This is a genomic window from Sphingomonas sp. BK345, assembly GCF_014193845.1.
In the GTDB taxonomy this organism is placed as follows: domain Bacteria; phylum Pseudomonadota; class Alphaproteobacteria; order Sphingomonadales; family Sphingomonadaceae; genus Sphingomonas.
The window spans coordinates 341,688-387,137 of sequence record NZ_JACHZX010000005.1; the positions used below are offsets into that span (position 1 = coordinate 341,688).

At 71.6% G+C, this 45,450-nt stretch carries 40 protein-coding genes, 1 tRNA gene and 1 riboswitch (1 of these 42 cut by a window edge); of the genes, 27 read left to right on the plus strand and 14 right to left on the minus strand.

Translation table 11 applies throughout. The features are described 5' to 3' along the window. A protein-coding gene (locus tag FHY03_RS16815) for a hypothetical protein (protein WP_183931744.1) crosses the window boundary here: on the minus strand, nucleotides 1-407 show its 5' portion. Its footprint begins 139 nt before the window's first position; only the first 407 of its 546 coding nucleotides appear in the window; the start codon lies at nucleotides 405-407; the stop codon falls past the left edge of the window. A gap of 132 nt (nucleotides 408-539) precedes the next feature. On the opposite strand from FHY03_RS16815, the gene eno reads away from it, so the two are divergent. Together eno and FHY03_RS16825 are read left to right on the plus strand one after the other, a co-directional pair. Next, nucleotides 540-1,820: a phosphopyruvate hydratase gene (eno, locus tag FHY03_RS16820; protein WP_183925175.1), complete on the plus strand. Its 1,281-nt coding sequence runs from the start codon at nucleotides 540-542 to the stop codon at nucleotides 1,818-1,820. Between the two features lie 44 nt (nucleotides 1,821-1,864). Then, nucleotides 1,865-2,182, plus strand: coding sequence for a septum formation initiator family protein (locus FHY03_RS16825; protein WP_258047973.1), 318 nt, complete (start codon nucleotides 1,865-1,867; stop codon nucleotides 2,180-2,182). A 191-nt stretch (nucleotides 2,183-2,373) separates the two neighbouring features. Here FHY03_RS16825 and FHY03_RS16830 read toward each other — a convergent pair whose 3' ends face one another. From FHY03_RS16830 to FHY03_RS16840, 3 genes are read right to left on the minus strand one after another with little or no spacing between them, the layout of a single operon-like run. Then, on the minus strand, nucleotides 2,374-3,198 hold the full coding sequence (locus FHY03_RS16830; protein ID WP_183931745.1) for an alpha/beta fold hydrolase: 825 nt from the start codon (nucleotides 3,196-3,198) through the stop codon (nucleotides 2,374-2,376). A 58-nt stretch (nucleotides 3,199-3,256) separates the two neighbouring features. Continuing rightward, a complete protein-coding gene (gene aroB, locus FHY03_RS16835) occupies nucleotides 3,257-4,426 on the minus strand; it encodes a 3-dehydroquinate synthase (RefSeq protein ID WP_183931746.1) in 1,170 nt (389 codons plus the stop codon). Continuing rightward, nucleotides 4,423-4,974, minus strand: a complete 552-nt coding sequence (locus FHY03_RS16840; RefSeq protein ID WP_183925181.1) for a shikimate kinase — start codon at nucleotides 4,972-4,974, stop codon at nucleotides 4,423-4,425. The genes aroB and FHY03_RS16840 overlap by 4 nt, the downstream gene beginning before the upstream one ends. Before the next feature lie 97 nt (nucleotides 4,975-5,071). Here FHY03_RS16840 and FHY03_RS16845 point away from each other — a divergent pair, with 97 nt between their 5' ends. The 4 genes from FHY03_RS16845 to FHY03_RS16860 are packed head-to-tail and all read left to right on the plus strand — an operon-like array spanning nucleotide 5,072 to nucleotide 8,866. Next, nucleotides 5,072-5,209 carry a hypothetical protein gene (locus FHY03_RS16845; RefSeq protein WP_165926994.1) on the plus strand — a complete coding sequence of 46 codons (138 nt, stop codon included), beginning with the start codon at nucleotides 5,072-5,074 and terminating at the stop codon, nucleotides 5,207-5,209. Next, the gene (locus FHY03_RS16850; protein WP_183931747.1) at nucleotides 5,190-6,971 is read left to right on the plus strand and encodes a hypothetical protein; all 1,782 of its coding nucleotides are present in this window, start codon (nucleotides 5,190-5,192) and stop codon (nucleotides 6,969-6,971) included. The genes FHY03_RS16845 and FHY03_RS16850 overlap by 20 nt, the downstream gene beginning before the upstream one ends. Next, complete coding sequence (locus FHY03_RS16855; RefSeq protein WP_183931748.1) at nucleotides 6,971-7,906, plus strand: tyrosine recombinase; 936 nt, start codon at nucleotides 6,971-6,973, stop codon at nucleotides 7,904-7,906. Before FHY03_RS16850 ends, FHY03_RS16855 begins: the two co-directional genes overlap by 1 nt. A 9-nt stretch (nucleotides 7,907-7,915) precedes the next feature. Next, a complete protein-coding gene (locus FHY03_RS16860; RefSeq protein WP_183925187.1) occupies nucleotides 7,916-8,866 on the plus strand; it encodes an acetyl-CoA carboxylase carboxyltransferase subunit alpha in 951 nt (316 codons plus the stop codon). Between the two features lie 211 nt (nucleotides 8,867-9,077). Here FHY03_RS16860 and FHY03_RS16865 read toward each other — a convergent pair whose 3' ends face one another. Then, complete coding sequence (locus FHY03_RS16865; RefSeq protein WP_183925189.1) at nucleotides 9,078-9,245, minus strand: Flp family type IVb pilin; 168 nt, start codon at nucleotides 9,243-9,245, stop codon at nucleotides 9,078-9,080. Nucleotides 9,246-9,395: 150 nt separating this feature from the next. Beyond that, nucleotides 9,396-9,587, minus strand: coding sequence for a Flp family type IVb pilin (locus tag FHY03_RS16870; RefSeq protein WP_183925191.1), 192 nt, complete (start codon nucleotides 9,585-9,587; stop codon nucleotides 9,396-9,398). Nucleotides 9,588-9,632: 45 nt separating this feature from the next. Between FHY03_RS16870 and FHY03_RS16875 the strand changes: the two genes are divergently transcribed. The 5 genes from FHY03_RS16875 (at nucleotide 9,633) to FHY03_RS16895 (ending at nucleotide 14,846) form a co-directional block, all read left to right on the plus strand. Continuing rightward, the gene (locus tag FHY03_RS16875; protein ID WP_183925258.1) at nucleotides 9,633-10,046 is read left to right on the plus strand and encodes a (deoxy)nucleoside triphosphate pyrophosphohydrolase; all 414 of its coding nucleotides are present in this window, start codon (nucleotides 9,633-9,635) and stop codon (nucleotides 10,044-10,046) included. Further along, nucleotides 10,045-10,242, plus strand: a riboswitch (cobalamin riboswitch). Its footprint overlaps the gene before it by 2 nt. 111 nt (nucleotides 10,243-10,353) lie before the next feature. Next, nucleotides 10,354-12,285 (plus strand): TonB-dependent receptor domain-containing protein, encoded by a 1,932-nt coding sequence (locus FHY03_RS16880; protein ID WP_311722065.1) that lies wholly within the window; start codon nucleotides 10,354-10,356, stop codon nucleotides 12,283-12,285. A gap of 1 nt (nucleotide 12,286) precedes the next feature. Further along, nucleotides 12,287-13,117 (plus strand): ABC transporter substrate-binding protein, encoded by an 831-nt coding sequence (locus tag FHY03_RS16885; protein WP_183931749.1) that lies wholly within the window; start codon nucleotides 12,287-12,289, stop codon nucleotides 13,115-13,117. Beyond that, complete coding sequence (locus FHY03_RS16890; protein WP_183931750.1) at nucleotides 13,114-14,076, plus strand: iron ABC transporter permease; 963 nt, start codon at nucleotides 13,114-13,116, stop codon at nucleotides 14,074-14,076. Before FHY03_RS16885 ends, FHY03_RS16890 begins: the two co-directional genes overlap by 4 nt. Continuing rightward, nucleotides 14,073-14,846, plus strand: a complete 774-nt coding sequence (locus FHY03_RS16895; protein WP_183931751.1) for an ABC transporter ATP-binding protein — start codon at nucleotides 14,073-14,075, stop codon at nucleotides 14,844-14,846. Before FHY03_RS16890 ends, FHY03_RS16895 begins: the two co-directional genes overlap by 4 nt. 11 nt (nucleotides 14,847-14,857) lie before the next feature. On the opposite strand, the gene FHY03_RS16900 is transcribed toward FHY03_RS16895, so the two are convergent. Further along, nucleotides 14,858-14,931: transfer RNA gene (locus tag FHY03_RS16900), tRNA-Cys, on the minus strand. 156 nt (nucleotides 14,932-15,087) lie between these two features. Between FHY03_RS16900 and FHY03_RS16905 the strand changes: the two genes are divergently transcribed. From FHY03_RS16905 to FHY03_RS16915, 3 genes are read left to right on the plus strand one after another with little or no spacing between them, the layout of a single operon-like run. Then, nucleotides 15,088-15,759, plus strand: coding sequence for a protein-L-isoaspartate O-methyltransferase (locus FHY03_RS16905; RefSeq protein WP_183931752.1), 672 nt, complete (start codon nucleotides 15,088-15,090; stop codon nucleotides 15,757-15,759). Nucleotides 15,760-15,772: 13 nt separating this feature from the next. Beyond that, the gene (locus tag FHY03_RS16910) at nucleotides 15,773-17,287 is read left to right on the plus strand and encodes a TolC family outer membrane protein (RefSeq protein WP_260159336.1); all 1,515 of its coding nucleotides are present in this window, start codon (nucleotides 15,773-15,775) and stop codon (nucleotides 17,285-17,287) included. 35 nt (nucleotides 17,288-17,322) lie between these two features. After that, nucleotides 17,323-17,871, plus strand: a complete 549-nt coding sequence (locus FHY03_RS16915; protein ID WP_221190271.1) for a DUF2497 domain-containing protein — start codon at nucleotides 17,323-17,325, stop codon at nucleotides 17,869-17,871. Nucleotides 17,872-18,089: 218 nt separating this feature from the next. On the opposite strand, the gene FHY03_RS16920 is transcribed toward FHY03_RS16915, so the two are convergent. The 4 genes from FHY03_RS16920 to FHY03_RS16935 are packed head-to-tail and all read right to left on the minus strand — an operon-like array spanning nucleotide 18,090 to nucleotide 21,031. After that, nucleotides 18,090-19,439 carry a HAMP domain-containing sensor histidine kinase gene (locus FHY03_RS16920; protein WP_183925202.1) on the minus strand — a complete coding sequence of 450 codons (1,350 nt, stop codon included), beginning with the start codon at nucleotides 19,437-19,439 and terminating at the stop codon, nucleotides 18,090-18,092. 17 nt (nucleotides 19,440-19,456) lie between these two features. After that, nucleotides 19,457-20,143 (minus strand): response regulator transcription factor, encoded by a 687-nt coding sequence (locus FHY03_RS16925; protein WP_183925204.1) that lies wholly within the window; start codon nucleotides 20,141-20,143, stop codon nucleotides 19,457-19,459. 10 nt (nucleotides 20,144-20,153) lie between these two features. Further along, nucleotides 20,154-20,513, minus strand: a complete 360-nt coding sequence (locus tag FHY03_RS16930) for a PDZ domain-containing protein (protein ID WP_183931753.1) — start codon at nucleotides 20,511-20,513, stop codon at nucleotides 20,154-20,156. Continuing rightward, nucleotides 20,513-21,031, minus strand: coding sequence for a DUF1003 domain-containing protein (locus FHY03_RS16935; RefSeq protein WP_183931754.1), 519 nt, complete (start codon nucleotides 21,029-21,031; stop codon nucleotides 20,513-20,515). Before FHY03_RS16935 ends, FHY03_RS16930 begins: the two co-directional genes overlap by 1 nt. A gap of 145 nt (nucleotides 21,032-21,176) precedes the next feature. Here FHY03_RS16935 and FHY03_RS16940 point away from each other — a divergent pair, with 145 nt between their 5' ends. The 5 genes from FHY03_RS16940 (at nucleotide 21,177) to FHY03_RS16960 (ending at nucleotide 29,103) form a co-directional block, all read left to right on the plus strand. Beyond that, on the plus strand, nucleotides 21,177-21,512 hold the full coding sequence (locus tag FHY03_RS16940; RefSeq protein ID WP_183925210.1) for a hypothetical protein: 336 nt from the start codon (nucleotides 21,177-21,179) through the stop codon (nucleotides 21,510-21,512). Between the two features lie 3 nt (nucleotides 21,513-21,515). Further along, nucleotides 21,516-22,259: an AcvB/VirJ family lysyl-phosphatidylglycerol hydrolase gene (locus FHY03_RS16945; RefSeq protein ID WP_183925212.1), complete on the plus strand. Its 744-nt coding sequence runs from the start codon at nucleotides 21,516-21,518 to the stop codon at nucleotides 22,257-22,259. A 101-nt stretch (nucleotides 22,260-22,360) separates the two neighbouring features. Further along, nucleotides 22,361-22,786 (plus strand): DUF2147 domain-containing protein, encoded by a 426-nt coding sequence (locus FHY03_RS16950; protein ID WP_409314213.1) that lies wholly within the window; start codon nucleotides 22,361-22,363, stop codon nucleotides 22,784-22,786. Further along, a complete protein-coding gene (gene mprF, locus FHY03_RS16955; protein WP_183931755.1) occupies nucleotides 22,779-25,421 on the plus strand; it encodes a bifunctional lysylphosphatidylglycerol flippase/synthetase MprF in 2,643 nt (880 codons plus the stop codon). Before FHY03_RS16950 ends, mprF begins: the two co-directional genes overlap by 8 nt. A 367-nt stretch (nucleotides 25,422-25,788) precedes the next feature. Further along, complete coding sequence (locus tag FHY03_RS16960) at nucleotides 25,789-29,103, plus strand: glycosyltransferase (RefSeq protein ID WP_183931756.1); 3,315 nt, start codon at nucleotides 25,789-25,791, stop codon at nucleotides 29,101-29,103. A 130-nt stretch (nucleotides 29,104-29,233) separates the two neighbouring features. Here the strand turns inward: FHY03_RS16960 and FHY03_RS16965 are convergent, their stop codons facing one another. Next, nucleotides 29,234-31,033, minus strand: coding sequence for a DUF885 family protein (locus tag FHY03_RS16965; RefSeq protein WP_183931757.1), 1,800 nt, complete (start codon nucleotides 31,031-31,033; stop codon nucleotides 29,234-29,236). A gap of 118 nt (nucleotides 31,034-31,151) precedes the next feature. On the opposite strand from FHY03_RS16965, the gene FHY03_RS16970 reads away from it, so the two are divergent. The 5 genes from FHY03_RS16970 to FHY03_RS16990 all read left to right on the plus strand — a co-directional run bounded on the left by FHY03_RS16970 (nucleotide 31,152) and on the right by FHY03_RS16990 (nucleotide 37,523). After that, on the plus strand, nucleotides 31,152-33,209 hold the full coding sequence (locus FHY03_RS16970) for an EAL domain-containing protein (protein WP_183931758.1): 2,058 nt from the start codon (nucleotides 31,152-31,154) through the stop codon (nucleotides 33,207-33,209). 114 nt (nucleotides 33,210-33,323) lie between these two features. Further along, a complete protein-coding gene (locus FHY03_RS16975) occupies nucleotides 33,324-34,457 on the plus strand; it encodes a fumarylacetoacetate hydrolase family protein (protein ID WP_183931759.1) in 1,134 nt (377 codons plus the stop codon). Beyond that, nucleotides 34,454-35,206: an SDR family NAD(P)-dependent oxidoreductase gene (locus FHY03_RS16980; RefSeq protein ID WP_183925226.1), complete on the plus strand. Its 753-nt coding sequence runs from the start codon at nucleotides 34,454-34,456 to the stop codon at nucleotides 35,204-35,206. The genes FHY03_RS16975 and FHY03_RS16980 overlap by 4 nt, the downstream gene beginning before the upstream one ends. Continuing rightward, nucleotides 35,190-36,068, plus strand: a complete 879-nt coding sequence (locus FHY03_RS16985; RefSeq protein WP_183925228.1) for an SMP-30/gluconolactonase/LRE family protein — start codon at nucleotides 35,190-35,192, stop codon at nucleotides 36,066-36,068. Before FHY03_RS16980 ends, FHY03_RS16985 begins: the two co-directional genes overlap by 17 nt. A gap of 30 nt (nucleotides 36,069-36,098) precedes the next feature. Further along, nucleotides 36,099-37,523 carry a sugar porter family MFS transporter gene (locus tag FHY03_RS16990; protein ID WP_183931761.1) on the plus strand — a complete coding sequence of 475 codons (1,425 nt, stop codon included), beginning with the start codon at nucleotides 36,099-36,101 and terminating at the stop codon, nucleotides 37,521-37,523. A gap of 281 nt (nucleotides 37,524-37,804) precedes the next feature. On the opposite strand, the gene FHY03_RS16995 is transcribed toward FHY03_RS16990, so the two are convergent. Together FHY03_RS16995 and FHY03_RS17000 are read right to left on the minus strand one after the other, a co-directional pair. After that, nucleotides 37,805-38,899, minus strand: a complete 1,095-nt coding sequence (locus FHY03_RS16995; protein ID WP_183931762.1) for a LacI family DNA-binding transcriptional regulator — start codon at nucleotides 38,897-38,899, stop codon at nucleotides 37,805-37,807. A 55-nt stretch (nucleotides 38,900-38,954) separates the two neighbouring features. Next, nucleotides 38,955-41,048 carry an alpha-glucuronidase family glycosyl hydrolase gene (locus tag FHY03_RS17000; RefSeq protein ID WP_183931788.1) on the minus strand — a complete coding sequence of 698 codons (2,094 nt, stop codon included), beginning with the start codon at nucleotides 41,046-41,048 and terminating at the stop codon, nucleotides 38,955-38,957. 207 nt (nucleotides 41,049-41,255) lie between these two features. Here FHY03_RS17000 and manD point away from each other — a divergent pair, with 207 nt between their 5' ends. The 3 genes from manD (at nucleotide 41,256) to FHY03_RS17015 (ending at nucleotide 45,247) form a co-directional block, all read left to right on the plus strand. Beyond that, nucleotides 41,256-42,467, plus strand: a complete 1,212-nt coding sequence (gene manD, locus FHY03_RS17005) for a D-mannonate dehydratase ManD (RefSeq protein ID WP_183931763.1) — start codon at nucleotides 41,256-41,258, stop codon at nucleotides 42,465-42,467. 46 nt (nucleotides 42,468-42,513) lie between these two features. Continuing rightward, nucleotides 42,514-43,830, plus strand: a complete 1,317-nt coding sequence (locus tag FHY03_RS17010) for an MFS transporter (protein WP_183925236.1) — start codon at nucleotides 42,514-42,516, stop codon at nucleotides 43,828-43,830. Between the two features lie 163 nt (nucleotides 43,831-43,993). Further along, on the plus strand, nucleotides 43,994-45,247 hold the full coding sequence (locus tag FHY03_RS17015; RefSeq protein WP_260159337.1) for an SGNH/GDSL hydrolase family protein: 1,254 nt from the start codon (nucleotides 43,994-43,996) through the stop codon (nucleotides 45,245-45,247). Nucleotides 45,248-45,450: the final 203 nt, after the last annotated feature.

The window sequence follows — 45,450 nt, forward strand, 5'->3', positions numbered from 1 at the left end:
CCGTCGATCGCGCTGGTGATGCCTTGCACGCGATCGGCGGCGCCGCGCGCATATTGGCCGTATTGCTCACCCAACTTGTCGTCGACCTGCTGCGCCGCGTCGCGCAGCAGCTGCGACAGCTGGCCGAGCGCGTCGCTCGCCTTGGCCTTGCCATCCTCGGCGAAGAGGCGCGCCTTGTCGGCCGCCTGCTCGCGACCCTTGGCGACATTGTCGAGAAGTGCCTGCTTGGCGCCGGCGACGGAGGTGCCCGCCTCGTCTTTATCCTCGTTCACGCCGCTCTCGGGCGAGAAATCCACGCCGGCGTCCTTGAGCGGCGCGGCTGGAGTGAAGTTCGCGTTCGCGGGCGGCGGCGTGATATCGCCGTCGTTGATCGGTTGCGCGGTATCGCGGTCCTGCTGGTCGGCCATGATCGATCCTTCCCTGGTCGAAGTCGAACAACCGGCGCGGGTGGCCGGGGTTCCCTCGCGTTGCAGCCTAACGCGGTGATCGCTACACGCGGCGGCGTCGCCGTTGGGGCAGCAAGCTAAGAGGATCGTTACGTGACCGCAATCATCGACCTGCACGGACGCCAGATCATCGACAGCCGCGGCAACCCGACCGTCGAGGTCGACGTCCTGCTCGACGACGGCAGCTTCGGCCGCGCCGCGGTGCCCTCGGGCGCCTCGACCGGCGCGCACGAGGCGGTGGAGAGGCGCGACGGTGACAAGGCGCGCTGGTCGGGCAAGGGCGTGGAGCGCGCGATCGAGGCGATCAACGGCGAGATCGCCGAGGCGATCGTCGGGCTCGACGCCGAGGACCAGCTCGAGGTCGATCACGCCATGATCGAGCTGGACGGCAGCGAGAACAAGGGCCGGCTTGGCGCCAACGCGATCCTCGGCGTCAGCCTCGCGGTCGCCAAGGCGGCCGCGGACGCGCGCGGGCTGCCGCTCTACCGCTACGTCGGGGGCGTGGCCGCGCACGTGCTGCCGGTGCCGATGATGAACATCATCAACGGCGGCGAGCATGCCGACAATCCGATCGACTTCCAGGAGTTCATGGTCGTGCCGGTCGGCGCGGAGTCGCTCGCCGAGGCGGTCCGCTGCGGCTCGGAGATCTTCCATACGCTCAAGAAGGGGCTGAGCGAGAAGGGCCTCGCCACCGCGGTCGGCGACGAGGGCGGCTTCGCGCCCAATCTCGCCAGCACCACCGACGCGCTCGACTTCATCATGACCTCGATCGAGCGCGCCGGCTACACGCCGGGCGACGACGTCATGCTCGCGCTCGACTGCGCCGCGACCGAGTTTTTCAAGGACGGCAAGTACGTCATCTCGGGCGAGAACCTCACGCTCGAGCCGGGCGCGATGGCGGACTATCTGGCCGATCTCGCGGCGCGCTACCCGATCTTCTCGATCGAGGACGGCATGGCCGAGGACGATTTCGAGGGCTGGAAGGCACTGACCGACGCGATCGGCAAGAAGGTGCAGCTGGTCGGCGACGATCTGTTCGTCACCAACCCGAAGCGGCTGCGCGACGGTATCCGCCAGGGCCTCGCCAACTCGCTGCTGGTGAAGGTCAACCAGATCGGCACGCTGAGCGAGACGCTGGAGGCGATCCGGGTGGCCGAGCGCGCCGGCTACACCGCCGTCATGTCGCACCGCTCGGGCGAGACCGAGGATTCGACCATCGCCGATCTCGCGGTCGCCACCAACTGCGGCCAGATCAAGACCGGCAGCCTCGCGCGGTCGGACCGGCTCGCCAAGTACAACCAGCTGATCCGCATCGAGGAGGAGCTAGGCGACGTGGCGCGCTACGCCGGACGCGACGTGCTCCGCTCGCGCTGAGGGGGCTTGCCAAGGACGTGGCGGCGCGCGAGAATCGCGTCGCCATGCCCGCCCGCAAACCCGATCGTCTCCGGACCACGCTCCGCTCCGCCGCGCTGCCCGCGCTGGCGGTGACGATCATGCTGTTCTTCGGCGCCTATGCGATCCTGGGTCCGAACGGCGTGCTCGCGCTGGGCGATTACAAGCGCCAGCTGGCCGCGCGCGAGCGGCAGTTCTCCGCGCTCGACGCGCGACGCGAGATGCTGCGCAATCGCGTCGCGCTGCTCGACCCGCGCCACGCCAATCCTGACATGGTCGATGAGCTCGTGCGCAAGGAACTCAACGTCGCGCATCCCGACGAGGTGATCGTCCCGCTGAAGTGAGGGGATGACGTCGTGAGGGTGACGGCAGGCTCACCCCGCAGCTGTACGTTCCGGCGAAGGCCGGGGCTCATGTGGGTGACGATTGTGAGTCGTCACAGAGGGCGTCCCAACTGGGCCCCGGCCTTCGCCGGGGCGCACAGCTTTATGAGAACAAGGGAGCGCTCCGAACAACTCGCGCTCGCCCTATGCTCTCACCTCCCCAGGAACGTCAGCAGGTCGCGCGTCAGGCGTTCGCCCTCGGTCGCGAACAGGCCGTGCGGGGCGCCGTCATATTCCACCAGCTGCGCGCCCTGTATACCGCGCGCCGCCTGCCGGGCGCTCGCGTCGATCGGCACCGTCTTGTCGCCCGTGCCGTGCAGCACCAGCGTCGGCACGCGGAAGGCGGGGAGGTCGCCGCGGAAGTCGGTGTGGCCGAAGCTCTCGGCGCATTTCAGCGTCGGTTGAAGCCCGGCCTGCATGGCCAGCCGCCACGCCCAGTCCAGCGTGGCCTCGCTGACCGGGCTGGTGACATAGCCTACCCCGAAGAAGTCCTTGAAGAAGGTGCGGAAGAAGTTCGGTCGATCCTTCAGGATGCCGTCGGCGATGCCCTGCAGCGTGTCCTCGGGCACGCCGTCGGGATTGTCGTCGGTCTTGAGCATATAGGGCACGACCGAGCTGATCAGCGCCGCCGATATCACGCCCTTGCCGTCGTAGCGCGACTGGTAGCGCGCCACCTCACCGCCGCCCATCGAGAAGCCGACCAGCGTGACGTCCTGGGTCGCGCCGGCGGCCTCGAGCACGTCGTTCAGGTCGTCGGTGAGCGTGTCATAATCGTAGCCGCTCCACGGCTGGCCCGAGCGGCCGAAGCCGCGGCGGTCATAGGCGATCGCGCGGAAGCCGGCGTCGGCCAGCGCCTTCATCTGCGGGTCCCAGCTGTCAGACGAGAGCGGCCAGCCGTGGATCAGCACCACGGGCCGGCCCTCGCCCCAGTCCTTGACGTACAGGTCGGTGCCGTCGCGCGTCTTCACGTAGGGCATGGGCTCGTTCCTTCAGAAACTAAGCCACGTTAACCGCCGCGCCGCGGCCCCGTTCCGCTCAGTCGGTCGCACCCACGGCAGTGCTCACCGCGGTGCGCGGCTGCGCGGCGAGGAACGCCTCCACCTCGCCGAGCGCCACGTCGCGATCGAGATAGGTCTGGCCGATGCCGCGCGCGAGCAGGAAGGGCAGGGTGCCCGCCTCCATCTTCTTGTCGTGTCGCATATGCTCGACCAGTCGCTCGGCCGGCGCGTCGATGCCCGCCGCGGCGAGCCCGTCGGGTAGGCCGCTGGTGCGCCAGTGCGCCGCCACGCGCTCGGCATCGCTCGTGGAGCAACGCCCGGTCGCGGCCGAGAAGGCGAAGGCGAGCGCGCAACCCGCGGCGACCGCCTCGCCGTGAAGCAGCCGGTCGGAGAAACCCGCCTCCGCCTCCAACGCGTGGCCGAAGGTGTGACCGAGGTTGAGCAAGGCGCGGCGGCCGTTGGTCTCGTGCTCGTCCGCGGCGACGATCCGCGCCTTGGCGGCGACCGCGTGCGCGATGGCGTGGGTGCGCGCCGCCGGGTCGCCCGCGAGCAGCGCGGCGCCGTGGCGCTCGCACCAGGCGAAGAAATCGGCGTCGTCGATCAGCCCGTACTTCACCACCTCGGCGTAGCCGGCGCGGACCTGTCGTGCGGGCAAGGTGTCGAGCACGTCGGGGTCGATCAGCACGAGGCGGGGCTGGTGGAAGGCGCCGATCAGGTTCTTGCCCGCGCGCGCGTTGATCCCGGTCTTGCCGCCGACCGACGAATCGACCTGTGCCAGCAAGGTGGTCGGGATCTGGACGAAGCGGCAGCCGCGCTTGAGGATCGCGCTGGCGAACCCGACCAGGTCGCCGATCACCCCGCCGCCCAGCGCCACGACATGGTCGCCGCGCTCGACTCCGAGCGCGAGCAGCTGGTCGGTCAGTTTCTCGAGTGTGGCCCAGCTCTTCGACGCCTCGCCGGCGGGGAGCACGATCGAGCGATGCCCGACCCCGACCGAGTCGAGCGCGCCCCCCAGCGCGGCGAGATGGTCGGCGACGTTGACGTCGGCGACGATTACGAGCGGACGCCGACCCGCCAGCGGCGCGAGCCACTCGCCGGCGCGGGTCAGCAGGCCGGGCTCGATCACCACGTCATAGCTGCGCTCGCCGAGCCGCACGGGGACGGTGGCGCCCCGGCCAGACTGCTTGCCGGTCTGTTCGATACTCATCTGCCCAGGGCCTCCAGGATCGCGCGCACGGTCGTCTCGTGCGGGGCGTTGGCGCTGGCGACGCGAAGATGCGCCAGCGCGTAGAGCGGGTTGCGGACGGCGGCGAGGTCGCGCAGTACCGCGGCCGGGTCGCGCCCGCGCAGCAGCGGGCGGGTGTCGCGGCGACGCACGCGCTCGGCCAGCACCTCCACCGGCGCGTCGAGCCAGATCGCCAGCGCCTCGGCCAGGATCAGCGCGCGCGTCTCGTCGTTGACGAAGGCGCCGCCCCCGGTCGCGATCACCTTCGGACGACCGTCGATCAGGCGCTGGATCACGCGGCGCTCGCCGTCGCGGAAATAGGCCTCGCCGAACTGCGCGAAGATGTCGCTGATCGACATGCCCGCGGCGATCTCGATCTCGGTGTCGGCGTCGACGAAGGGCAGGCCGAGCCGCGTCGCCAGTCGGCGCCCGACGGTGGACTTGCCCGCGCCCATCAGTCCGACCAGCACGATCGGCTGACCGATCCAGGCGGCTCCTCGTTCGCGCGGGGCAGGCGGGCTTTGCAACATCGTCGGCAGGGCTATACAGCGCCTTCATGCCCCGGCAACAGCGTGCGCGCCGCGCGCTTCTCCCGGGGCGGTTGGGCGCGTGCGCGATGGGGTATCCATGTCTCGGTTGATCGTCTCGGTGGTGGTGTTGCTGGTGATCGTGCTCGGCGCCCTGTTCTTCCTCGCCGGGCGCGCGACCGAGCAGCCGACGACGCGGGTCGAGAAGGCGGTCGAGCTTGGCAACCTCGCGAACTAGGCGCGCGCTCGTCGCGGGCGCCGCGGCGCTCGCGATCGGTGCCGCCGCTGCGGCGCAGCAGAGCCCCGAATCGCTGCTGCCGCCCGGTTTCGGCGACAACGCGTCGACGCCCACGCCATCTCCGGCGCCCTCGGCGGCCGCAGCCGCGTCGGCCGCGCCGGGCGCGGTACCCGCGACCGCGCCGCGCGTCACGGCGACCACCCCGGCAGGCCCGCTGCCGCCGCTCCCGCCGCTGTCGATGCCGACGCCGGGTGCGACGCCCACGCCGGCTGCACCGCGCTACGAAATGCCCGCCTTCGCGCGGCGGTCGCTCGGGCAGCTTGGCCCCAGCGACAGTTTCGCCGCCGACGCCTTCGCCGGGGCCGATGGCCGCTATCTCGAGCGACTGATGCGGCGGCTGTCGGCGCCGCTGCCGTCGCGCTGGCTCCAGATCGCGCTGCGGCGGCTGCTCGCCGCAGAGTTGGTCACGCCCGCGCACGTCAACGGCGCCGACTTCGCCGCCGAGCGCGCCTGGCTGCTGCTGCGCATGGGCGAGTCGGTCACCGCGCGCGCCGTGGCGCAGTCGGTCGATCTCGACCGAGTCACCCCCAAGCTGCGCCAAGTGTGGATGCAGGCCGCGCTCGCTTCCGCCGACCCCGCCGCGCTGTGCGCGCTGGCGCCGGGCGCGGGCGACAGCGAGCGCGGCTGGATCGTCGCGCGCGCGATGTGTGCCGGCCTGACCGGCACCGGCAAGACCCAGCCGCTACTCGCCGACATCCGCCGCCGCCGCGTCGCCACCGGCATCGACCTGCAACTCGCGCAGAAGGTGATGGGGGCGGGGCTAGACAGCCGGCAGGCGATCACGATCGAGTGGGCGCCGGTGACTCAGCTCACCGCGTGGCGCTTCGGCCTCGCCACCGCCACCGGCGTGGCGGTGCCGGCCGATCTCTACGACACGGTAGGCCCACAGGTGACCGCATGGCGCGCGCTCGCGCCGGCGATCCCGCTCGCCGAGCGTGCCGCAGTCGCCGACCGGGCGGCGGCGATGGGCGCGCTGTCGTCCGCAGCGCTGGTCGACCTCTACTCGGCGCTGGCCGACGGCGACGACGTGCCCGCCCCGCTGGCGCGTACCGCCAACGACCTGCGCGATGCCTATGTCGGCGACAGCCTCGACACGCGGCTGGGCGCGATGGCGCGGCTGTGGGACGCGGCCGAGACGCCGGCGGCGCGCTATGGTCGGCTGATCCTCACCGCGCGCGCCGCGGCGCGGCTGCTGCCGGCGGGCGAGGTGGAGCAGGCCGACCGGCTGGTCGCCTCCATGCTGAGTGCGGGGCTGGACCGCACCGCGCAACGCTGGCGCGGCCACGTCCGCGCCGGCAGCGACGCCTGGGCGATGCTGCTGCTGGCTGATCCCGACGGCGGCGCGCGCGGTGCCAACCCGCGCGACTATGCCCCGAGTGGAGCGAATGCCGAGCGCAAGAAGCAGCTGTTCTTCGCCGCGCTCGCCGGCCTTGGCGAGGTGCCTGCCGCCGACCTGGCAGACGAGGGCGAGCGCTTCGGCGTGCCGGTCACGCGCGCCGACAGCTGGACGAGCGCGCTCGACCGGGCGGTGGCGGCGCGCCAGCAGGGCACCGTGTTGTTGCTCGTTGCGGTCGGTCTGCAGGCGCGCGGCTGGGAGACGGTGCCCGCGGCATCGCTCTACCGCGTCGTCGCGGCGCTGCGCGCGGTCGGGCTCGACGGCGAGGCGCGGATGATCGCGGCCGAGGCGATCGCGCGGCTCTGATGGCCGGGCGCGGGCTCACGACCGGGGCGGGCGCCTCGGGCGAGGACCGGCAGGCGATCGAGCGCTTTCTCGAGATGCTCGCGGCGCAAGCCGGGGCAGCGGCGAACACGCTCGCCGCCTATCGCCGGGACCTCGCGCTGGCGTCCGGGGCGCTCGACGGCGGCCTGGCGCGCGCCGATGCCGCCGCGCTGGGCCGGCTCGCCGACGGCTGGACCGCGCTCGCCAGCGCGAGTGTCGCGCGCAAAGCCTCTGCCCTCCGGCGGTTCTTCGCCTTTCTCGCGGAAGAGGGCGCGCGCCCCGACGATCCCTCGCCGGCGCTGCCGCGTCCGGCGACGCGTCGCGCGCTGCCGCGCACGTTGAGCCACGCCGACGTCGACCGGCTGTTCGCCGCGATCGCCGAGCGACTCGCGCGCGATCCCGTGATCCCGACCGACTTGCGGCTGGCCGCGCTGATCGAGCTGCTCTACGGCTCGGGGCTGCGCGCGAGCGAGCTGGTGTCGCTGCCGCGCAACGCGATCCATCCCGACCGGCCGTTCCTGATCCTGCGCGGTAAGGGCGGCAAGGAGCGGCTGGTGCCCTTGTCCGATCGCGCGCGCGCCGCGGTGGCAGCGTGGCGCGCGCATGTCGCGAGCGACCGCGCCTTCCTGTTCCCCTCGGGGGCGACTCACCTCTCGCGCGTGCGGCTGTTCCAGCTGGTGCGCGCGCTCGCCGCGGAAGCGGGGATCCCGCCCGATCGGATCAGCCCGCACGTGCTGCGCCACGCCTTCGCGACTCACCTGCTGGAGGGCGGCGCCGACCTGCGTGCGCTCCAGACGATGCTGGGCCATGCCGATATCGCCACCACCGAGATCTACACGCATGTCGACAGCAGCCGGCTGGTCGAGCTGGTCAACGAGCGGCACCCGCTCGTTGACGCGTTGCGTCACCGCGACTAGCTGCGGCCGATGCCTAGTTTCCTCGACTTCGAGAAGCCCATCGCCGAGCTGCAGGCGCGCATCGACGAGCTGCGCGACACCGGTGACGCGGGCGCGATCGACATCTCCGCGGAGATCGCCAAGCTCCAGGCCAAGTCCGACAAGCAGCTCAAGGATACCTTCGCCAAGCTGACGCCGTGGCAGAAGACCCAGGTGGCGCGGCATCCCGAGCGCCCGCACTTCCGCCACTATGTCGCCGGGCTGTTCGACGAGTTCCTGCCACTCGCCGGAGACCGCGCGTTCGGCGACGACCAGGCGATCCTCGGCGGTTTCGCGACCTTTCGCGGCCAGCGCGTCATGGTGCTCGGCCATGAGAAGGGCGACGATACCGCCAGTCGGCTCAAGCACAATTTCGGCATGGGCAAGCCCGAGGGCTATCGCAAGGCGATCCGGCTGATGGAACTGGCAGATCGGTTCGGGCTGCCGGTGGTGACGCTGGTTGACACCTCGGGTGCCTTCCCTGGCATCCAGGCGGAGGAGCGCGGCCAGGCCGAGGCGATCGCGCGCTCGACCGAGGCGTGTCTCGCGCTCGGCGTGCCGCTGGTCGCGTCGATCGTCGGCGAGGGCGGCTCGGGCGGCGCGATCGCGCTCGCCAGCGGCAACCGCGTGCTGATGTTCGAGCATGCGGTCTACTCGGTGATCTCGCCGGAAGGGTGCGCCTCGATCCTGTGGCGCACCGCCGATCGCGCCCCCGATGCCGCCGAGGCGATGAAGGTCACCGCGCAAGATCTGAAGGGATTGGGCGTGATCGACTCGATCGTCCCCGAGCCGCTCGGCGGCGCGCACCGCGACCCCGCGGGCGCGATCCGCGCGCTGGGCGATTCGATCGAGCGCGCGCTCGCCGAGCTGACGCCGCTGACGCCGGGGGCGCTGCGCCAGGATCGGCGCGACAAATTCCTGCGTATGGGCCGGCTGAGCTGAGGCTTGGCGCCCGATCAGGGAGAAAAAAGGCTTCGCCTGCAACCTGCTCCGTCATCCTGAAACGAGGTCAGGGTGACTCCGGTGTGAGGCTGTGCGCGTCACTGACTCGAGGGTAGTCGCAGCAGCAGGATCACGGCGCCCGCGGATCGAACAAGAAAAAGGCGACGGGACCGAGGTCCCGCCGCCCTTCATACAATGATGGACCAGCGGATTACGCGTTGGCCATCTTGCTCGTCGTGGTGCTGAAGGTGTTGTTCAGCTGGTTGCCCAGGCCCTTCATCGCACTGATGGCGGCGACGGCGACCAGCGCGGCGATCAGGCCGTACTCGATCGCGGTGGCGGCCTTGTTGTTCTTCAGGAAAGCGCGAATCTTCTGCATGTCGATCTCCGAGACAAATTGGCTTCAGTTACCCGGCCGATGAGCCTCTGAGGCTCCAGCGATGTCCGGTGTAGCTGCGGCACGGTTGAGAAACACTTAAGCCTGTTCCTATGATTTCAGAATTTCAGGCAGGTTAGTTGAGATCTTGTCTCAGCGGCCGACGAGAAGGTTGGTCGACACGGTGGTGAGGACGTCACTCAGCGCGGTGGAGACGCGGCCGAGCCCCGCGGCGATCGTCAGCGCGACGGCGGCGAGGATGAGGGCATATTCCACCGCCGTCGCGCCGCGGTCGTCGCGGCCGAGTCGCGAGAAGAGCGGGCGTCGGGTGCGAGGGCGTGCCATGGCGCGATCGTAGCGCATGGATGGTTAAGGATCGGTTCGATGACGATGCTGGTGGTCGCCGCGGCGCTGATCGACCCGGCAGGACGCTGCCTGATGCAGCAGCGTCCGGTCGACAAGCGGCACGGCGGCTTGTGGGAGTTTCCGGGCGGCAAGGTCGAGCCGGGCGAGGCGCCCGTGGACGCGCTGGTGCGCGAGCTCGCCGAGGAGCTCGCCATCGCGGTGTCGCCCACGGCGCTCGCGCCGCTGTCCTTCGCCGCCGATGCCGCGCCCGGCGCGCGTCCGCTGGTGATGCTGCTCTACGTCGCGCGCGCCTGGTCGGGTGAGCCGTGCCCGCTCGCCGCGGCGGCGCTGCGCTGGGACGTGCCCGCCGCGCTCGCCGCGCTGTCGATGCCCCCGGTCGACGTGCCGCTGCTCGCCGCGCTGCGCGAGTCGCTTGCCCGCGGCGACGCGCTGGCCTAGGGGCGCCGACGCGACAGGTTCCCCGCGAGGGGAAGTAAGAGGGAAGCCGGTAGCTTGGCTGCGATCCGGCGCTGCCCCCGCAACTGTGACCGGCGAGCCCTCTCCCGCGCGTGCCACTGGACCGATGGTCCGGGAAGGCCGGAGCCGGGGCACTGACCCGGGAGCCAGGAGACCTGCCCGTCGCGGTTGTCCTTCGCGCGGACGGGGTGTGCCGGGCGATCGAGGTCTTGTCCTCGCGTGACGACGATCGGGCGGCAGTGCCGCGGCACGGGGCCGCGCGTCCGCCCGCGACCGTGTGGGGGGAGACGTGACCATAGCCTATCGCCGCATCGCGACCGCGTTGCCACTGCTGCTGCTCGCGCCAGCAGCGCACGCGCAGAGCGCGCAATCGACCGAGGCGCTCGAGCAGGCGACCCGCGCGGGCGACGACGTGATCGTCACCGCCGCGCGCGCCGCGACGCCGGCCGACACCGTGGCGCAGGCGGTGACCGTGCTCGACACCGCGACGATCGAGCGGCGCCAGACGGTGGTGCTCGCCGATCTGCTGCGACAGACCCCCGGGATCGCGGTGGCGCGCACCGGCGGCGTCGGCGGCGTCACCTCGGTGTTCATCCGCGGCGCCGAGAGCGACCAGACGGCGGCACTGATCGACGGCGTGAAGATCAACGACCCGTCCGCACCCGGGGGCGGCTTCAATTTCGGCGAGCTGCTGGTTGGCAATATAGCGCGGGTCGAGGTGCTGCGCGGCGCCTCCTCGGTGCTGTGGGGCAGCCAGGCGATCGGCGGCGTGGTCAACATGATCACTCGCCAGCCGACCGACCGGCTGAGCGTCAACGCGCGGGCCGAGGGCGGTTCGATGGGCACTGGCCAGGCCTTCGCCAATGTCTCGGGTCGTGCCGGCGCGATCGCAGCGAGCCTGGGTGGCGGCTATTACACCACCGACGGCATCTCGTCCTACGCGCGCGGCAGCGAGCGCGACGGCTTTCGACACTATGGCGGCAACGCCAGTGTCACGGCGACGCTGGCGAGCAACGTCTCGGTCGACCTGCGCGGCTTCTATGCCAATGGTCGCACCGAGTTCGACGGCTTCCCGGCGCCGAACTACACCTTCAACGACACGCGCGAGTACAGCGACGCCGAGCAGTGGATCGGCTACGGCGGCGTCAACGTCGCGCTGTTCGACGGCGCGCTGCACAACCGGCTGGGCTATGCGCGGACCGATATCGCGCGCACCAGCTACGACCGTGATCTGACGCCGCGCGAGACGTACCGCTCGCAGGGGCAGAACCACCGGATCGAGTATCAGGGCGTTGCCGACCTCGGTGCGGTCGTGCGCGCGACCTTCGGCGCCGAGCGCGAGATCTCGCGGCTCTACACGCGCGGCTATGGTAGCACCGATCGCGGGCGGGCGCGGCTGTTCAGCCTCTATGGCCAGCTCGCGCTCACCCCGATCGAGGGAGTCACCGCGACCGGTGGCGTGCGCCACGACGACCATGACCGCTTCGGCGGCGCCACCGTCGGCGCGGCGAGCCTCGCCTGGACGCCCAACGACGGCGCCACCCTGCTGCGCGGGAGCTGGTCGCAGGGCTTCAAGGCGCCGACCCTGTTCCAGCTCAACGGCAGCACCGGCAACCCGAACCTGCGCCCCGAGCGATCCGAGGGGTGGGACGCGGGGGTGACCCAGCGCGCGCTCGATGGCGCATTGGAGGCGAGCGCGACGTGGTTCCGCCGCGTCTCGCGCGACCTGATCAACACGCGCGCGTGCAGCCCCGCGGTGGACGGGCCGATCTGCGGCGCGCGGCCGTTCGGCATCTACGACAACGTCGCGCGCACCCGCGCGCAGGGGCTGGAGTTCGCGCTCACCTTGCGCCCGGTCGAGGCGGTGACCGTCGTCGCTGCCTACACTTATCTCGACGGCGAGAACCGCTCGCCCGGCGCGAGCTTCGGCCTGCCGCTGCTGCGCCGCCCGCGTGACAGCACCACCGTCAACGCCGACTATCGCTGGCCCTTCGGCCTCTCCACGGGGGTGACGCTCACCGCGGTCGGCGACAGCTACGACGTCGGCCAGGTGCGGCTCGACGGCTATGTCCTCGCCGACCTGCGCGCCGCGCTGCCACTGACGGAGAAGATCGAGCTGTACGCGCGGCTCGAGAATGCCTTCGACCAGCGCTACGTCGTGGCGGTGGACTATGGCAATCCCGGGCGCGCCGCCTATGGCGGGGTGCGGCTGCGCTACTGACATGGGCGCACGCGCTCCCCTTCTGCTGCTCGCGGCACCCGCTCTGGTCTCCGCCGCGACGCCGCGTGCGCCGCGCATCGTGTCGATCAATCCCTGCCTCGACGCGGTGCTGGTGCGAGTCGCCGACCCCGCGCAGATCGCCTCGATCAGCGCTTACTCGCAGGACGCGCGCTCCAGCTCGATCCCGCTCGCGCTGGCGCGGCGCTACCCGGCCAACGCCGGTACCGCGGAGGAGGTGGTGGCGCTGCGCCCCGACCTCGTCGTCGCCGGCGGCCATGTCGCCCCCGCGACTGTGGCCGCGCTGGCGCGGCTGCGCGTGCCGCTCGCGCAATTCGCGGTGCCCACGACGGTGGAGGAGAGCGTCGCCCAGGTGCGCGACCTCGCCGCGCGCGTTGGTCATCCGGCGCGCGGCGCGGCGCTGGCGGCGCGCATCGAGGCGGCGGCGCGACCGTCTCGGGTGATGCCGCTGCCCGCGCTGATCTTCGGCGCGGGCGGGCTGGTGCCCGGCGCGGGCACGCTGCCCGACGACCTGCTGACCCGCGCCGGCTTCCGCAACGCCAGCGCGACCTACGGGCTGGCGCGCTGGGACGTGCTGCCGCTCGAGCACCTCGTCGCCGCGCCGCCGCGCGTGCTCTTCTCGGTCGCCGCGGCCGAGGGCGCGGGTGGGGGCGGGGGCGAGCGCGCCGAGCACCATCCCGCGCTCCGCCGACTCGCGCCGCGGCTCATCACCTTGCCCTTCCCGGCGCGGCTGATGAACTGCGGCGGGCCGACGATCGTCGAGGCGATGGCGGTGCTGCGCGGCGCACGCACGCGGCTCGGGGAGCGTCGATGAGCCGCGCGACGCTCTGGCTCCTGCTCGCGCTGCTGCTCGCCGCGGCGGGCTCGCTCGCCGCGGGCAAGGTGTGGGTCCCGCTCGACGCCTGGACCAGCGCCGACCCGCGCTCGATCATCATCGTCGAGCTGCGACTGCCGCGCACGATCCTCGCGCTGATCGTCGGCGCGGCTTTGGGCGTCGCGGGAGCGGCGATGCAGGGCTATCTGCGCAACCCGCTCGCCGACCCCGGACTGTTCGGCGTCTCCTCGGGTGCGGCGCTGGGCGCGGTCTGCGCGCTCTTCTTCGGCTATGCCGCGCAAGCCTGGCTGCTGCCGCTCTTCGCGCTGGCGGGGGCGGCGGCGACGATGGCGCTGCTCGCGCTGATCGCGGGGCGCTCGGCCAGCCTGCTCGTGTTCACGCTCGCGGGCATGGTGCTGACGAGCCTCACCGGCTCGCTCACCGCGCTCGCGATCAGCCTGGCGTCGACGCCCTTCGTCGCCTCCGAGATCGTCACCTGGCTCATGGGCGCGCTGACCGACCGCAGCTGGGACGACGTGTGGCTGGCGCTGCCGCTGGTCGCGCTCGGCGTCGCGGTGCTGGCGCGTACCGCGCCCGCGCTCGACGCGCTGACGCTGGGCGAGACCGCGGCGCGCTCGCTCGGGGTCGAGCCGCGGCGGCTGCAGCGCGCGATCGTGCTGGGCGTCGCGCTCACCGTCGGTGCAACGGTGGCGACCGCGGGGGTGATCGGCTTCGTCGGGCTGATGGTGCCGCATCTCGTCCGGCCGCTCGCGCGCCACCGCCCCGGCGCGACGCTGTGGCCGAGCGCGCTCGCGGGCGCGCTGCTGGTGACGGTGGCGGACACGCTGGTGCGGCTGGTGCCCAGCGCGAGCGAGCTGCGGCTCGGCATCGCCATGTCGCTGCTCGGCGCGCCCTTCTTCCTCTACCTGCTGCTGCGGCTGCGCCGGCGGCTGGCATGAGCGCGCTGGCGACCGAGGCGCTGACGCTGTCGCTCGGCGGCCGGCGCGTGCTCGAGGAGGTGACGCTCACGCTCGCGCCGGGGCGGGTGACCGCGTTGCTCGGGCCCAACGGCGCGGGCAAGAGTAGCCTGCTCGCCTGCCTCGCCGCCCTGCGCCGCCCCGACTCGGGTGCGGCGACGCTCGATGGCAAAGACGTGACGGCGCTGCCCGTGCGCGAGCGCGCCCGCCGCATCGGCTTCCTGCCGCAGCAGGCGGACGTGCACTGGGACGTCGACGTGCGCGCGCTGGTGGCGCTCGGCCGGCTGCCGTGGCGCGGGCACGGCGCGGCGGGCGTTGCGGACCGCGCCGCGGTGGAGCGCGCGCTGGAGGCGACCGCGATGACCGCGCTGGCGGGGCGGCCGGTCGAGCAGCTCTCCGGCGGCGAGCGCGCCCGCGCGCTGCTGGCGCGCGTGCTGGCGGGGGAGCCCGAGTGGCTGCTCGCCGACGAGCCGCTCGCCAGCCTCGACCCGGCGCACCAGCTCGACGTCGGCGCGCGGCTCCGCGCGGTCGCGGCGGCGGGTGCGGGCGTGGTGCTGGTGGTCCACGACCTCAATCTCGCGGCACGGCTGGCGGACTCCGTTTTGCTGCTGCGCGCCGGGCGCGTGGTGGCGGCAGGCGACACTTCGGCGGTGCTGACGCCGGAGACGATCGCGGCGACCTATGGGGTGACGGTGGAGGTGGGCGTCACCGCGGGGGGCGAGCGATACATCGTGCCGGTGGGGCGGGTCTGAGCCGCTGCATCTGGAGGCGCGACCGGGAATCGAACCCGGGTGCAAGGATTTGCAGTCCTCTGCGTCACCACTCCGCCATCGCGCCTCGATGCCGTGGAGGCGCGCATCTGCGGGCAGCGGGGCCGGCTGTCAAGCACCGCCGCGCGGCAAAGTGATTGGCGAAGCCGCCGCTGCGCGATACAAACCCGCCACGCGCAACGTGTGTTGCATTACTAAAACAGCTATGTCACAGGAACGTCCGATGACCGCCGCAGCCACCCTTCGTGACGACGTTTTCACCGCGATGCGCCAGGCGATGGTGGCGAGCCAGCTGCGCACCGTCGCGGTGACCGATCCGCGTGTGGTGGCGGCGATGGCGGAAGTGCCGCGCGAGCGCTTCGTCCCCGCCGCATCGACCGCGATGGCCTATCGCGACACCGCGATCGCGCTGGGGCAGGGGCGCGCGCTCAACACGCCGCTCGCTACCGCGCGGCTGCTGGTCGAGGCGCGGCTGCGCGCGAGCGATCGCGTGCTGCTGATCGGCGCGGCGGCGGGCTATACCGCGGCGGTGCTGGCGCGGATCGTCGCCGAGGTCGTCGCGGTGGAAGAGTCGCCCGATCTCGCCGCGCACGCGCGCGCCGCGCTTGCGGACGAGCCCAAGGTGACCGTGGTCGAAGCATCGCTCGCGCAGGGCCATGCCACGGGCGCGCCCTATGACGTGCTGCTGGTCGACGGCGCGGTCGAGGAGCTGCCGTCGACTTTGCTCACCCAGGTCGTCGACGGCGGGCGCATCGCGACCGGGCTGATCGAGCGCGGCGTGTTCCGCCTCGCCGCCGGCGCGCACCGCGGCGCCGCGACCGCGCTGACGCCCTTCGCCGACATCGACTCCGTCCGCCTGCCCGGTTTCGCCAAACCGCGCGGCTTCACCTTCTGATCGAGGTATCCGCTTGCGCCGACGTTCGCTGCCGCTGCTCCCGCTGCTCGCACTGGCGAGCACGCCGCTCTCCGCGGAGACGCTGCGCGACGCCTTGGCCAAGGCCTATCAGAACAACCCGACGCTGACGGCGCAGCGCGCGGCGCAGCGCGCCAACGACGAGAACGTGCCGATCGCCCGCGCCGGCGGGCGGCCGGTGCTGTCGACCTCGACCGGACTCAACGAGAACCTGCTGCGCGGCGGCAACAGCTTCACCACGCCCGAGCGCCAGCTGAGCGCCTCGGCCGGGGTGACGCTGCCGATATACCAGGGCGGACGGGTGAAATACGGCGTCCGCGCCGCCGAGACGCGGGTCGAGGCGGGGCTGGCCAACCTGCGCGGCGTCGAGGCGAGCACCTTCACCGATGTGGTCGGCGCCTATAACAACGTGATCCGCGACGAGGCGATCGTCGCGCTCAACGCGCAGAACGTGCGCGTGCTGGAGACCAACCTGCGCGCCAGCCGCGACCGCTTCGAGGTAGGCGACCTCACCCGCACCGACGTGGCGCAGTCGCAGGCGCGGCTCAGCCTCGCGCGCGCGCAGCTTCAGTCGGCGCAGGCGACGCTGATCTCCAGCCGTGAGAATTACGTCCGGCTCGTCGGCGCTCCTCCGGGCACGCTCGAGCAGCCGCCCGCGCTCCCCAAGTTGCCGGACAGCGCCGATGCCGCGGTCGAGATCGCGCTGCAGGACAATCCCAACCTGCTCGCGGCGCGCAAGGTGCGCGAGGCGACCGACTATGACGTCAAGGTCGCGCGCGCGGGCCGCCTGCCGCAGCTCGGCGCCACGATCGGACAGAATTACTTCAACTATCTCGGCACGCTCGGGCGCGGCAACGCTGCGGGCCTGGGCGTCGGCCAGACCGGCACCGCCACCGCGATCGGCGCCTCAATCAACCTGCCGATCTTCCAAGGCGGACGTGTCGCGGCGCAGCTGCGCCAGGCGCAGGAACTGCGCGGCCAGGCGATCGAGCAGGCCACCGGCGCCGAGCGCCAGGTGGTGGCGCAGGCGCGCTCGGCCTATGCGGTGTGGCGCTCGTCGCTCGAGGTGATCGCCTCGGCCGAGGCGGCCGTCAACGCCAACAAGCTCAGCCTGGAGGGCGTCCGCGCGGAGAACAGTGTCGGCACGCGCACCATCCTCGACATCCTCAACGCCGAGCAGGAGCTGCTCAACAGCCAGGTGACGCTCGTCAGCGCGCGACGCGACGCCTATGTCGCGGGCTTCTCGCTGCTCGCGGCGATGGGCCATGCCGAGGCGGAGGACCTCGGGCTCGACGGCGGCGCGCTGTACGACCCGACCGTCAACTATCGCGCGACGCGCGGGCGCTTCAACGATTTCGCGCGCACCCGCGCGGCCGAGCCGGTCGCCGCCAGCACCGCCGCGATCGGTGCGCAGGACGCCACGGTCACCCGCGAGCTGGATCCTCTGCTCGAGAGCAATGTTGACAGATCACCCGCGTTGACGACAGGTGTGGACCGGCCGCGCCCTTGATCTAGCGCGGGAAAACACGCTGTGGGGACCAAGTGATGGCGGATCTGAACGCCGAGCCCTCGATGGAGGACATCCTCGCCTCGATCAAGCGCGTGATCAAGGAGGGCGAGGCCCAGCCGCCGCGCCGCCCCGCGCCGCGTCCGCTCGGCGGCCACGATCGCGACCATGTCCTTGAGCTCAACGACTCGCTTGCCGCGCCGACGCCCGCGCCCGAGCCCGCACGTTTCCCGGAGCAGCGCGCGGCCGAGCAGCGCGCGCCCGAGCCGCCGGCGCCGAGCTTCACTCAGACCGAGCCCAGCTTCGCGCCGCCGCCTGCGGCGGGCCCTGCATCGACGCCGGCAGCCAACGCGGCCGTGCCCGAGCCGGCAGTGTCGCCGGCGACGGTCGAGGCGACCCGGGGTGCGCTCGGCGCGCTGTCGCGGTTGGTGGTCAAGCCCGAGCCCGACAGCGACGGCACGCTCGAGGGGCTGGTGCGCGACATGCTGCGCCCGATGCTGAGCGACTGGCTCGATCACAATTTGCCGCGACTGGTCGAGCAGATGGTCGCGCGCGAGATCGCCAAGATCACCGCGGGTCAGGGATAGGCGAGAAGGGCCGGAGCAACGCCGCAGGAGGCGTAGAGCGCCAGGTCGGTAGGTCGCGACCTCGAGCCACCCTGCGTGCCCGGCGATGGCCGAGGCCCAGTTGCGAAAGAGGTCGTGGGTCTCATCGGCGTCCCGCATCTGAGCTCCGGCCTTCGGGCATGCCCGTTGCACGATCCCATCCGCCTCCTCGTCCCATCGGGTTACAGCCCGCGCTCACCTCACGACCGCAGCGGCAGCTCCAGCGCCACCATTAGTCCGGGCGCGGCGTCGTCGAGCGTGACGCTGCCGCCATGCAGCCGCGCCACCGCAGCGACCAGCGAGAGCCCCAGCCCGGCACCGTTGCCACCCCGCGCCTCGTCGACCCGGCCGAAGCGGCTCAGCGCGACGGCGCGATGCTCGGGCGCGATGCCGGTACCTTCGTCGGCGACGCTCACGGTAGCGGCATTCGGCGTCATCTTGAGCGACAGCGTGATCGTGCCGGCGCCATATTTCAGCGCATTGTCGATCAGGTTGCCGAGCGCCTGCGCGATCAGCTCGCGATGCAGCGGCAGCGTCAGCGGTTCCGGCGCGACCACACGGATGGCGCGGTCCGCATCCTCCGCGAGCGGCCCGTAGATCTCGGCGAGCTGCTCCAGCTCGTTGGCGAGGTCGACCGGCGCGAACGACTCGCGCCCGATGCCTGCCTCGGCGCGCGTGATGCGCAGTGCGGTCTCGACCAGCGCGAGCACGCGCTCGCCCTCGCCGAGGGCGCGGTCGACCGCCTCCTGCGCAGCGGGCTCACTGACCTGCGCCGCGGCGCGTTCCAGCGCCGAGCGCAGCCGCGTCAGCGGCGACTTGAGGTCATGCGCCAGCGTGTCGGTGGCGATCGTCAGCTCGCTGACCAGCGAGTCGAGCCGGTCGAGCGTGGCGTTCACCGCGTCGGCGAGCAGGGCGAAGGCGTCGCCGCTGCGATCGTCGGCGACGCGGCGCGAGAGATCGCCGCCGCGTACGGCCCGCAGCGTCGTCACCGTGTCGTCGAGGCGGGTGACGATCATCCGCGCTGCCAGCCAGGCGGCGAGCGCGGCGAAGGCGATCGCGAGCGACAGGGCCACCAGCATCGCCGCCTCAAGCAGGCGTACGGTGCGGCGCTCGCCCTCCACCACGCTGCCCGTGAGCAGCCGCGCGCCGCCGGGCAGCCGCGTCGCGCGTACCAGCATCGCCTCGGGCGCGTCGTGGCGGCGGCGGTACAGCTCTACCGCGATCGTGCCGTCGTCGGGGAAGATGTTGGGCGGCCAGGCGGAGAGATTGCCCGCCAGCCGGTTACCCGCCGCGTCAGCGAGCAGCACCACCGCGCCAGCGCGGGCGGGGCGCGCGCCGCGCAGCTCGATCGCGCGCGCCAGCCCGGCGGTGCCCGCGTCGCTCTGGATCGCGAGCAGGTCCTGGCGCAACACCTCCTCGGTGGCGAGCGCGCGATCGTACACCTGGCCGCGCACGATCGCGCGCAGCGTCAGCAGCAGCGTCGCCGCCGCGGCCACTTGCAGCAGGAAGACGAGCGCGGCGAAGCGCGCCGTGGTCGAGCGCCAGTGCACCTCAGCGCGCGCGCATTTTAGGGGTTCACGCCGAGCCGGTAGCCCGAGCCGCGCACCGTGTGGAGCAGAGGTCGCGCGAAACCCTCGTCGACCTTCTTGCGCAGCCGGCTGAGATGCACGTCGATCACGTTGGTACCGGGATCGAAGTGATAGTCCCACACGCCCTCGAGCAGCATCGTGCGCGTGACCACCTGCTCGGCGTGGCGCAGCATGAACTCGAGCAGCCGGAACTCGCGCGGTTGCAGCTCGATCGTCTTGCCGTCACGCTTGACCCGGCGCGCGAGCAGGTCGACCTCGAGGTCGTCGCAGCGCAGCACCGTCTCCACCGCCGGCGCGCTGCGGCCGCGGCGGACCAGCAGTCGGATGCGCGCGAGCAATTCGGCGAAGGCGAACGGCTTGACCAGATAGTCGTCGGAGCCGTTGGTGAGCCCCTTCACGCGGTCCTCGGGCGAGCCGAGCGCGGAGAGCACGATCACCGGCGTCTCGATGCCGGCGCCCCGCATCGCGGCGAGCACCGCCATGCCGTCGATGCCGGGCAGCATGCGATCGAGCACGACGCAATCGTAGCTGCCGTCGGTGGCGTGGAACAGGCCATCGCGCCCGTTATCGGCGCGATCGACCACGAAGCCTTCCTCGCTCAGCCCCTTGGCGACGAAGTCGGCGGTAGCGGCATCGTCCTCGATCAGCAGGATCTTCTGCGACACGCTCTTCCTCTCACCGCCCGCGGACCTCGATCGGCAGGTCGCGCGCGCCGCGCCGCACCACCAGCTTCACCCGCGGGTGTGTTGCCATCTCGCGCTGTACTTCCGCAAGAGTCGCGGGGGCGCGGCCGTCGACCCGCTCGACGAGATCGCCGACGAGCAGCCCGGCGCGCTCCGCGGGCCCGCCCGCGCGCAGGCTGGTCACCATCGGAATCACACCGCGGGGCGGCGCGGTGGCGACGAAGGTGGCCCCGACCGAGTCGCCGCGGGCGTGGTGGAGCTGGTGGACGCCGCGTAGCGCCAGCGCCGAGCCGAGCGCCGCGAGCAACGCGGAGGCGAGCACCGCACGGTCGAGCGGCTGAAGCCTCGTCATCATGCCGCCGGCCGGCGCTCGAGCAACTCGTCGAGCCGCGCCGCGACCATGTGCTCGATCATGTCGTGCAGCCGCAGGATGTCGAGCTCGGCGCGGAGATTGACCTCATAGTCGAGCCGCGCGGCGAGCCGATCCTTCGCCGCCTGACGGTTCTGGCTCATCATGATCACGGGGGCCTGGATCGCTGCCAGCGTCGACAGCATCAGGTTGAGGAAGATGAAAGGATAGGGGTCGAAGGCATGGCCGAGCCGCGGCAGCACGCCGCTGTTGAGCAGCATCCAGCCGATCAGCAGCAGCGTGAAGGCCAGGATGAAGCCCCAGGAGCCGCCCACTGCGGCGACTCGATCGGCGAGCCGGTCGCCGAGCGTCGCGGTCTCGTCGTCGACGTCGCCCGCGTCGCGCGCGATCGGCAGCCGCTCCTCGATCTTGGTAAGAACGCGGCTCTCCTCCGCGTCCAGCGCCGCCGGGGACTTGCCAAGCAGGCGGGCGGCGAAAGCGTGGACGGGGTGGCTGGCCATGCGCGACGGTCTCCGCTGACGCCGCGGCGCGGGGCGTCGAGCCTGTTGTGCCAGCGCACGGCTGTTCGAGCGATGAGCGTAAGATGACGAATCGCTAATGTTTTTGTCAGCGCGCTGGCAGGCGGCGGCGGGCAGGGCGGGGTTGATGGAGCCGCCGCTTACCCCCCGCGCCGCACTGGACGAGCGCATCTGCCGGCTAATCTGCCCAATCGCCTCGGCGATGGTGGGCGTCTGCCTCACCGGTATCGGGCTGCTCCACCTCGGGGTGGCGAGCGGCCGTCGCGCCGGCGTGGCGGACGACTTGCTCGCGATCGATTCGCTGCTGTTCCTGGTCGCGACGCTGACGTCCTATGTCGCGCTGCGCGGCGCCTCGTACCGGCGGCTGCACCTGATGGAGCAGCTCGCCGACGCCTGTTTCATCCTCGCCATGCTGCTGCTCACCGCGGCCTGCTTCGTCATCACCTACGCGCTGAGTGCCTGAGCCATGACCGACTTTCCCGTGCCGCCGCGTCGCCGCAACCCGCTCGGCGCGGCGCTCGCGCTGCTCGCCGCGGGGGGCCTGCTGGTGCTCGGCTATCTCGGCGAGCTCGGCTATTACAATCCCTCGATGTACCGGCTGGTGCCGGCGGCGACGGCGCCCTCGCCGGCGCAGCGCGGTATGGTGGCGGTGCTGTTTTCGGGCGACTCCGGCTTCGACGCGGGCATGACGCCGCACATCGGCCGCATGCTGGCGGCGCACGGTATGCCCGTGCTCGAGATCAACTCGCTCACCGCCTTTCGCGAGGGGCGCAGCCCCGCCGAGGCGGCCGCGCTGGTGGCGGAGGCGACTCACCGCGCGCTCGCGCTGCCGGGCGCCCACCGTGTGCTGTTGGTGGGCCAGTCGTTCGGCGCCGACATGCTGCAATATGGCGCGAGCCTGCTGCCGCTGCCGTTGCGCGCGCGCGTGCCGCAGCTGATCTTCGCGGTGCCGGGCGACACCTTGCTGTTCCGCGCCAGCCCGGGCGGGCTGTTCGACGGCCCGCCCGACCGCGCCGCGTTGCCGAGCGCGCGCCGCGTGGACTGGGCGCCCGTGCTGTGCGTCCACGGCGCGACCGAGGCCAACAGCCTGTGCCCGCGGTGGCGCCAGCGCAACGTGCGCGTCGTGACGCTGCCCGGCGACCATTACCTCAACCATGACCCGGATCGGCTGTGCGCGACGCTGTGGCAGGCCATCCGGCAGGGCGGCTGAGCGCCACATTACCGATAATTCAGTCGACGACGAGCCTCTCGCAATGCGCGCCGTCCTACACGGTCGCTCAAACAGAGCAGGGGATTGAACACGTGAGAAGCATGCGCGGGATGATGGCGACGGCGATCGCGGCGGCGATGGCGTTCGCGCTCCCGGTCGGGGCGGCGGCCGCTCCGGCGGCGAGCCCGCTGGGAACGTGGCTCAATCCATATGGATCGGTGGCGGTGCGGACGGGCGCGTGCGGCGACCGTCTGTGCGGCTGGATCGTCTGGGCCAGCACCGAGGCGCAGGCCGACGCGCGCGAGGGCGGTGTCACCGGGCTGATCGGCACCCAGCTGCTCGAGAATTACCGACCGACCTCGGGTGGCTGGGTCGGAACCGTCTTCGTCCCCGACATGGGCCGGCGCTTCTACTCGAAGATCGAGCCGGTCGGCAGCGACGGTCTGCGGGTGAAGGGCTGCATCCTCCACGGTCTCGTGTGCCGCTCGCAGCTGTGGCACCGCGTCGCGCAGCCGCCGCATGCCTGAGCTGCGCGCCCGCCTCGAACGCTATCGCACCCCCGCCACCGTGGCGGCGGTGGTCCTGTTGCTCGGGCTCGGCTTCGCCGCGATCGAGCGGCTGACTCGCGAGATCCGCCTCGCCGACGTCCGCGCGGCGATCCACGGCCTGTCGGGTACGCAGATCGCGCTGGCGCTGGGCTTCACCGCGCTCAGCTATCTGGCGCTGACGCTCTACGACACGATGGCGCTGCGCGTTATCGGTCGACCAATGCCCTGGCGCGTCGCCGCGCTGGGGTCGTTCACCAGCTACACGCTGTCGCACAATCTCGGGCTCGCGCTGCTCACGGGAGGGTCGGCTCGCTACCGAGTCTACACCGCCGCCGGCCTCGACGGCCCCGATGTCGCGCGCGTCGTTGGCATCGCCAGCGCGACCTTCTGGCTCGGCGTCGTCACCGTGGCGGGGGCCGCGCTGACGCTGCGCGACGGCCCGATCGCCCTCGCGGACGTGACGCTGGGCGCTGCCGCGGCGCACGCGATCGGCGCCGCGGTGCTCGCGGGCGTCGTCACGCTGGTCGCCGCCTGCGGCATGGCGCGCGGGCCGCTCCGCGTCTGGCGCTTCACCCTGCCGCTGCCGAGCGCTTCGCAGGCGATGGCGCAGATCGCGATCGCGCTGGTCGACACCGCGGCGGCCGCGGCGGCGCTGTTCGTGCTGATCCCGCACGCCCCGGTCACGCTGCTCCCCGCCTTCGTGCTGGCCTATGCGCTCGGCATCGTGGTCGCGCTGGTGACTCACGTTCCCGGCGGGATCGGCGTGTTCGAGGCGGTGGTGCTGGCGGTGGTGCCGGGCGACCGCGCCGCGCTGGTGGCGGCGCTGATCGCCTACCGCCTGGTCTATTACGTGCTGCCGCTCGCCCTCGGCGTGGCGCTGCTGGCGTGGCACGAGGGCCGCCGCCAGCACGGCGTGCCGCGACTGCTGCGCGACTCGAGCGCGCTGGCGAGCGAGGTGGCGCCGCTGGTGCTCGCCGCGGCGAGCTTCGCCGGAGGCGCGATGCTGCTGCTGTCGGGCTCGCTGCCCGCGCTGGCGCCGCGCATCGGCGCGCTCCACGCGCTGTTGCCGCTGCCCTTCATCGAGGCGAGCCACGTCGCCGCCAGCCTGGTCGGTACCGGGCTGCTGCTGCTCGCGCCTGGTCTGTACCGCCGGCTCGACGGCGCCTTCGTCGCCACGCGCGCGCTGCTGCTCGCCGGCGCCGCCTTCTCGCTCGCCAAGGGCATCGATTACGAGGAGGCCGCGGTGTGCCTCGCGCTCGCCGCGCTGCTGCAATGGACCCGCGGTGCCTTTTATCGTCGCACCGCGCTGACGCAGGCGCCGTTGTCGAGCGCGTGGCTGGTGGCGGTGGCGGTCGCGGTCGGGGTCGCCGCCTGGGTCGGTCTGATCGCCTATCGCCACGTGCCGTACGACGACGATCTGTGGTGGCATTTCGCGCTGCACGGCGACGCGCCGCGCTTCCTCCGCGCGACCCTGGCGGTCGCGGTGATGCTCGCCGCCGTGGCCATGTGGCGGCTGCTCGGGCCGGCGCGCAGCGTGCCCGACGTGCCCGCCGATCCCGCCGCGGTGGCGCGCGTGCTCGCGAACGCCGAACGCACCGACGCGATGCTGGCGCTGACCGGGGACAAGCGCTTCCTGCTCTCCGAGGACGGACGCGCGATGCTGATGTACCAGGTGCGCGGCACCAGCTGGATCATCATGGGCGACCCGATCGGCCCGGCCGAGACCTGGGGCGAGCTGTTGTGGCGCATCCGCGATCTCGCCGACCGCGCGCAGGGCCGGCTGCTGCTCTACCAGGTCACCGGGCTGGTGCTCGATCTCGCGATCGGCATGGGATTGCAGATCGTGAAGTATGGCGAGGAGGCGATCGTCGACCTGCCATCGTTCGTGCTCGACGTGCCGCGGCTGCGCTCGGTGCGCAAGGCGGAGCGCGCCGCTGCGCGCAAGGGTGCCGAGTTCCGCATCGTGCCCGCCGCCGCGGTGCCGGTGATCATCGACGAGCTCGCCGCCATCTCGGACGAGTGGATGCGCGCCAAGGGGCATAATGAGAAGGGCTTCAGCCTCGGCCGCTTCGATCGCGACTATCTCCGCCACTTCGACATGGCGCTCGTCTGCGTCGAGGGCCGGATCGTCGCCTTCGCCAACCTGTGGCTGACCGAGGGGCGCAACGAGGCCTCGGTCGACCTGATGCGCCACCGCGACGACATGCCCGCGGGAACGATGGACTTCCTGTTCGTCCACCTGATCGATTGGGCGCGCGAGCGCGGCTACCGTCGCTTCTCGCTCGGGATCGCGCCGCTCTCGGGCATCGCGGGACGGCGGCTCGCCCCCGCCTGGGCGCGCGCGGCGGCGCTGATCTTCCACCACGGCGAGCGCTTCTACGGCTTCCGCGGGTTGCGCACCTACAAGGAGAAGTTCGCGCCGGAGTGGGAGCCCCGCTACATCGCTGCACCGCGCGGACTAGCGATGATCAAGGCGCTGCGCGACCTCTCGCTGCTGGTCGGCAAGCCATCCGCGGCGGCGACCCCGGCACCGCGCGCGGGCGGGATGATGGCGCGCTTCCAGGTGACGCCGCCGCGTCCGGTCGACGCGCTGCTCAACCTGGCCTCGTCGTGAGACTCGCCGGGCTGAACACGCGTGCCGGCGGTGGCGCGCAGGCGGAGGCCGACGCGGGGGCCGAGCCGATGCCGGCGGACTGCCGCGCCGGACGCCATTTGCCCGCCCGCCGAGTGACGGTGGACGCCAACGGCGCCGCGCACGCGCGCTGCCGGCGCTGCGGCTGCGAGTTGACGCGGTTGCCCGCGATCCGGCGCTGGTACCGGTCGGGAGTATTGGGCTAGCGCGCTACGCCCGCCGGCGCGCCCTCCGCGCCCTCCGAACCGGATCATGACGAACTTGTAAGCCTCGGCCCACGCAGCGATTATCCGTGCCGCGGTAGAGGACGATTGTTCCCGCGCGTCGCGCGCCCATGCAAGGCCAGCCCATGTCCGCCCCCGTCTTCTTCGATCCCACCGGTCGCCGCAGCCGCCGCTCCAAACGGGTGATCGCGGCGCTGCTGATCGCGGTGGTGGCGGCCGCGATCGCCTTCGCGACGACGCTGGTGGCGGTGCCGCGCGGGGTCGACCTGCGCCTGCCGCTGCCGCGCGCGCATGCCGCCGCGGCGCGCGGCGAGCAGCGCCGCCACGGTCTCGCCGCCTGGCTGCCGCACCGCCGCGCGGCGGGGAAGAGCGCCGCCAACGCCCCGCTCAGCATCGCTTTCTACGTGCCGGGCAACGACGACAGCCTCGCCTCCTTCCGCCGCAACGCCGCCGCGCTCGACTGGGTCGTGCCGGCGCTGGTCAGCGTCGCGGGGCCGCAGCATCGCGTCACCGTGGAGCGCGACGGCGCCTTCGAGCGCAGCCTCGCGGCGCTGCCGCACGCCCCCAAGGTGCTGCCGATGGTGCAGAACCTCGGCGAGGAGCAGTGGGACGGCAAGGGCAGTGCCGCGCTGCTCGCCGATCCGCGCGCACGGTCTCAGCTGGCGCAGCGGCTCGCCGCGTACGTCGCGCAGCGGCGTGCCGGCGGCCTCGTCATGGACTTCGAGTCGCTGCCCGAGACGGCGATGCGCCCCTATGTCGCCTTTCTGCGCACGCTCCACGCCGCCATGCCCAAGGGCACCACCCTCGCGGTGACCGCCCCCGCGGAGGACGACAGCTGGCCGCTCGCCGCGATCGCGCAGGCGACCGACAAGGTGATACTGATGGCCTATGACCAGCATTGGGAGGGCGGCACGCCCGGCCCGATCGCGGCGCAGGACTGGTTCATCCGCGAGGTCGAGGCGGCGCGGCGCGTCGTGCCCGCCGAGAAGCTGGTCGTCGCGCTCGGCAGCTACGCCTATGACTGGCACGGTGACTCGACCGACGCGCTGTCGATCGAGGAGGCATGGCTGGCCGCGCACGACAGCGAGGCGCCGATCAGCTTCGATCCCGCCAGCGGCAACGCCAATTTCGCCTATGATGAGGAGGACGGTCAGCGCCACGCCATCTGGATGCTCGACGCGGCGACCAGCTGGAACGAGATGCAGGTGCTGCGCCAGCTCAACATCGGCGGCGTCGCGCTGTGGCGGCTGGGCAGCGAGGACCAAGGCTTCTGGGCCGACCTCGTCGCGATGCGCACGGGTGGCCGCCCCGACCTGCGCCGTCCGGCCTCGCTGCTCAACACCGATATCGAGGGCTCGGGCGAGATCCTGCGCATCACGGCCACGCCCACGCCCGGCCAACGCACGCTGTTTGCCGACAAACAGGGGCTGATTCGCCGTGAGCGCTACGACGCGCTGCCGACCCCTTATGTCGTCCGCCGCGCCGGCGCCGCCGATCCGAAGAAGCTGGCGCTGACCTTCGACGATGGCCCCGATGCGACCTGGACGCCGCGTATCCTCAACGTGCTCGAGGCGGCGCGCGTGCCGGCGACCTTCTTCGTGATCGGCGGCAACGCGCTGCAGCATCCCGCTCTGCTCAATCGCATCGTCCGCGACGGCGACGAGATCGGCAACCACAGCTACACGCACCCGAACATGGCGCGGCTGGGGCCGCGCGAGACCGCGCTCGAGCTCAACGCCACGCAGCGACTGGTGCAGGCCTACACCGGCCGCTCGATGACGCTGTTCCGCGCGCCCTATTTTGGCGACGCCGAGCCGACCACGACCGACGAGCTCGAGCCCGCGCTGCAGGCGCAGCAGGCGGGCTATACGGTGGTCGGCCTCCACGTCGACCCGAACGACTGGCAGCGGCCGGGCGAGGACGCGATCGTCCAGCAGGTGCTCGATCAGGTCCACTCGGCCACGCCGGAGAAGTCGGGCAACGTGATCCTGCTCCACGACGGTGGCGGCGACCGGTCCGAGACCGTGGCGGCGCTGCCGCGCATCATCCGGCAGCTGCGCGGCGAGGGCTATACGTTCGTCACCGCCTCGCAGCTGGTCGGGGCCAGTCCGGCACAGGCGATGCCGCCGGTGGCGGAGGGCGACCTCTGGGCGGTGCGCACCGACGTGGCGGTATTCGTCGTGCTCGCCGCGCTGGCGGGGGCGCTGGCGTGGCTGTTCTACCTCGCCATCTCGCTCGGCATCGCGCGCGCGGTGCTGATGGCGGGGCTCGCCTGGGTGCAGGCGCGGCGCAAGCGGCCCGAGCCGCCGGTGTTCGCGCCGAGCGTCTCGGTGGTGATCCCCGCCTACAACGAGGAGCGCGTGATCGTCTCGTCGATCCAGCGCGTGCTGGCGAGCGACTATCCCCAGCTCGAGGTGATCGTCGCCGACGACGGCTCGAAGGACCGCACCAGCGCGGTTGTCCAGGCCGCCTTCGCGAACGAGCCGCGCGTGCGCCTGCTCACCCTGGTCAACGGCGGCAAGGCGGCGGCGCTCAACCGCGCGCTGCTGTCGGCGACCGGCGAGGTGGTGATCGCGCTCGACGCCGACACGCAGTTCGAGCCGGCGACGATCCGCCGCCTCGCGCGCTGGTTCGCCGACGAGCGGATCGGCGCGGTGGCGGGCGACGCGCGCGTCGGCAATCGCGTCAACCTCGTGACGCGCTGGCAGGCGGTGGAATATATCACCGCGCAGAACCTCGAGCGGCGCGCGCTCGCGGGCTTCGACGCGATGACGGTGGTGCCCGGCGCGGTCGGCGCATGGCGGCGCGCCGCGCTGGACGCGGTCGGCGGCTATCCCGAGGACACGTTGGCGGAGGACCAGGACCTCACCATCGCGATCCAGCGTGCCGGCTGGCGCGTCACCTATGATCCGAGCGCGATCGCCTGGACCGAGGCCCCCGAGAGCTTCCGCGCGCTCGCCAAACAGCGCTTCCGCTGGGCGTTCGGCACGCTGCAATGCCTGTGGAAGCACCGCGCGGTGCTGCGCACGCGCAAGCCCTCCGGCTTGGCGCTGGTCGGGCTGCCGCAGGCTTGGCTGTTCCAGATCGCCTTCGCCGCGATCTCGCCGCTGATCGACCTGGCGCTGCTCGTCTCGATCGGTGGCACCGCGCTGCGCGTGGCGCAGCACGGCTGGGCGCAGACCAGCGGCGACGTCGCGCGCATGGGCGTCTACTGGGTCGCCTTCACCGCCATTGACGTGCTGTGTGGCTGGATCGCCTATCGCCTCGACGGGCATCGCGCGCGCTATCCCGCGCATCTGCTGGTGGCTCAGCGGCTGGTGTACCGCCAGATCATGTATTGGGTGGTGCTGCGCGCGATCGCGGCGGCGATCGGCGGCTGGCTGGTCGGCTGGGGCAAGCTCGAGCGCAGCGGGCGCGTGACGGCGGCTGGGGCGGCGTGAGGGCAGGCGCCGCCCGCCCAACGCAGCGCCATCCTGACCTTGTTTCAGGATCCACCGTGCCGCTGGAGCCTCGATCCCTGACTTCCCGGCACGGTGAATCCTGAGATGAGCTCAGGATGACGGCCGGGAATTACGACGCGCGCTCCCGCACGACTCGCTCGAGCACCGTGAGCGGCATCGCGCCGAGCCGCAGCACCTCGTGGAAGCGTTTGAGGTCAAAGCCCGGCTTCGCCTTCGCCTCGTCGCGCAGCCGGGTCCAGACGGTGTGGCCGATCTTGTAGCTGCACGCCTGGCCGGGCCAGACGGTGTAGCGGTCGATCTCGCCCTGGCTGCGCCCGCGCGCGATGCCGGTCGTGGCGATCAGATAGTCGGTCGCCTGCTCGCGGCTCCAGTGCTTGGCGTGCATGCCGCTGTCCACCACCAGCCGCGTGGCGCGGAACAGCAGCGACTGAAGGTAACCGACCTGGCCGAGCGGGTCGCCCTCGTACATTCCCATCTCGTCGGCGAGCTGCTCGGCGTAGAGCGCCCACCCCTCCGAATAGCCCGAGAAGAAGCCGCGGCGTCGAATCAGCGGGATGTCCTCGCTCTCCAGCGCGAGCATGACCTGGAGGTGGTGGCCCGGCACCGCCTCGTGATGCGTCAGCGTGGCGAGCCCGAACTTCGGCCGATCGAACGTGTCGCGCAGGTTGATATAGTAGATCGCGGGTCGCGAGCCGTCGAGCGAGGCGTTCTCGTAATAGCCCCCTGGCGCGCCCGCCTGGATCGAGGCGGGCACCCGCCGCACCTCGACCGGCGCCTTGGGCAGCGAGGCGAAGGCCTCGGGCAGCCGCTTCTGCATCGCCGCGATCTGGCGGGTGAGCTGCGCCAGCAGCGCCTCGCGGCCGGGATCGGTATTGGGGAAGAGCTGGTCGGGGCGCTTGTTGAGCGCGACCAGCCGCTCGCCGACCGTCCCCTGCGCCATGCCCTGCGCCTTGAGGATCGTGTCGATCCGGCCGGAGATCTCCGCCACTTGCGCGAGGCCGAGGCGGTGGATCTCGTCGCCCGACATCGGCACCGTCGTCGCCGCCTCGGCCGCGGCGGCGTAGTAAGCGTCGCCGTCGGGCAGGCGCCAGCAGCCCGCGTCGTGCGTGGCACGCGCGCGCAAGTCGGTGACGAGCGCGCGCTGCCGATCGAGCGCGGGGAAGACCTTCTCCGCCACGAGCGCGCGCGCCCGCGCGGCGCGCTCGGCCGGCAGACCCGCCGCGGCGAGCTTGGCGGCGAAGGCGACCACCGCGACGGTCTGCTCGGGCGCCTGGTCGCGGAAGGCGGCGAGCTGCCTGAGCGTCGTGTCGAGGATATAGTCGGGCGCGAACACGCCCCGCGCGGCGTCGGCGCGCTGACGCGCGGTGTCGTCCTCGATCGCGCCGGCGAGCGCCTCGACTCGCGCGAGATAGGCATCGGCCTCGGCGGCGTCGCGGACGCGGTGCTGCGACTCCAGGAAGTCCGGCACGTCGCGATAGGCGCCGGTCAGCTGGCTCAGAATATAGGGCGCGAACCGGCCCATCGTCGCACCGTAGCGGAAGCGCTCGCTGCCGCCGATGGCGCGGCTGAGCTGATAGGTGACGACGTCGAGGTCGAGTTGCGCCGCGGGCGACAGCGCGGCGCGATCGAAGCGCCGGAGTTCGGCGAGTTCCTGCCGCGCGCGGGCGAGCGCGCGCGCCTGGCCCGCGGTCGAGCCGTCGTCGAGCCGGCGTTTGAGCTCCGCGCGCGCGCCGCTGTCGAGCCCGAGCCGGGTCGCCTGCTCGGGACTCTCATCGAGCCGCGCGTAGAAGAAGCGGTCGAGCGTCGCGCGCAGCGCGGCATCGCCGCCAGCCCGAGTCGCGGCCATCGCCGGCAACGCCGCGACGGCCGCAGCGGCGGTCGCACCGCCGAGGACATCTCGCCTGTTCATCAATAGCTTCTCCCTATGCCCCGCGTGTGTGCCGGGGCAGGACGGGGTAAGCAAGCGATCGACGCCGCTCATCATTGAGTAAGCCTTGCCGTATAATACGCTCGTCCCCGGAGGAGCTGTGCTGCCGACCTCGATCTCGACCCGTGTGATTGCCGCGTTCGGAACCGTCGTGGCGGTGGTGCTGCTGCTGCTCGCCGCCGGCTGGATGGTCGCGGGTGACGTGCGTCACGCCAATCAGGCGGTGCGGCGGCTGAGCGAGCGCCTCCGCGTCGAGGACGCGCAGGACCGCGCGCAGCAGCAGCTGCGGCTCGCGATCGGCGAGGTGACTCGTGCCGCCGAGCAGCCGCGCCCGATCACCCCGGCGCAATGGCTGCGCGTGCAGCAGGCGCTCGCCGGCTTCCGTGCGAGCTACAGGACGCCGGCCGAAGCGTCGTCCGCGCGCGACGCGGCGGCGAGCGACTTCGCGCGGCTCGCGGGCGAGCTGATCGCCGACGCGCGCGCCGAGCCGCTGCGGATCGCCCGCGACATGCCGCAGTTCCTCGCCGCGCTGCGCGTGCTGGAGCGCGAGCGCGCCGAGGCGCGGCGTCGGCTCGTCGATCGCATCGACGCCGCGGTCGCGCGCAGCTCGCGCGAGCTCTATGTCAGCATCTCGCGCATCGTCTTCGGCGTGCTCGGCGTGCTGCTGCTGCTGCTCGCCTCCTTCCTGTGGCTGCGACGCCAGGTGCTGCGCCCGATCGTCGCGATCGCCGACCAGCTGCGCCAGTTCGGGACGGTGGACGGCGAGGTGCGGGTCGAGGGGCGCGACCGTGCCGACGAGATCGGCGACCTCGCGCGTGGGCTGGGCGAGTATCGCGACGCGGTGGAGCAGCGCCGCCGTGCCGAGAAGCGGATCGAGTTCCTCGCGCACCACGACCTGCTGACCGCCTTGCCCAACCGGCTGCTGTTCGAGGAGCGGCTGGCGCAGGACCTCGCGCGCGCGACGCGTACCGGTCAGCGGGTCGCGGTGTTCGCGATCGATCTCGACGACTTCAAGTCGGTGAACGACCGGTTCGGCCACGCGGGCGGCGATCGCGCGCTCAACCGGGCCGCGCAGCTGCTGACCGGCTGCGTGCGTGCCGACGACATGGTGGCGCGCCTCGGCGGCGACGAGTTCGCGATCATCCAGGTCGCGCCCGATCAGCCGCGCGCGGCCGAAGCGCTGCTGATGCGGATCTTCCGTGCGTGTGACGTCACGGCGGGGGACGAGGTGCCCGTGCAGATGAGCGTCGGGGTCGCGCTCTCGGGCGCGGAGCAGGCGCGCGAGGAGCTGTACAATCTCGCCGACATGGCAATGTACCGCGCCAAGTCGGAGGGCCGCCACACCGCGCGCTTCTTCGACGAGGCGCTCAAGGAGGAGACGCGGCTGCGCTGGCGGCTGTCGCGCGACCTCGAGGGTGCGGTGGAGCGCGGCGAGATGTCGCTGGTGTACCAGCCGATGGCGGACGCGCGGACGCTGCGGGTGATCGGCTACGAGGCCTTGCTGCGCTGGCGCCATCCCGAGCTGGGCAATATCCGCCCTGACCAGTTCATCCCGCTCGCCGAATCGAGTGGGCGGATCGACTCGCTTGGCCTCTGGGTCGCGGACCAGGCGATGGCGGCGGCGCGCGGCTGGCCCGACCACGCGATCGTCGCGCTCAACCTGTCGCCGGTGCAGTTCCGCCAGGCCGATCTCGCCGCCGACCTGCTCGCGCTCGCGGAACGCCACGGGCTCGCGCCCGAGCGGCTCGAGTTCGAGGTCACCGAGAGCGCGACGCTGCTCGGTCACCGCCGTGACGACGTGCTCGGCGCCCTGCGCGCGCTGCAGGACCGCGGCGCGCGCATCGTCATGGACGATTTCGGGACCGGCTATTCCTCGCTCGGCAACCTGCGCGACTTCCGCTTCGACAAGCTCAAGGTCGACCGCAGCTTCGTCTCGGCGATGCTCGACCATGCGCCATCGGCCTCGATCGTGCGCAGCATCGCCGCTCTGGGCGAGAGCCTCGGCGTCCCCGTGGCGGCCGAGGGGGTAGAGACCGAGGAGCAGCTCGCGCTGCTGCGACGCTGGGGCTTCCCGCAGGTCCAGGGCTATCTGCTCGGCCGCCCCGAGCGGCTCGAAACGGTCTTGCGCTCGGCCGCATATGCGGGGATGATCGGCTAGCCTCGACACCCGCACCGCGGGGCCCCGTCGGGGCGCGTGGGCACCGTCTTGACACTTCCCTCGCAACCGTGTTGGTAGCGCTATCAAGGATAGCCGGTGAGTGGGGGAGAGGTGATGGCGCTCGAACAGGACGCGACGGCGTCGGGTCTGCCGCACGACTGGAAGGAAGGCCGCTTCGTCGGCCGCGCGGCGGCCGCCGAGGGTCCGATCCCGCTGCTCGTCGTGCATGGCGAGGCGTTCGACATGTCCGCGGTCGCGCCCACGGTGGCGATGCTGGTCGAGGCGGGTGACCTGTCCGCCGCGGGCGGTCGCTCGCTCGGGGCGCTCGACGCCGCCGGGCTCACGCTGCTCAGCCCGGTCGATCTCCAGTGCGTCAAGGCGTGCGGAGTCACCTTCGCGGTGTCGGCGATCGAGCGAGTCATCGAGGAGCGCGCGCGCGGCGACTGGTCCGCCGCGGCCGAGATCCGCGGGCGGCTGGAGTCGCGCGTCGGCGGCTCGATCCGCTCGGTCGTGCCGGGCACCCCGGAGGCGGCGGCGCTCAAGGCGGCGCTGATCGAGGACGGGCTGTGGTCGCAATATCTCGAGGTCGCGATCGGGCCCGATGCCGAGGTCTTCACCAAGGCGCCGGTGCTCGCCACGGTCGGCCCCGACGCCGAGATCGGCATCCGCTCCGACTCGAGCTGGAACAACCCCGAGCCCGAGGTCGCGCTGCTGGTTAACAGCCGCGGCACTGCGATCGGCGCGACGCTCGGCAACGACGTCAACCTGCGCGACTTCGAGGGCCGCTCGGCGCTGCTGCTCGGCAAGGCCAAGGACAATAACGCCTCCTGCTCGCTCGGGCCGCTGGTGCGGCTGTTCGACGACAGCTTCACGATCGACGACGTGCGCGGCGCCGAGGTGCGGCTGCGGATCGAGGGCGAGGACGGCTATGTGCTCGACGGCAAGAGCAACATGGCCGAGATCAGCCGCGACCCGCTCGACCTGGTGCGCCAGACGCTCTCCGAGCATCAATATCCCGACGGATTCGTGCTGTTTCTCGGCACGTTGTTCGCGCCGGTGCAGGACCGCGACGAGCCCGGCCGCGGCTTCACCCACAAGGTCGGCGACCGCGTGACGATCGAGAGCGAGCGGCTCGGCCGACTGACCAACCGCGTGGTGACCTCGAAGGACGCCGAGCCATGGGAGCTCGGCATCGGCGGGCTGATCCGCAACCTCGCCGCGCGTGGGCTGCTGGGGCAGGCGGCGTGAGCGAGCGCGCGGTCTATCCGTCGCTGCGCGGCAAGAAGATATTGGTGACCGGCGGCGCCACGGGCATCGGCGCCGGGCTGGTCGAGGCGTTCGCGCGCCAGGGTGCCAAGGTGGCGTTCGTCGACGTCAACGCCGCCGCGGGGGAGGCGCTCGCCGCCAAGCTGGAGGGAGCGCCGCTGTTCCGCGGCTGCGACCTCACCGACGTCGCCGCTTTGCCCGCGATGGTGGACGAGATCGCGGTCGCGCTGGGCGGCCTCGACGTGCTGATCAACAACGCCGCCAATGACGACCGCCACACCATCGCCGAGGTGACCCCGGCCTATTGGGACGAGCGCATGGCGGTGAATCTGCGCCACCTCTTCTTCGTCGCCCAGGCGGCGGTGCCGCACATGAAGCGCGCGGGCGGGGGCGCGATCGTCAACTTCGGCTCGATCAGCTGGCATCTCGGCCTGCCCGATCTGGTGCTCTACCAGACCGCCAAGGCCGCGATCGAGGGGATGACCCGCAGCATGGCGCGCGACCTCGGCCGTGACAACATCCGCGTCACCACGATCGTGCCCGGCAACGTCCAGACGCCGCGCCAGGAGCAATGGTACACGCCCGAGGGCGAGGCCGAGATCGTCGCGGCGCAGTGCCTCGACGGGCGGATCCAGCCCGCCGACGTCGCCGCGTTGGCGCTGTTCCTCGCCTCGGACGACGCGCGGATGTGCACCGGGCATGACTATTTCGTCGATGCGGGCTGGCGCTGAGATGGTGCCGCGGTCGGTCCTGCGGGTCGGCGCGACGCTGGGCGAGGGGCCGGTGTGGGCGCGCGACGCCTTGTGGTTCGTCGACATCAAGCAGCACCAGGTCCACCGCTTCGATCCCGCCACCGGCGCGCACGAGCGCTGGACCGCGCCCGACCAGGTCGGCTGGGTGCTGCCGAGCGCGCACGGCGACCTGATCGCGGGCGTGAAGACGGGGCTGCACCGCTTCGATCCCGCCACCGGCACCTTCACGCCGCTGCACGCGCCCGAGCCGCACCTTCCCGGCAACCGGCTCAACGATGCCGCGATCGATGCGCGCGGGCGGCTGTGGTTCGGATCGATGGACGACGATGAGGTCGCCGCGACGGGTCGGCTCTACCGCCACGCCGGCGAGGACTGCGCCGACAGCGGGCTAGCGCCCGTGGTGATCACCAACGGGCCCGCGATCAGCGCCGACGCGACGGCGCTGTATCACACCGACACGCTGGGGAAGACGATCTGGCGCGTGCCGCTCCGCGACGATGGTACGTCGGGCACGCCCGAGCGCCATGTCACGATCGAGGAGGGTGCCGGCTATCCCGACGGGTCGACGCTCGACGCCGAGGACTGCCTGTGGGTTGGGCTGTTCGCCGGCTGGGGCGTGCGCCGCTACGATCCGGCCGGCAAGCTGATGACGACGGTACGCTTCCCCTGCGCCAACGTGACCAAGATCGCGTTCGGCGGCGAGGGGCTGCGCACCGCTTACGCCACGACGGCGCGCAAGGGGCTCGACGCGGCGGCGCTCGCCGACCAGCCGCTCGCGGGCGACCTGTTCGCGTTCGAGCCCGGGGTCGCCGGCGTCACGACCGTCGAGGCGACACTATAATCTAAAAGACACGAGTGGGAGCGGGTGAGGATGGCAACGGCTTTCAGTGAGGGCGACGCAGGTCGCGTCAACATGGGCTTCATCGCCGCCATCGTCGCGGTGGCGACGATCGGCGGCTTCATGTTCGGCTATGACTCGGGCGTGATCAACGGCACGCAGAAGGGGCTGGAGGCCGCCTTCGACCTCGGCAAGCTGGGGATCGGCGTCAACGTCGGCGCGATCCTGATCGGCTCGTCGATCGGCGCGTTCAGCGCGGGCCGTCTGGCTGACCGGATCGGGCGGCGCAGCGTCATGATGCTGTCGGCGGCGCTGTTCCTGTTCAGCGCGCTGCTGGCGGGCGCGGCCTCGACCTCGGCGATCTTCATCTTCGCTCGCATCATCGGCGGCCTGGGCGTCGGCGCGGCGAGCGTGATCTCGCCGGTCTATATCTCCGAGGTGACCCCCGCCGCGGTGCGCGGCCGGCTGTCGAGCGTGCAGCAGGTGATGATCATCACCGGCCTGACCGGCGCGTTCGTCGCGAACTTCGCGCTGGCCCGCTACGCCGGCGGCTCGACCGCCGACTTCTGGCTGGGCTTCTCGGCGTGGCGCTGGATGTTCTGGCTGCAGGCGATCCCCGCCTTGGTCTACCTGCTCGCGCTGCTGATCATCCCGGAGAGCCCGCGCTATCTCGTCGCCAAGGGGCAGGACGATCGCGCGCACGCGGTGCTCACCCGCCTGTTCGGCCGCGCCGAGGCCGACCGGAAGGTCGGCGAGATCCGTGCCAGCCTCGCCGGCGACCATCACCGCCCCAAGCTGTCCGACCTGATCGATCGCGGCTCGGGCAAGATCCGCCCGATCGTCTGGGCGGGTATCGGCCTGGCGGTGTTCCAGCAGCTCGTCGGCATCAACGTCGTCTTCTATTACGGCGCGACCTTGTGGGAGGCGGTCGGCTTCTCCGAGGATTACGCGCTGCAGACCAACATCCTGTCGGGCGTGCTGTCGATCGGCGCGTGCCTGTTCACCATCTTCACCGTCGACAAGATCGGGCGCAAGCCGCTGCTGCTGGTCGGCTCGGCCGGGATGGCGGTGACGCTGGCGGTGGTCGCCTGGGCCTTCTCCACCGCGGTGACGGACGCCGCCGGCGCGGTGAGCCTGCCCGGCAACAATGGCGTGATCGCGCTGGTAGCGGCCAACCTCTACGTGATCTTCTTCAACGCCAGCTGGGGCCCGGTGATGTGGGTGATGCTGGGCGAGATGTTCCCCAACCAGATCCGCGGCTCGGGCCTGGCGGTCTCGGGGTTCGCGCAGTGGATCGCCAACGCCGCGATCTCGGTGAGCTTCCCGGCGCTGGCGGTCTCGCCCGGTCTGGCGGTGACCTATACCGGCTACGCCATCTTCGCGGCGATCTCGTTCTTCTTCGTGCGCGCGATGGTGCACGAGACGCGCGGGCGCGAGCTGGAGGACATGGTGGGGTGAGACACGCGGCCCCGCCCGTTCGCGGGCGGGGCCGGGGGCGAAGTGAGAGCGGCCGGTCGTCTTCAGGGCGGCCGGCTGTTGTTTTATGCCGGCACCGCTTTGGTAGTCGCGCGCTCCCGTTCTCCGTTCGCGCTGAGGAGAGGCTGAGCTTGTCGAAGCCTCGTCTCGAAGCGCTTTCGCGGACGTGCCGCGCAGTTCTTCGAGAGGGCTCTCCGACGAGCTCAGTGCCTCCTCAGCACGAACGGTGTCGCGCGATAGAGGCGCTAAGGGCGTGCGTTGAGCTAAACCGCCCCCGCCTGCACGCGCCGCGGCGCCGCGTTGGGCCGGCGCCGGGGAGCGGCGTCCGACTGGCGACGGACCAGCTGATAGTCCGCCAGCAGGTGCGGGTGGTCGAGCCCGGCGTCGCTGGTCTTGCGCGCGCGGATCTCGCGCGCGAGCAGGTCCACCGCGATCCGCGCCATGGCGCTCACCGGCTGGCGGATCGTCGTCAGCTCGGGCCAGATCGTCGTCGCCAGCGCGGAGTCATCGAAGCCCACGACGGTGAGATCCCCGGGCACGTCGAGCCCGCGGCGGTGCGCGATCGCGACCGTCGCCGCCGCCATGTCGTCGTTGGCCGCGAACACCGCGCTCGGCGCCTCGGCGAGCTCGAGCAGCTGCTCGGCGGCGTCGAGCCCGGAGCGGTAGGTGAACCAGCCCTCAGCGACGAGTTCCTCGTCCGCCGCGAGCGCCATGTCGGCGAGCGCGTCGCGGTAGCCGGCGAGCCGCTCGGCGCTCGCGGTCTGGTTGGCTGCGCCGGTAATGAAGCCGATGCGCCGGTGGCCGAGCGTACCGAGGTGACGCGTCATCTCATAGGCCGCCTTGCGATCGTCGATGCTCACCGACAGCGCCCAGTCGGGCGCGCGTCCGGTCGAGACCGCCACCACCGGCACGTCGCGCGCGCGCAGCGCCTCCAGCGCGGTGGCGGAGTCACCCAGCGGGGGCGGCAGCAGCACGCCGTCGACGCGCCCGCGCAGCAGGTGCTCGATCGCCGCGAGCTCGGTGCCCTCCTCGCATTTCTCGATCACGATCGTGCAATTCTGACGGCTGCCCTGGTCGAGGCATCCGACGAGGAACTCGCTGAAATAGAACAGGCTGGTGTTGGTGTGGAGCACGCCGAGGCGGAATTCCTCGCCGCCCGCCAGCGTCCGCGCCGCGGCGGACGGCGCATAATGGAGCGTCGCGATCGCCTCCTGCACGCGGCGGCGCGTCTCGGCGCGCACGTTGCTCTCGGCGTTGATGACCCGGCTCACGGTCATCGGCGAGACGCCCGCGTGACGCGCGACGTCGCTGATCGTGGGGGCGTTGCGCTGACGTCGCGAGCCGCGGCCTTCCTTCATGAAAATCCTTTCGCGATCGACGTTACGGCGGCGAACGCGATGGCCGCAAGGGGCGTCAATTCGGGTGACCCGGGGCGTAGGGGAATCGCTGCGCCTTGTACCAGGCGAGGTCGTGCTCGGGCGGCGCAGCGCCGGCGGGCAGCGCGCGGCCGTTGACCGAGATCCAATAGGCCAGGCTCGCGTCGCGCCACCAGCGCGCCTCCCGCTCCTGCACCGCGAGGTAGGTCGCGGTCTTATGCCAGCGCTCGGCGTCGATCAGTGGTCGCAGCTTCTCCCAGGTGGCGCGCATCGTGCCGACGGTGGCGACGCCGTGATCGTAATGCGCGACGAGCTCCTCCCACAGCGTCTTGCCCGAGGCCATACGCCGGTCCCATCCGACATGGTGGAACCACAGCAGCTCGCGTTCCGGCGTGGTGGCGGGATCGGCGAGCCGCTTCGCCACCGCGGGGGCATATTGCGCCACCGCGTCGCTGCCCGAGCGCGTGCGGTCGAAGCCGATCCCCTGCTTGTCGGCGCGATGATAATAGACCGGGTTCCACTCGGGGCGCTTGAGGTCGCTGACCCAGGGGCCGGGGCCGTAATGGTGCCCCGTCGCCATAACGTGCGCGAGCCCGAGCGCGCCGGTATAGTCGACCACCGCCTCGCGCGACCCCATCATCATGCCGACGACGGGCTCGACCACGCGCGGATCGGTCCCGAACGTCTGCCGCGCCCACTCGCGCGCGAGCGCGGCGGCGTCGAGCGTCGGGTCCCAGGCGAGCCGGCCGAAGGCGTACCAATTGGCCTGGTTGAAGGTCGAGCCCGACCAGTCGCGGTCGCGCCCGATGTTGGCGACGCCGGCCATGCCGCTCAGCGCGTGATGCTCGGCCGCGCCGTCGACCACGTCGGCGACGGTCTCGCTGCCGCGTCCGGTACGCGCGTCGAGCGTCTCGGTGAAGAGCGGGCCGAGATAGGCGAGGTGGGTGGCGAAGCCGAGGTATTCCTTGGTGATCTGGAACTCGATCAGCAGCGGCGTCCGCGGCATCGCGCCGAACAGGGGGTGGAAGGGCTCGCGCGGCTGGAAGTCGATCGCGCCGTTCTTCACCTGCACCAGCACGTTGTCGGCGAACTTGCCGTCGAGCGGCTTGAACTCGCTGTAGGCCTGTTTGGCGCGGTCCTCGGGATCGGTGTCGGCGTAGACGAAGGCGCGCCACATCACGATGCCGCCGTGCGGGCGCACCGCCGCGGCGAGCATGTTGGCGCCGTCGGCGTGGCTCGCACCATAGTCGCGCGGGCCGGGCTGGCCCTCGCTGTTGGCCTTGACGAGGAAGCCGCCGAAATCGGGGATGGCGCGATAGATCTCGTCCGCCTTGGCCTTCCACCACGCGGCCACGGCGGGATCGCGCGGGTCGGCGGTCTTCAGCCCGCCCAGCTCGATCGGCGCGGAGAAGCGGGCGGACAGATAGACCTTGATCCCCCAAGGGCGGAACACGTCGGCGAGCGCGGCCGCCTTGGCGATGTAGCGCGGCGTCAGGCTGTCGGCCTTGGCGTTGACGTTGTTGAGGACGGTGCCGTTGATCCCGATCGAGGCGTTGGCGCGCGCGTAATCGGTGTAGCGCGGGTCCTTGAAGTCGGGCAGCGTCCACCAGTCCCACAGCGACTGGCCGGCGTAGCCGCGCTCCACGCTGCCATCGAGATTGTCCCAGTGGTTGAGCACGCGCAGCCTGACCCGGGGCGCGGAGGCGAGCGCCACCGTCGCGACGCTCCCTCCGGTGGCGAGATGGCGCAGCAGCGCGAAGCTGCCGTAGAGCAGCCCGCGCTCGCCGTTGCCGGTGATCAGCAGCGTGTCGCGTTTGCCGAGCCGCACGCGCCGGACGAGATAGCCCTCGTCGCCCAGCGCCGCGGTCGGCAGCCGCAGCGCCAGTACTTGTGGGTCGCTCGCGAGCGCGAGCGTCACCTCTCCGACCCCGGCGGGCAGCGAGCGCGACAGCTCGTCGGCGGCGAGGCGCAGCGTGGCGCCGTCGCCGCGCAGCGTCACGCGCGCGCTCGGTGCGGCGGGCGCGTCGGCGCGCAGCCACAGGCGGTAGCCGTCGTCCGCCCGCGCCGGCGCGGTGCCGGCGAGCAGCAGCGCCAGGGCTGTCGCTCGTAACATATTCCTGCGCACCGCCATCTGCCTCTCCACTGCCGCGGCATTGACCAGCCCGGATCCGTCCGTCATGTTATCGCTACCAGCTAACTTGGCAAGCCGTCGCGATCAGACGATGGCGGGAAACGGACGGAGAGGAATGCGCGTGATCGACGTCGATATCCTATATCGAGGGTCCAGCGTGACGCGTCGCGTCCCGCTTCCTGCCGCGATCGCCTGAGAGGGAGCGCCATGCCCATCATCACCGACGCACGCGTCATCATCACCTCGCCCGGACGCAATTTCGTCACGCTCAAGCTCCACTGCGACGATGGCACCACTGGCGTCGGCGACGCCACGCTCAACGGCCGCGAGCTGGCGGTGGCGAGCTACCTCGCGGACCATGTCGTCCCCTGTCTGATCGGCCGCGACGCGCACCGGATCGAGGACATCTGGCAGTATCTCTACAAGGGCGCCTATTGGCGTCGCGGTCCGGTGACGATGAGCGCGATCGCCGCAGTCGACGTCGCTCTGTGGGACATCAAAGGCAAGCTCGCCGGCCTGCCGCTCTATCAGCTGCTCGGCGGCGCCAGCCGCGAGGCCTGCCTGGTCTATTGCCACGCGAATGGCACGACGATCGAGGACACGATCGCGACCGCGCTGGCGCATCGTGACGAGGGCTATCGCGCGATCCGGCTGCAGTGCGGCGTCCCCGGCCTCGCCTCGACCTACGGCGTCGCCAAGCCGGGGCAGCGCTACGAGCCCGCCGACGCCGCGCTGCCGAGCGAGGCGATGTGGTCGACCGAGAAGTATCTCCGCGTCGTGCCCGAGCTGTTCGCCGCGGCGCGCGAGGCGCTCGGCCCCGATATCCACCTGCTCCACGACGTCCACCACCGGCTCACGCCGATCGAGGCGGGGCGGCTGGGGCGCGACCTCGAACCCTATCGCCCCTTCTGGATCGAGGACCCGACCCCGGCCGAGCAGCAGGAAGGCTTCCGCCTGATCCGCCAGCACACCAGCACGCCGATCGCGGTGGGCGAGGTGTTCAACTCGATCTGGGACTGCAAGACGCTGATTGAGCAGCAATTGATCGATTATGTGCGGGCCACGATCGTCCATGCCGGCGGCATCACGCACCTGCGTCGCATCGCCGCGCTGGCCGACCTTTATCAGGTCCGCACCGGATGCCATGGCGCGACCGACCTGTCGCCGGTGACGATGGCCGCGGCGCTGCATTTCGGCCTCTCGGTCCCGAACTTCGGCGTGCAGGAGCATATGCCGCACACCGCCGAGACCGAGGGGGTCTTCCCGCACGCCTATCGCTTCGAGGACGGCCGCATGCACCCGGGCGACGCGCCGGGGCTGGGGGTCGACATCGACGAGGAACTGGCGGCGGGCTACGACTACAAGCGCGCCTATCTGCCGGTGAACCGGCTCGAGGACGGCACTTTGTGGAGCTGGTGAGAGGCGCGCGACGATGCGCCGGCCGCGATGGGAGGAACGGCCTGAGATGAGCGACTTCACCGAAGCCGCCAAGGAGGCGCCCGAGACCGCGGCGCATGCCGTGGCAGCGCCGCGCGGGCGCGTGCGCTGGCTGATCTGCGCGCTGCTGTTCGCCGCGGTGGTACTGTCGTACATCGATCGGCTGGTGCTGGGCGTGCTCAAGCCGCAGCTGACCGCGCTCTACGGCTGGACCAACACCGGCTACGGCGACGTCACCGGCTATTTCCAGGTCTTCTACGGCATCGGCTTCCTGCTGTTCGGCTGGCTGATCGACCGGCTCGGCCCCAAGCTGGGTTATCTGCTCGCGATGGGCAGCTGGACGGTCGGCCATTTCGCGCAGACGCTCGTCACCTCCACCACCGGCTTCGTCGTCGCGCGTATCCCGCTCGCCTTCGGCGAGGCGGGAACCTACCCCTCGGCGCTCGCCGCGGCGTCGCAGTGGTTCCCGAAGAAGGAGCGAGCGCTCGCGATCGGCATCTTCAATGCCGGGGCGAACGTGGGCGCGATCGTGACGCCGCTCCTGGTCGGCTTCCTGATAGCCGGGCTCGCACTCGATTGGCGCTGGGCGTTCCTCGTCACTGGCCTGTTCAACCTCGTCTGGCTGTTCGCCTGGTGGCGCTTCTACCACAAACCCGGCGAGCATCCGCGGCTCTCCGCCGAGGAACGCGGCTGGATCGAGGCCGAGCCCGCGGTGGACAGCGGCCGCGCCGGCTTCCTCACTGTCCTGAGGCGCCGCGAGGCCTGGGCCTATATGGCGGGCCGCTTCCTGATCGATCCCGTCTGGTGGACCTTCCTGTTCTGGCTGCCCGACTTCTTCAACAAGCAATACGGCTATGATCTGAAGAGCTTCGGTCCGCCGCTGGTGGCAATTTACATCCTCGCCGACTTCGGGGCCATCGCGGGCGGCTGGTATTCGTCGCATCTGCTGCGCCGCGGGGTGGACACCGGGCGCGCGCGCAAGCATGCGATGTTCGCCTGCGCGCTGTTCGCACTGCCCGTGATGTTCGCCGCAGACGCGAGCAGCATCTGGTGGGCGGTGCTCGCGATCGGGCTAGCCTGCGCGGCGCACCAGGGCTTCTCGACCAATCTGTTCGCGCTGCCGGGCGACCTGTTCCCGCGCTACGCCCAGGGCACGCTGATCGGCCTCGGCGGCTTTGCCGGCGCGGTCGGCGGCTTCATCGCATCCAAGTCGCTCGGCGTGCTGCTCGACACGGTGGGCAGCTACGGTCCGTTCTTCGTCGCGTGCGGTGTGGCCTATCTGGTGGCTCTGCTTGTCTTCCACTGGCTCAACCCGCATTACCGTGCGGTGGACCTGACGGGGTGAGGAGGGCGGCTGATCCGCACGGCACCGACTCCGAACAGGAAGTCGACAAACGGCAATCACTTGACGGTCGTCCTCGCGCAGCATAGCGTGATAGCGCTAACACAGCCGTGATCTCGAGTGCGTCGTTTGCGCTTTAATTGATAATCCGGAGAGGGGATGGGCATTGCCGGTCGCTGATCGTCGCTATTCGTGCCTGCCGCGGCGTGCCGCCGCGCTCGCGCTGACCGCCGCGGTGCTGGCGGCCGCTCCCGCCGTCGCGGCGCCACGCGCGTGCACGTGGCAGGCGGCCTGGTCGTCGTCGCAGCTGTCGCCCGCGGCGGACGCCCAGCTCGAACCGGGCGCGCTGCGCGATGCCACGCTGCGACAGATCGTCCGCCCCAGCCTCGCCGCGCAGCGCGTCCGCGTCCGCTTCTCCAATGCCTTCGGCCATGCGCCGCTGACGATCGATGCGGCGACGGTGGCGCTCGCCGCGGCCCCCGTGGGAGGCGCGCTGCGACCGACGAGCGTGCGCCCGCTTCGCTTCGCCGGTCACGCCGCGGTGACGATCCCCGCCGGTGCGGATTGGGTCAGCGACGCGGTCGATCTGTCGCTGCGCGCGTTCGACGACCTCGCCGTCTCGCTCCACCTGCCGGTGGAGCCCGACGGCCAGACCGCGCATCCCGGCAGCCGTGCGACCTCCTATCTCGCGCGCGGCGACCGGACCGGGGCGGTCGAGCTGCCCGGCGCGCGCGCGATCGACCGCTGGTACCTGCTCGCCGGCATCGAGGTGGAGCGCTGTGCCGCGCCGGGCGGCGTGGTCGCCTTCGGTGACTCGATCACGGACGGCTATGGCGTCAAACCGAACAGCTATACGCGCTGGACCGACGTGCTCGCGCGTCGGCTCGGCGGACGGATCGCGGTGCTCAACGCCGGGATCGGTGGCAATCGCGTGCTGCTGGATGGGCTCGGCCCGAGCGCGCTGGCGCGGCTCGATCGCGACGTGTTCGGGCAGGCGGGGGTGCGCCATCTGATCCTGTTCGAGGGCGTCAACGACATCGGCGTGCTCACCCGCGACGCCCCGGCCAGTCCCGACCAGCACCGGGCGCTGGTCGAGCGCATCACCGGCGCCTTCGCGCAGATCGTCGCGCGGGCGCACGCGCACGGCATCATGGTGCATGCCGCCACGATCCTGCCGTTCGCCGGCAGTGCCTACTACCATCCCGGCGCTGAGTCGGAGGCGGACCGCCGGGCGATCAACGCGTGGCTGCGCGTGCCCGGCCACGTCGACGGCGTGATCGACCTCGACCAGCTGCTGCGCGAGCCCGCTCGCCCGACTTATCTCGCGTCACGCTACGACAGCGGCGACGGGCTCCACCCCAATGCGGCAGGTTACAGGCTGATCGGTGAGTCGATCCCGCTGGCGCCGCTACGGCGTTGACGACTCGGCAAGTGATGATATTTGTCTTACTTAATGAATGACCCGGAGCGAGCGATGACTGAGAGCACAACACCGCCGGCGCTGCGCAGCCGGGCGTGGTTCGACAATCCCGCGAACATCGACATGACCGCGCTGTACCTGGAGCGCTACCTCAACTTCGGTCTCAGCCTCGACGAGCTGCGCTCGGGCAGGCCGATCATCGG

Coding starts and splice junctions, on each gene's coding strand:
- FHY03_RS16975 (WP_183931759.1), top strand. CDS start 33,324: ATGGCGCTCGAACAGGACGCGACGGCGTCGGGTCTGCCGCACGACTGG.
- FHY03_RS16930 (WP_183931753.1), bottom strand. CDS start 20,513: ATGACGAGGCTTCAGCCGCTCGACCGTGCGGTGCTCGCCTCCGCGTTG.
- manD (WP_183931763.1), top strand. CDS start 41,256: ATGCCCATCATCACCGACGCACGCGTCATCATCACCTCGCCCGGACGC.
- FHY03_RS16875 (WP_183925258.1), top strand. CDS start 9,633: ATGCTGGTGGTCGCCGCGGCGCTGATCGACCCGGCAGGACGCTGCCTG.
- FHY03_RS16960 (WP_183931756.1), top strand. CDS start 25,789: ATGTCCGCCCCCGTCTTCTTCGATCCCACCGGTCGCCGCAGCCGCCGC.
- FHY03_RS16965 (WP_183931757.1), bottom strand. CDS start 31,033: ATGAACAGGCGAGATGTCCTCGGCGGTGCGACCGCCGCTGCGGCCGTC.
- FHY03_RS17010 (WP_183925236.1), top strand. CDS start 42,514: ATGAGCGACTTCACCGAAGCCGCCAAGGAGGCGCCCGAGACCGCGGCG.
- FHY03_RS16825 (WP_258047973.1), top strand. CDS start 1,865: ATGCCCGCCCGCAAACCCGATCGTCTCCGGACCACGCTCCGCTCCGCC.
- FHY03_RS16915 (WP_221190271.1), top strand. CDS start 17,323: ATGGCGGATCTGAACGCCGAGCCCTCGATGGAGGACATCCTCGCCTCG.
- FHY03_RS16890 (WP_183931750.1), top strand. CDS start 13,114: ATGAGCCGCGCGACGCTCTGGCTCCTGCTCGCGCTGCTGCTCGCCGCG.
- FHY03_RS16990 (WP_183931761.1), top strand. CDS start 36,099: ATGGCAACGGCTTTCAGTGAGGGCGACGCAGGTCGCGTCAACATGGGC.
- FHY03_RS16905 (WP_183931752.1), top strand. CDS start 15,088: ATGACCGCCGCAGCCACCCTTCGTGACGACGTTTTCACCGCGATGCGC.
- FHY03_RS16945 (WP_183925212.1), top strand. CDS start 21,516: ATGACCGACTTTCCCGTGCCGCCGCGTCGCCGCAACCCGCTCGGCGCG.
- FHY03_RS16985 (WP_183925228.1), top strand. CDS start 35,190: ATGCGGGCTGGCGCTGAGATGGTGCCGCGGTCGGTCCTGCGGGTCGGC.
- aroB (WP_183931746.1), bottom strand. CDS start 4,426: ATGAGTATCGAACAGACCGGCAAGCAGTCTGGCCGGGGCGCCACCGTC.
- FHY03_RS16940 (WP_183925210.1), top strand. CDS start 21,177: ATGGAGCCGCCGCTTACCCCCCGCGCCGCACTGGACGAGCGCATCTGC.
- FHY03_RS16885 (WP_183931749.1), top strand. CDS start 12,287: ATGGGCGCACGCGCTCCCCTTCTGCTGCTCGCGGCACCCGCTCTGGTC.
- mprF (WP_183931755.1), top strand. CDS start 22,779: ATGCCTGAGCTGCGCGCCCGCCTCGAACGCTATCGCACCCCCGCCACC.
- FHY03_RS16845 (WP_165926994.1), top strand. CDS start 5,072: ATGTCTCGGTTGATCGTCTCGGTGGTGGTGTTGCTGGTGATCGTGCTC.
- FHY03_RS16995 (WP_183931762.1), bottom strand. CDS start 38,899: ATGAAGGAAGGCCGCGGCTCGCGACGTCAGCGCAACGCCCCCACGATC.
- FHY03_RS16840 (WP_183925181.1), bottom strand. CDS start 4,974: ATGTTGCAAAGCCCGCCTGCCCCGCGCGAACGAGGAGCCGCCTGGATC.
- FHY03_RS16830 (WP_183931745.1), bottom strand. CDS start 3,198: ATGCCCTACGTGAAGACGCGCGACGGCACCGACCTGTACGTCAAGGAC.
- FHY03_RS16895 (WP_183931751.1), top strand. CDS start 14,073: ATGAGCGCGCTGGCGACCGAGGCGCTGACGCTGTCGCTCGGCGGCCGG.
- FHY03_RS16860 (WP_183925187.1), top strand. CDS start 7,916: ATGCCTAGTTTCCTCGACTTCGAGAAGCCCATCGCCGAGCTGCAGGCG.
- FHY03_RS16935 (WP_183931754.1), bottom strand. CDS start 21,031: ATGGCCAGCCACCCCGTCCACGCTTTCGCCGCCCGCCTGCTTGGCAAG.
- FHY03_RS16865 (WP_183925189.1), bottom strand. CDS start 9,245: ATGCAGAAGATTCGCGCTTTCCTGAAGAACAACAAGGCCGCCACCGCG.
- FHY03_RS16950 (WP_409314213.1), top strand. CDS start 22,361: ATGCGCGGGATGATGGCGACGGCGATCGCGGCGGCGATGGCGTTCGCG.
- FHY03_RS16870 (WP_183925191.1), bottom strand. CDS start 9,587: ATGGCACGCCCTCGCACCCGACGCCCGCTCTTCTCGCGACTCGGCCGC.
- FHY03_RS17000 (WP_183931788.1), bottom strand. CDS start 41,048: ATGGCGGTGCGCAGGAATATGTTACGAGCGACAGCCCTGGCGCTGCTG.
- FHY03_RS16855 (WP_183931748.1), top strand. CDS start 6,971: ATGGCCGGGCGCGGGCTCACGACCGGGGCGGGCGCCTCGGGCGAGGAC.